This window comes from Flavobacterium cryophilum (genome assembly GCF_048286555.1).
In the GTDB taxonomy this organism is placed as follows: domain Bacteria; phylum Bacteroidota; class Bacteroidia; order Flavobacteriales; family Flavobacteriaceae; genus Flavobacterium.
This window is the reverse complement of record NZ_JBLVPZ010000006.1, coordinates 57,672-115,342: the sequence shown is the minus strand read 5'-3', so window position 1 is coordinate 115,342 and position 57,671 is coordinate 57,672. Positions and strand designations below refer to the sequence as shown.

Sequence of the window (57,671 nt, the reverse complement as noted above, 5' to 3'; positions counted from 1 at the left end):
TTTTATGACTTTAAAAATTGGCTTCTTGAAAAGTAGTCGTCAGTATTCAGTATTTAGTAATTAGTAAAATTTGCTGAACACTAAATATTGAACACTTCTATTTTTGGTACAATAACGATTGATTTACTTCGAACGAAATACTATCATCAGCATTTACAAAATATTTTAATAAAACCTCTCCCCAAATTTCGCCATCACTAAAGTCCGCAATAATCCATCTGTGATTTAAGATTCTTACTTTGTTGATAATAAATTTATTAACGCCAATTTGATCTTGTCCGGTGTACAGATTTCCTTTTGGATTGGAATTAAAATCTAATAATTTTTCAGTTACATAAGGAATTAATTTTTCGTACTGAATTATTTTTTCTGAACTTCCTGAATCAAAATAATTTTGGGCATTTTCATTTTTTTTCAAAGAAAAATAGTCCGCATCAACTAATTGTAACGAAACTAAACGTAAACTGTCTCTTAATTTTTTCGTAGTTTTTTCATACCTTGTTTGTTCAAATGTGACCTGTTTACTCAAAAACATATAGGTAAAAACTGACGTAAGTAACGCTAAAATAGTAAGATAAAGGAATAAGGACTGTTTCATTATAATTGAATTATAGCTTAATTTCTAGATTGTCGTATGCAAGGAAAACAGTTGGAGGAAGATTTTTTTGAACTTCTTCATGGTATCCCATACTATGACTAATGTGTGTTAAATAAGTAGCTTTTGGTTGCACCAAAGTTATAAAATCTAATGCTTCTTTCAAATTGAAATGAGTATCATGAGACTCTTCTCGTAAAGCATTTATAACCAATACTTTTAAATTTTTTAATTTTTCGATTTCGCTTTTTCCAATAGTTTTCACATCTGTTAAATAGGCAAAATCATCAATTCTGTACCCAAAAACCTGGAGATTTCCGTGCATTACATTTATTGGGATGGCTGTTTTGTTTCCAATAACAAACGGCTGGTTATTAATGACTTCAAAAGTTTTTACGGACGGAGCGCCCGGGTATTTATTAACCGTTTCAAAAACATAATCGAAACGTTTTCTCAAATTATCAAGAACTCTTTTATGCGCATAAATTGGGATTTCTCCCTGCTTAAAATTAAACGGACGAATATCGTCTATTCCCGCAGTATGGTCAGCATGCTCATGGGTAAAAAGAATTCCATCTACTTTCTGACAATTAGACGAAAGCATTTGCTGTCTAAAATCAGGTCCGCAATCGATAACAAAAGAATGATTTTCCCAAGAAATCCAAACGGAAACTCGTAGTCTTTTGTCTTTAAAATCAATGCTTTTGCATACTGGATGATTACTTCCAATGACAGGAATCCCTTGTGATGTGCCAGTTCCTAAAAAATATACCTTCAATTTTATTACTTTTATTTACAAAAATAGGGTTAATTATCTTTCTTTAGAAACCTATTTCATTAACTTTGCTACATATTAGCCATATTAAAAGAAAATGGATACAGAAATTAAATTAAAAGGTGACAAAATCATCGAACAAATCCCTTCAATTAAAGACAAAGCACTACGTATTAATTTAAATGAAAATATTTACGGAACTTTTGCAGAAATTGGAGCTGGTCAAGAAACTGTAAGACATTTTTTTAGATCTGGTGGTTCTTCAGGTACAATTGCTAAAGCGATGTCAGCCTATGACAAAGACTTTAGTGACGCTGTTTATGGCGTCGAAGAAGATGGCCGGTACGTAACCGAAAGCCGACTCAAAAAAATGCTATCTCATGAAGTAAATCTTATAGAAAAAAGATTGAGCAGAGAGAAACATCCTAACAAAATGTTTTTTAGTTATGCCAATACGGTAGCTACTATTGATTTTGCAAAACAATTTAAGGGACATGGTTGGGTTGGAATTAGTTATCAAATTGAACCCGATGAGGATTATAATGAGATTATTATTCACATTCGATTTAAAGAAACTGATGTACGATTACAGCAGGAAACACTTGGTATTCTTGGTGTAAACTTAATTTATGGTGCGTACTATAAATATAATGACCCTAAACGATTGTTGCGCTATTTATATGATCACTTAGATAAAGATCAATTAGAAATAGACACTATAAATTTCTCAGGACCGCGATTTGCTGATGTCGACAATCGTTTAATGAGTTTACAGTTAGTAAAGAACGGAATGACTGATGCGGTAATGTTTAATCCCGAAGGCAAAAACATTCTTCCTGCAGCAATTTTATACAAGAAGAATATTCTTGCTTTTAGAGGTAGTTTCCGTCCCGTTACAAAAGTAAACATGGACATGTATGAAAAATCCTTAAAAATGTTTCTAAATGAAAATAAAGTTAATGCCAAAAATACACTGGTAGTTTTTGAAATTACTTTATCAAACTTACGCTCTGATGGTGAAATAGACGAAAGAGATTTTATGGATAGGGCTGAATTATTATGTTCGCTTGGACAAACTGTAATGATTTCAAACTTCCAGGAATATTATAAAGTGGTGGAATATTTTGCTAATTATACCAAAGCAAGAATGGGATTGGCTATGGGCGTGAATAATTTAGTAGATATTTTTGATGAGAAATATTACCGTCATTTAAGCGGCGGAATTTTGGAAGCATTTGGAAAATTATTCTATCGCGATATGAAAGTGTTCCTATATCCAATGATGGGAGAAGATGGAGAAATCATCACATCGGAAAACTTGAAAGTACATCCTAGAATGAAGGAATTATATAAATTCTTTAAATTCAACGGAAAAGTAGTGGATATTGACGATTATGACCCATCTATTTTAGAAGTTTTCTCTCGTGAAGTTTTAAATATGATTAATAGTGGAAAACCAGGTTGGGAAATAATGCTTCCTGCAGGTATTGCTGAGATTATCAAAGAACATCGTCTTTTTGGGTATGATCCAAATAAAGTCTTGAAGGTAATAAGTTAGTGAATCGTGATTTAGAAATCCATTTGTACTATTCAGCAGCCAGCTTGATTGCTATCGGAATCAATCGTGAAATTTCTATTTAAATTATAAAACAAAGTCCAGAATTGAGGTCATTTAACACCTCAACTCTGGACTTTATTTTATTTGTCCTAATTTGATTTCAGTTTCTGTATACTTATTTGAAAAAATTGAACACTGCACACTTACTTACTTTAGTATCTGAGCGGCATGAGCCTTAGTTTTTACATCGGAAATCACATTCTCAATAATACCTTTTTCATCAATTACAAAGGTGGTACGGTGAATACCATCGTATTCTTTTCCCATGAATTTCTTTGGTCCCCAAACTCCAAAAGCTTCAATTACTGATTTATCTTCATCTGCGAGTAAAGGAAAAGGGAAATCATATTTTTCTTTGAATTTGGCTTGTGTTTTTTGAGCATCTGCACTTACACCCAACAGTTCATAATTATTAGCTTGGAATCGCTCAAAATTGTCTCTTAAATCACAAGCTTCCGCGGTGCATCCCGGGGTGTTTGCTTTTGGATAAAAGAAAACAACTAATTTTTTACCTGTATAATCTGCTAATTGATGCAATTTTCCGTCTTGATCAAAACTTGAAAAATTAGGTGCTTTATCTCCTGTTTTTAATAATGTCATTATTTATATTTTTATTTATTGGAATTGAAATTGAATGTTGCTATTGCCATTATAAATGTTTTTCTTTACCTCTCAAATCTAATCAATAATGAATAAACAAGAACGTGTAACGTTTGTTATAAATACGTTAAAAGAATTATACCCAACCATTCCAGTTCCTTTAAATCATAAGGATCCTTTTACGTTACTCATAGCCGTTTTACTTTCGGCACAATGTACGGATGTTCGTGTGAACCAAATAACACCACTACTTTTTGCTAAAGCAGACAATCCTTATGATATGATAAAAATGTCTGTCGAGGAAATTAAGGAAATTATTCGTCCTTGTGGCTTATCTCCAATGAAGTCAAAAGGAATTCATGGTTTATCGCATATTTTAATTGACAAACATAATGGAAAAGTCCCCCAGAGTTTTGAATTTCTAGAAGAATTACCCGCTGTAGGACATAAAACTGCCAGTGTGGTGATGTCACAAGCCTTTGGAGTTCCTGCTTTTCCTGTCGACACACACATTCATAGATTGATGTACCGGTGGAATTTGACAAACGGAAAAAATGTTGTTCAGACCGAAAAAGATGCTAAACGAATTTTTCCTGAAGAAATTTGGAATGATTTACACCTACAAATAATATGGTACGGAAGGCAATATTCACCGGCTCGTGGCTGGGATTTAAACAAGGATATTATCACTAAAACCATTGGAAGAAAAACGGTTATTGACTCCTATCCTCGGAAATAAAATTAAATGAAACAAAAATTCCCACTTTTAGTGGGATTTTTTAATAACTTAAAACCAATTTAAATGTACACTATAACAAGCGCAGTTGCAGTTAAGCAATATTAATTTGATATGATTTCGAAACTTTTATTATTAATTTTTATTATGCTCAACGCTTTGGAATAGCTTAATAAGAAAGAAATTGTTTCTTTACTTGGTTTCCTGTTTTTTGAAACTGATGCTTTTTTTGAGTAAGTTTTTGCCATAGAATAATATAATTTTCCCTTTATATTATAACGCAGCAAGTTCAAACATATTGTTAATTGGTCAAAACAATTTGGTGTTTGTCTATCACTTTTCTCAAATTCATCAAAGCATAACGCATTCTCCCTAAAGCTGTATTGATACTAACTCCAGTAGATTCTGAAATTTCCTTAAAGCTCATATCTTGATACATCCGCATCACTAATACCTCTTTCTGATCCGCAGGAAGCCCTTCAATTAGCTTTTTTAAATCCATTTCAACTTGTTCCGAAATTATTTTATTTTCTATTGTCAGACTATCATCTGACATTATGGAAAAAATAGAGAATTCTTCCGTTTCTCTAAACATGGGCATTTTTTTTGTTTTCCTGTAATGATCTACGATAAGATTATGAGATATACGCATCACCCAAGGTAAAAATTTACCTTCTTCATTGTATGCATTTGATTTCAAAGTTTTAATCACTTTGATAAAAGTATCTTGAAAAATATCGTTGGTAATATCTTTATCCGGAATTTTCGAATAAATAAAACCGTAAATTTTTGATTCGTGCCTTTTTATTAATTTAGCTAAGGCATCCTCATTACCTGCGACATAATCCTTTACCAATGACGCATCAGGAAGTTGTATATTAACCATAATAATACTTTTTAGTTTTTAAATAAATAAGAGATATCTCTAAAAAGTAGTTTTCTATTATAGGCTAGTGTTTATTAGGGTTTGTTAGGGTTTGTTAAGTTTTCAAATTTAACTAATTATTGTTTTAACATCCAAGTAAAATTAATAAAAATTAACAGAACAAAACTCAAATTTGTTAAAATTTTTCTTCTTTTTTTTCATTCCCTTTAAAATCGCATCCTGACGAATAATAATCGGATAATTTTTTCTAAAAATGACTACTAAAACTAAAAAAAACCAAAATAAATACTGATTATCAACTGATTATAATCAAATTTTATTTTGTTTTTTAATTATTTTACTTGCCATATTAAGTGATTTATTGCCTAGGCGGCATCAATTATATTGTCCTCCGAAAGCATCATTTTATCCACTTCGGGACTCTTTAAAATGCGCAACAATACTTCATAGTGACAAGCTTAATAAAAGGATAAAACTTCAAAATAATTTAATTAGTAGTAAAAAGAATATAAAGAAACGTCCTCCTTATAACTAAATGAGACAATTCCCCACTTTTAAAAGTATCAATACTTTTCGTTTACTAAATTCTGATAATCTTTTCTGTGGTAAAAAAAGTATCTGTTTTGTTTCTGTGCGCATCCAATTGTAATTTCTGGCAGTAAAAATAGTTGTAGTGTATTTTACAGCTGCTCACAACTCTTTAGATAAAAGAGAAATATACAGTTTTATTTTTAGTACTACAATGCTGTCAATTTTTTTAAAAAATAGTCCTGCACATACTATTTTTTTAAGTGAAGGAAAACATAAAATCCTACATATGGAACAAGCATTTATAATCTATCTTTTTAATCAATATTTGTGACTTGTTCAATCCTTTTAGTCAGTTGAAAATTGATTACTTTTGTAAAAATTATCATTTTTATGCAAGTTGACCTTTCGAAATTAGATCCAAAGAAAAATATCATCATAAAAGGCGCGCAGGTACATAACCTAAAAAATGTAGATGTTGCGATTCCTCGAAATAAGTTAGTGGTTATCACAGGACTTTCGGGTTCTGGAAAATCAAGTTTGGCTTTCGATACGTTATACGCCGAAGGTCAACGCCGTTACGTAGAAAGCTTATCCTCGTATGCAAGACAGTTTCTTGGAAGATTGGATAAACCAAAAGTAGAATACATTAAAGGAATTGCTCCTGCGATTGCTATCGAACAAAAGGTAAATACCACGAACGCACGTTCTACAGTAGGTACTTCAACAGAAATCTACGATTATGTAAAATTGCTTTTTGCCAGAATAGGTAGAACTTATTCCCCTATTTCTGATCGTGAAGTCAAAAAAAACACGGTTACTGATGTGGTTAACAATGTCAAAACATTTGAATTAGACAGTAAATGGTTGCTTCTGGCTCCGATACATTTAGAAGAAGGCAGAAAACTAGAAGACAAACTAAAAGTGCTTTTACAACAAGGTTTTGCACGAATATTGGTAAACAATGAAATGGTACGTTTGGACGATTTACCGGATTCATTAGATAACAAAGACCTCTATTTAATCATAGACCGAATTGTTGTCAAAGAAGAAGAAGAATTCTATAATCGATTGGCCGATGCGGTGCAAACGGCTTTCTTTGAAGGAAAAGGAATTTGTCGTTTACAAGAATTAAACTCCGATAAAAAGTTTTCGTATTCCAATAATTTCGAATTAGATGGGATTACATTTTTGGAACCCAATGTCCATTTATTTAGCTTTAACAATCCATACGGGGCATGTCCCGTTTGTGAAGGATATGGTAATATTATAGGAATAGATAGTGAATTAGTGGTTCCAAACACCACTTTATCTGTTTTTGAAAATGCAATTTTCCCTTGGAGAGGTGAAAGTATGAGTTGGTTTAAAGACGAATTGGTAAATAACGCTTACAAATTTGACTTTCCCATTCACAAACCGTATTACCAATTATCTGAATCTCAAAAAGAATTAATTTGGAATGGAAATAGCTATTTTCAAGGTTTAAATGATTTCTTCAAAGAACTGGAAGAAAAGAATTATAAAATCCAAAATAGAGTAATGCTTTCTCGGTACAGAGGAAAAACGAAATGTCACATTTGTAAAGGAAAACGCTTGCGAATTGAAGCTTCGTATGTGAAAATTAATTCAAAAACAGTTTCTGATTTAGTTGACTTGCCTATAAAACATTTGGTTACTTTTTTCAAAAACATTGATTTAGATATTTATGAAAAACAAATTGCTAAACGATTATTACTGGAAATCAATAACCGCCTGTCCTTTTTAACCGAAGTAGGACTGGATTATCTAACATTAAACCGAAATTCAGCAACACTTTCTGGAGGAGAATCACAACGAATTAATTTAGCGACTTCTCTTGGAAGTAGCTTAGTTGGCTCCATGTATATTCTGGATGAACCTAGTATTGGTTTACACCCAAAAGATACCGAACGGCTGATAAAAGTATTGCTCTCGTTAAGAGATTTAGGAAATACGGTTATTGTGGTCGAACATGATGAGGATATTATGAAAGCCGCTGATATGATTATTGATATTGGACCAGAAGCCGGTAGTTTTGGTGGTAATTTGGTGGCCCAAGGAACCTTTGCTGAAATATTAAAATCTACTTCACTCACAGCGAAATATTTAAACGGAGATTTAGAAATTACAGTTCCAAAAAAACGCAGGCCGTTCAAGAATTTTATTGAAATTAAAGGGGCAAGAGAAAATAATTTGCAAAATATAGATGTAATCTTTCCTCTGGATGTGTTAACGGTTATTACCGGAGTTTCGGGAAGTGGGAAAAGTACGCTTGTTAAGAAAATTCTCTTTCCTGCAATGCAGAAAAAGCTTGAGAATGTAGGTGAAAAAGCGGGGCAATTCAGTGAAATATCCGGATCTTTTTCGTCAATTAAGCATATTGAATACGTTGATCAAAACCCCATCGGAAGAAGTTCTCGCTCCAATCCCGTTACGTATGTAAAAGCGTATGATGATATTCGAGAATTGTATGCCAAAGAGAAACTTTCAAAAATAAGAGGGTACCTAGCCAAACATTTTTCTTTCAACGTTGATGGCGGACGTTGTGAAACTTGTAAGGGAGAAGGTTCTATAACCGTAGAAATGGTTTTTATGGCCGATGTACAATTACCATGTGAAACCTGCAACGGGAAACGATTTAAAAAAGAAGTGCTGGAAGTAGCTTTTGAAGGTAAAAACATTCACGATATTCTCACAATGACTATAGACGACGCGATTGTCTTCTTCAATGATAATAAACAAGTTAAAATCACTCAAAAATTGCAACCTTTACAAGATGTTGGATTGGGTTATGTGCAGTTAGGACAATCATCTTCTACGCTTTCCGGTGGAGAAGCACAGCGTATTAAACTCGCTTCGTTCCTAGTCAAAGGCGCTACAAAAGATAAAGCATTATTTGTTTTTGACGAACCTACAACCGGATTGCACTTTCATGACATTAAGAAATTATTAGCTTCTTTTGATGCATTGATTAGCAAGGGACATTCAATTTTAGTAATTGAACATAATCTTGACTTGATTAAATGTGCCGACTGGATTATTGATTTAGGTCCTGAGGGAGGCGAAAATGGCGGAAAATTATTAGCAGTCGGAACTCCTGAACAAATTGTAAAAATAAAACAATCTGTCACTGGCAAGTACTTAAAAGAAAAATTATAAAAATGTTATTCTAAATAGCATTTTTCTTCGAACGTATTTCCATCTTCATCGATGGCTATTACTATATTTTTTTCTTTGGAAGAAACATAAGTCAAATAAATCCAACCAACGGACCAAACCCCTAATGTAACACAACAAAGTAAAAAATTAAATCCGTGATCTACTGCTTTCCTGTCTTTGGATAAAACCGCAAAAGGTAAAGTGTCATTTTTTTCTATAATAGTAAACCCATTGTGAATTTTGTTAGCTAAAATGTTAGTGAATTTTTGTAGGCTTTCTTCGTTGATGTATGTATTTCTTTTCATAATTGGGATGGTAAATTACTTTAGCTATTTACTACTTATTCTCTTAAAACAGTTTGATAAAATACCGATACAAAAATAAGTACAATACATCACTGCCACAATACCCACTTTTAGTGATTTTTAATCGTTGTAAAACAATTTATTAATTCTAATATCAAAGTTGTATACAAATATATTTTTTTTAATGATCTAAAAGTTATACAATAATTGTATAAAATTATAAAATTCACATATCAATCTTTTGGTAATTTATTTTAAAAAGACCCTTTCCATTATATAAAATTTAATTGACCATATATCAATTCTTTACCTTATCAAAAACTACATCTAACGCATGGTTAATCTCAATGGAAACTACAAATTTATAGTTGATATAAACATACAATAGAGTAACCAAAACTGACTTTAAACCAATACTTATTATTGGGATGAAAGGAAATTCCCAAAAATAAAATGCCACAAAGATTCCAAAAGTAATTACAAGAGAATACAGCGTTTGCTTTGTAAACGGATACAAATGCATTCGTTTGACAACAAATAGTAATTTAGCCAAACTATATAAAGTTATCGATAGCAAAGTAGCAACCGCCGTTCCCGTAATAGCGTATCTCGGAATAAAAAAATTATTTAAACCTACAGTCAGAATAACAAGAAACAACCCTAAAAACAAAACCATACGATAATATTTTGAATTAAAAATAATCGCATTATTGTTTCCTAAAATCAAATCAAAATATTTAGAAATACCAATCAAAAATACCACCAAAATTCCACCACTATATTCTTTTGGCACCATAATATATAACTGATTGATATTAACAAAAATGCACAGCATTACAAAACCACCTACCACTTGTAGATTAATTGATGTCTTTTTGTACAAATCATTTAATTCATCATGTTTATTCTCATGCATTAATTTAGCCGTTATGGGATATGTAATCTGATGCATTGCACGACTGGGAACAGCAATAACGGAAGCAATATAAGTCGCAACTGAATAATAGGCAATATTTTCAATTTTAATGTATTGGTTAAGCATAATCTTATCAATATCTAACAGCATAACCGCTACACTACCCGACAAAATAATAAAAAAAGTATATACTAAAACATCTTTCACATTTTGCGGAATAGAAAATTGAAAAATAGGTTTTTTAACATGGAAAGCATAAAACATAGTTATAACAAAAGCCAGGAAATAAATAATTGCTGTAACATAAATAAATTCAATTACAGTAATCCATTTGTAATATACCCCTATTAACGCAAATAAAGAAAATAATCTAAGCCCTACTTCCTTTACAAAATTCCCAAAAACCGAATGCATGTGCACCCTTGCCCACGCATAAAAAATTTCGAAATAAGCCATACTTAGTCCTATTAATGGAATAAGCCATAAATAATCTTTTACTACAGGATTTTCTTTACTCAAGTATGCTGAAATAGGTTCAAAAAACAACAATCCAATTAATACTAGAGGAATACACAATAATAAAGGGATTAGGACCGTAAATGATAGAAACTGAGCGCGCTCCTTTTCCGTTTTATATTGAGTATAAAACTTGACCAACGTATTTTGCATCCCAAAAGCCAATAATGGCATAATAATATTTGCCCAAGAAAGTATATAATTTGTTAGAGCATAAAATACCGTTCCTAAAAAAAAAGGATATAAGTAGAGTGTGTTTATTGCACCGATGCCAAAACCCAAATAGGTAATTATTGTATTCTTTAAAGATTGATTTAATACTATTCCCATTTTTTTATCATTGCGAGGCACGAAGCTGTCTCACTTTTAATTTATATTTTGTTAAACAATTCAACCAATTCTTTAGTAAGATTTTTTCTGGAATAACACTGTAATCCAACGCCATTTGAATACAATGTACCTTCCAAAAACTGATTATAAAAGTCCAAAATTACACTTTTAAGCCGCTCTTTCTCCGAATAATCAAAAAATACGCCTGTGTTGGTATTCGTAATAATTTCAGCAAAGTCCGATTCCTTCGGCCCAATTGCAATAATCGGTCGGTTTGAGATCATATACTCAAATAATTTTCCGGGAATAATACTTTTAGTATCTTCAGAATCAATTTCTATCAGCAACAAAACCTGTGATTTTCTTTGGTGTGCAATCGCTTCTGCATGCGAAACATAACCTAAATTATTCAAATAGGAATTAAGCCCAAATTGCGTAATCGTTTCCAAAACTTCCTGACTTACAGCTCCAATAAGTTTTATTTCTAAATGCGATTTGAAATTGGGAATGTCATGACTCAATTCAACCAAACTTTCCCATAAAATCATTGGATTTCTGTTGGAAAGAAAAGAACCAATATGAGCTACGCTAAACTTTAAATCCAAGGTTTGTTTTTCAACTTCTTCCGTATCATAACCATTGGTGATAACCGCAATTGGCTTAGCGGTAATCGCCTGGAATTCGGTTTTGGTGGTTTTGCTCGTTACGATAATGGTATCGGCTGTATTCAAAACCTGGTGTTCTAAAGCTTTGTGTTTTTTGGCAGCAAAACTCGACAATCGCAATGCTTTATGATAGCCAATTGTCGTCCATGGATCACGGAAATCAGCAAACCATTTCAAATTTAATTTTTGTTTTAATTCCAATCCAATAAGATGCAGACTGTGTGGCGGTCCCGAAGTAACAATCGTGTCAATATTATTGTCTAAAATGTATTTCTCTAAATAAGCAACTGATGGTTTTACCCAAAAAACACGCGCATCGGGAATAAAAAGATTCCCACGAATCCAAAGAAAGGTTTTATCCAGAAAAGATTGCTTTTTCTGATTTGGAATAATTCCTGAACTGATTTTTTTAGTTTTATTCTTCGAAAGAAAAGACGCCAGTTGATACGGTTCAAAAATCTTCTGTTTCAGAATAATCGCTTTTTCCGAAACTTCTTTTACCAAGTTTTCATCAACAATAGGATATGTTGGATTCTCTGGAATATAAACGATAGGCTGAACACCAAAATCAGGTAAATACTTGACAAACTTAAGCCAACGCTGTACTCCAGGTCCACCGGCCGGTGGCCAATAATAGGTAATGATTAAAATTTTCTTTGGTTCCAAGTTTAAGGTTTAAGGTTTAAGGTTTTAAAACCTCATAATTCAGCATTAATTATTCAACATTCAAAAAACTTTAAACTTTAAACCTTTCTTCTTTTCTTCCTTTCGAAATAAATCCCACCAATCAAAAGCAACAGCATTCCTATAGAACTAATCAACGTTATTGTGCTTCCAGTTTTTATTACTTGTGGCTCAAACTTGAATTCTATCGTGTGTTTTCCTGCTGGAATATGTAAAGCTCTTAAAACGTAATCAACTCTAATGTGATCTGATTTCTTACCGTCGATATAGGCGTTCCAACCTTTTCCATAATACATTTCGGAAAAGACAGCCAAACCTCCATTTGAATTATTAGATTCATATTTCAAGTAATTTGGTTTGTAATTTTCTAACGTTATAGTCGCTGAACTGTCTTTGGCGAAAGCCGTATTTTTAATGTCAAATTCTTTACTATTTACAACCGCCACATTTTTAGAATCCAAACTGTCCAAGGCTTTCATCTCTTCATCAGCAGAATTGACTAATTTTACTTGGCTCACAAACCATGCATTTCCATTAACATCGGGATTTGACACTGGAAATTCTTTTCCTTCTTTGTCCTTTTGAATAACATACTTTACATTAAGCATATTAAGAACCTCAATATTATTTTTGGTGATCTGATAATCAATTAATTGCTGCATTCTTCTAGGTCTTACGGCACTGTAACCACCAATAGATTTATGGAAATAAGAAGCTCTTGCACCCATTAAATCCCCCACTTCAAAAACGCGGTAATTAGCGGTGTCTTTTAGTATCTCAGTATCCGAAGGTGACTCTTGGAAAGGCACTTCAATTTGACTTCCGCTTACAAAATCTTTTCCGGAAACATATTTTTTATCCACAAAAAATAAATCGGAAACCATCAATAAACCTACAATTATAATGGCTGTATTTTGAGCAAATCTCTCTTTAATAAACAACCATAAAACGCCAGCTGTTACAACAATAAAGAAACCGGAACGCAATAAATCAGCACTATATAAGCTCATTCGATCCAGCTTAAGGGCGCTTACAAATTCAGGACCGTAACTTTCTTGAAAATAAGCATCATTTCCTCCAGAAAAGCTGAACATGCTTTTGCTTAAAAATAAAATCAAAATAATTCCAAAACCTAAAATTGTCGTTTCATACAATGCTTTCCATTGCAGTTTTTTGTCTAATTTAAAGAAAGACTGTAAACCCATAATAGCCAAAACCGGAAAACACAATTCCAAAATAACTTGAATAGAAGATACCGCTCTAAATTTATCGTACATTGGAACATAATCAATAAAAAAGTCGGTCAAAACAGGGAAATTTTTACCCCATGAAAGAACTAACGCAACTATTGAACCGGATAGAAATACATATTTAATCTTTCTTTTATCAGTAAACAAGGCCAAAATGGCCAAAAAGAATACTACAATTCCAATATATGCCGGAGCAGCCACAATAGGTTGATCTCCCCAATAGGTTGGCATTCCCGAAACAAAATCAGTTGCCTGATCCTCTGGAACGCCCTGACCTATCATGAATTCATACATATTACTGTCTTTTCCAACGGCCTCATTATTAGAACCACCAAAAAGTCGCGGTGCAATAAGATTAAAACTTTCCATGATACCATAACTGTACTCCGTAATATAGTCCTTAGACATTGAAGAAGTAGTCTCATTTTTTGAACCGTTTGGATTGAATGTCAGTTCGCTTTTACCACGAATACTAAAGTCAGCATATTCAGCCGTTGCTAATAGATTTGTAGCATTGGCACCAATTGCTAAAATTCCTGCCGCTGCTAATACCCCAAACGAATACAACAGGGATTTATATTCTTTCTCTTTTACCTGCTGATATATAAAATGAGCAGAAAGAATCAATAAAAAAAACAATAAATAATACGTCATTTGGAAGTGATTCGCATTAATTTCTAATGCTGTCGCAAAAAGCGTAATCAAACCTCCAAGAATATATTTTTTTTGAAACACCAAAATAAATCCTGCAATAACCAGTGGCATATAGGCGATAGCATGCGCTTTGGCATTATGCCCTACTCCCAGAATAATTATCAAATAGGTTGATAAACCAAAGGCCAATGCTCCAAAAAAGGCTTTCAAAGGATCCACTTTTAACACCAGCATCAAGCCATAAAATCCGAGGAAGTATAAAAATAAATAATCGGCAGGGCGAGGTAAGAATCGCAATGCATCGTCAATCGCTCCAATATAATCGTGTGGATATTTTGCTCCTAATTGATACGTTGGCATTCCACCAAACGCTGAATTAGTCCAATATGGTTCAACATCATCTGTGGCTCTAAAGTCATTTTGTTCTTTGGCCATTCCCGTATACTGAACAATATCTGACTGGAAAATTTGTTTTCCTTGTAATACAGGATAAAAATAAAGGAGAGAAATTACAACAAAACCAAGTATGGCAAGGGCGTGCGGATAGAACCTATTTATTATTTTCAATTTAAAAAAGTTTGGATTAGAGTAAAATGCTTGTTAATAACGACAAATTTAATCTATTTCTTCGTAATCAACATAATCTCCCACTTTTTTGGTTTCGCGTGTATTTTTAGTCTTCGCTGTATTGTATGTTACATCATCCTTACTTTGTGTTTTTTTCCAAGTACTGTCTTCCGCATGCTTTTGTTGCTTCTGCATACTTTCGCCCGCTTTTTCGACAACTTTTTTAACTATTAATGGCAAAAATAGTTTTGCTAAAAATCTAAAAATGTAGTAGAAAGCGATCATATAAAAAAGCGCTTTTATAAAGCCAATGAAAGAAGCTGTTTGCATATCAGTGTAATTTTTTTCAAAATTAATAAATCAACCGATCAAAATTAAAATAACTCTCTTAAATAAATAATAAAATATAGTACATTTGAAAAGCGTTATTACTTTTTAATCTAAAAAAAATAATATGTCCAAAATCAAAATTTTACTTATCGCTGTTTTTTCAATGATTCCATGTATTCATTATGGTCAACATACCGATCAAATAAACTCTAACCGACCGGGTGAAACCATGTCAGCTTATGCCGTTGGAAAATCGGTAATTCAAATAGAAACAGGGGTTTACGGAATAAAACAAAATCACAGCTTATTGAATTATGATGCCAATGGTTTTGGGATTGATGCTACATTACGATGGGGATTATTCTTGGAAAGGTTAGAATTGATAGCTGATATACAATACCAAAATGAAAAATATACCACTTTGTTTAACAGTTCAAATCGAGCAGATTTTAAACAAACCGTTTTAGGAGCCAAATATTTAATTTACGATCCGTTCAAAAATTACGAAAAAAAGGTAAACATCTATAGTTACAAAGCCAATCGAGCATTTAATTGGCGCCAATTAATTCCTGCAGTTTCCTTATTTGCGGGAGCTAATTTTACGATGGCAGAAAACCCTTATTCTTTTTCGCCAGAATCCAGCATATCACCAAAAATTATATTGATTACCCAAAACCACTTGGGTGATGGAAAATGGGTTTTTGTAACCAATATCATTGCTGATTATGTGACAACTGACTTTCCAAGCTATGGCTATGTGTTGACTTTAACAAGAGGATTTAATGACAAATGGTCTGGTTTTGTAGAAAATCAGGGATTTAAAAGCGATTTTTACAGCGATGCCATTGTTCGTGGGGGCGCGGCTTATTTAGTGAACAAAGACCTGCAAATTGACGCATCAATAAGCACAAGTCTTAAAGATACTCCTTCTGCACTTTATGGCGGTATTGGTTTTTCTTGGCGTTATGATGCAAATTACCAGGAAGTCCGAATAAATATTGACAATACAGATTCTGATAAGAAAGCATTGAAAAGAGCGAAAAAGACAAAAAAAGGATAATTTATAGAATTTCAACAAAATAATGATTACAATAAAAGAAGCTAAAACTAAAAAAGAGTTAACGGATTTCATCAAATTCCCTTTTTCCTTATACAAAAATAATAAGTACTGGGTTCCACCAATCATTGCTGATGAACTGGAAACCTTCGACAAAACTAAAAATCCTGCTTTCGAAAATGCAGAAGCTTACTTTTATATCGCTTACAAAAACAACGAAATTGTAGGCAGAATTGCCGCCATAATTAATTGGAGCGAAGTCAATAATCAACATAAAAAGAAAGTTCGCTTTGGTTGGTTTGACGTGATTGATGATATCGAAGTGACTAAAGCGCTTTTGGAAAAAGTGTATGAATTAGGTCGAAAAAACAATTTAGAACACGTTGAAGGGCCAATGGGATTTTCAAATTTAGACAAAGTTGGTGTTTTAACGGAAGGTTTTAACGAAATGGGAACCATGATCACATGGTACAATTATCCATATTATGCCACTCATTTTGAACAATTGGGTTACAGTAAAGAGAAAGAATACATAGAAAGTAAATTTCCTTTCGAAAATGTAAAACCCGAATTTTTTGAAAAGGCAAATGATCTGGTTAAAAGAAGATACCAATTAAGTCCTCTTAATTTCAAAACTACTAAAGAAGTAATGCCCTACGTGGATAAAATGTTTGACTTATTCAACGAATCCTACGCTTCTTTGTCGTCTTTTGTAGCCATTTCTGACAATCAAAAAGAATATTTCAAGAAAAAATACATCAGTTTTATCAATCCTGAATTTATCAAATTTGTGGAAGATAAAGATCATAACATTGTTGCTTTTAGTATCGTAATGCCTTCCTTTTCTGAAGCATTGCAAAAAACTAAAGGAAAATTATTCCCTTTTGGATTCCTTCATTTGCTGAAAGCAAAAAATCAAAGTAAGGATATGATTTTTTATTTGATAGGCGTTCATCCAGAATATCAAAACAAAGCGGTTACAGCGATAATTTTCAATGAATATTACCATACTTTCAAAGAAAAAGGAGTTGTCAATTGTTTCCGAACTCCTGAACTAGCAGACAATCTTGCCATCTATAACTTATGGAAACATTTCAATCCTGTTGTTCACAAAAGAAGATGTACTTTTCTAAAAAAACTGTAGCTGTTTATTAGGTACTATTTACAACAAAAATCCATCGAAACTGATGGATTTTTTTGTATAAGTTGCTGCTTTAAACTAAAAATTACATTTTACAATCTATTTTTGACAAAACGACATTTCCCTCAAAATTTAGTTGTTTTATGTCTTTAAAAATTACATTCCCATTATTGTCATCTACAATATCGCCATACCCTTCAACATACGTATTTCCTTTTTTCAAGAAAACAACTTGGCGGTTTGAGGTAACTCCTTCGGACATAAAAGTATACTCGGCAAAAAGCGTATCGCCTTTTATTTCTCCCGCTAAAGTCCCTTCATTTTTATCTTTCTCAAAATAATTATAACTCAGTTTTCCGGAAGTAATTTGATTTCCTTTTACTTTTAAAGACATATAAACGGTATCTGTTTTCATAATCGCGCTATAACATTCTTCTGAAGCGGCTTCTTCTACTACTACTATTTCTTCTGATGAAATTGGCGATTCTTCCATTTCTTTTTCTTTTTTACAAGAGACAAAAACACTCATAAAAACGACACTCAATAAAATTACTTTTTTCATAAACTTTACATTTTAAGTTGGATAAATATACCATTTATTATCTAAATTCATTTCAAAAAAAAATCCATCAGCAAAAGCTAATGGATTTTTGAAAATTTAAAATTGCAATAATTTCAGAAACTAAGCGTCTAAATCAACTTTCGTTCTATCCGCAATTTCTTTATAGGTACCGTTTTCCAATTTTTCACGAATAGCTTCAAAAGCCGTCAGTGTTTCATCAATATCTGTCAAACTATGAGACGTTGTAGGTATCATTCGTAACAAAATAATTCCTTTTGGAATTACCGGATAAATCACAATCGACAAGAATATACCATAATTCTCTCTCAAATCATTAACCATAATCATTGCTTCAGGCACACTTCCCTGAAGATAAACGGGTGTAACACAAGTATTAGTATCACCAATATTGAAATTTCGTGATTTTAATCCGTTTTGCAACGCATTAACGTTCTCCCAAAGTTTGTCTTTCAATTCTGGGTGATTGCGCAACAATTCCAAACGTTTCAACGAACCAATTGTTTGAATCATTGGTAACGATTTGGCAAACATTTGAGAACGCATGTTGTATTTTAGATAATCAATAATGTCTTTATCGGCTGCTACAAAAGCACCAATATTAGCCATTGATTTTGCAAAAGTCGAGAAATAAACATCGATTTGATCCTGAACGCCTTGCTCCTCACCTGCTCCGGCACCTGTTTTTCCAAGTGTTCCAAAACCATGTGCATCATCAACTAATAAACGGAATTTAAATCGTTTTTTCATTGCAACAATCTCTTTCAATTTCCCTTGTTGCCCGCGCATTCCAAAAACTCCTTCCGTAATAAAAAGGATTCCGCCACCATTTTCTTTCGCTAATTTTGTAGCACGTTGCAGGTTTTTCTCCATGCTTTCAATATCATTGTGACGGTACGTAAAACGTTTTCCCATGTGTAAACGAACTCCGTCAATAATACAAGCATGCGCATCAACATCATATACAATTACGTCATTTTTAGTCACCAAAGCATCAATAATTGACACCATTCCTTGGTAACCAAAATTCAATAAATAAGCTGATTCTTTCATTACAAAAGCGGCCAACTCATTCTCTAATTGCTCGTGAAATTTAGTGTGACCGCTCATCATACGGGCGCCCATTGGGTAAGCCGCGCCATATTGAATAGCTGCATCCGCATCTGCTTGACGCACTTCCGGGTGATTAGCCAGACCTAAATAGTCATTCAAACTCCAGTTCAAAATATTTTTTCCACCAAACTGCATTCTTGGACCAAGTTCACCTTCTAATTTAGGAAAAACAAAATAACCTTCAGCTTGTGAAGCCCATTTTCCTAATGGCCCTTTATTGTTTTGAATCCTTTCGAATAAATCTTTTACCATAATATATTAAGTAATAATTTTAATTTTAAGAAGTTGCAAAAATAATTATTTAAATTTTATAATGGTATTGAAACTAAATTTATTTTTCAAGAGCTATTTCATGCCCTACACTTTATCTTTTGTGCCAACGAAAAAGATCGTTTCATTCCTCGCCAAGCCGATGCAAAAAATACCGTTTCCATTAGGGCTAAACCTCAAAATACAAAACGTATTCAGTAATAAACGTTGTATATTTGAAGAAATATTTCAACATTAGAAATTTATGTCACAAGATACAAAAGAATTAAAACTGGCCGTTCTCATTGATGCTGACAACGTTCCTTACAGCAATGTAAAAGGAATGATGGAGGAAATTGCCAAATTTGGAACACCTACTACCAAGCGTATTTACGCCGACTGGACTAAACCAAATGCAGGTGGCTGGAAAAGTGTATTATTGGAACATGCCATCACACCTATTCAGCAATATAGTTACACGGTGGGGAAAAATTCATCGGATTCTGCCATGATTATCGATGCCATGGATTTATTATATTCTGATAAAGTAGATGGTTTTTGTATTGTTTCCAGTGATTCTGATTTTACACGTCTTGCGATTCGACTCCGTGAATCCGGTATGAAAGTGATTGGAATTGGAGAGCAAAAAACACCAAATTCGTTCATTGTTGCCTGTGACAGGTTTATTTATATTGAAGTTTTGGATGGAGCCATCAAAAAGAAACTACCAAAACGAACCGCCACCGATGCTAAAAAAGCAGCGCCAAAAAGCCTAAACAAAGTTGATTTACAAACGATCGAATTGATAGAATCTACCATTGAAGATATTGCTGATGATAGTGGTTGGGCATTTCTAGGGGATGTAGGAAACCTTATCGTAAAGAAAAAACCAGAATTTGACCCAAGAAATTATGGTTTTTCTAAACTTACTCCAATGCTGAAATCTCTTACCGATATTTTAGAAATTGACGAGAGAGATTCAGATAAAAAAGGCATCAAACACGTTTATGTACGATTACGTTTCAGCTAAAGTAATTTTTTTACCGAGTGATATAACGTGTCTTTCTTAATTGGTTTAGATAAATAATCATTCATACCAATTTCTGCAACACGTAATTTAGTACTTTCCATCACATCGGCGGTTACCGCAATTATAGGGATTGAAGCATACGCTGCTCCTGCTCCCCCATTTCTAATGGCGATAGTTGCTTCGTAACCATCCATCAGCGGCATTTGAAGATCCATTAATACAATATCAAAATGGTTTGTTTTAAAAGCTTCTAGGCACTCTACACCGTTATTAGCATATACGACTGTCGTGTTCATCCATTTTTTAGTGATCATTTTAACAACCATTTGATTAATCGGATTATCTTCAACTACTAAAACTGATTTACCTTTTAAGTCATAAACTGTAGGCGTAGTTAAAACTTCCGTTTTTTCACCTTGCGGTACAATATCAAAATCTAAAGTAATTCTGCAAGTTGTTCCTACATTGACTTTACTCTCCATTTCAACAGTCCCATGTTGCATATCCACTAAAGTTTTTACAATATAAAGCCCTAATCCTAGTCCTCCAAATTTTCTTTTATTATCAATACTATTTTGCGAAAACGAATCAAAAATACTATTCATTTTTTCTTCAGCAATTCCTACTCCAGAATCTGCAACTGTAAATTGCAAACATGCCCGATTATTTTCCTTGATTTTGCATTCTATATCAAATTTTATAAAACCATTAGTCGTAAATTTAATGGCATTATTTAATACATTATTTACAACTTGAACCAGCCTGGTCACATCACCAATCAAAAAATCAGGAATGGATTCTGATTTTGAAAATTGGAAGTCTAAACCTTGATCAATAGCTCTATTAGCAGCATTATTTTTTAAATTTTCCAGAACGCCCCAAGGATTAAACGGTATGGATTCCAGTTTTATTTCTTTTTTCTCAATTTTAGAAAAATCTAAAATATCATTGACAGAACTCAATAAACTATGTGACGAATACTTAATAATTTGACAATTTTTTCTGATTTCATCATCCTGAACCTCTACAGAAATTGAATCAATCATATTCATAATTGCATTCAAAGGGGTTCTTAATTCATGACTGATATTTGATAAAAAATAGGATTTCAAATCATTCATTTCTTCAGAACGAACCAAAGCAAGTCGATTGAGTTCATTTTTTTCATATTTAAGATTTCTGATCAAATTTGCCATTGAAAGCGAAAGAAAAATAACCTCTACACCAATACCTAATTTTGAACTGTTCTCTGTCCAAAAAACAGATGGCAAAACACTAAAGTTTTTTAATATAAAAATAACGAAGCCACTAATCAAGAAAAAAATACCAATTGAAAAAAACTTTTCAATTTTTTTTGTCTTGTAATAAACCACCGCAATTGACACCAGAATTAGTACCAACAAAAACAATCCTAATATATTAGCAGTGGGATATAAGTATTGAATCGATTTTGGATAAATTAACAACGTTAGAATAGAAAGGAAATTTAATACATATAAAACACAAAACATTGTATAAATCGTTAAACTATACTTTTTTATATTTAAGTATACTTCCGAATATTTTCCTAAAAAAAAGTTAGCTACGGTAGCGAATATTATAACGGAATGAGACGATAACCAACCGTTATTTGGCGCAAAATATTGATAAAAATAGCCATCTACCGAAAATTGTAAAAGCCCTATAAAAGTAACGTATAAACTATAAAATAGAAAACTTTTTTCTTTCATTGCAAAATAAAAGAACATATAAATTATGGCTGTTATGAACAATAGACCGTAAAAGATTCCGAAAATAAATTGCTCAAATGAAGCTATTTCTAATTCTTTCTCCGCCGACTTCAAATAAATGGGAGCATTTATTACTTCACCGTCACTTTTCAAATGAAGATAAAAACGAGTCACTTGTTTTGGCTGTAAAACTGGCCTAAATAAGGTTTTTGTAGAATTTAATGATCGCTCCTGAAAAGGCATTACATCGCCACTTTTTAAAAATTCAATTTTCCCACTTAAATCAATGACGTACAGTTCAGCCACATCTACGATCGCTCTGGAAGTTTCTATAAAGGGCCTGATTTCAGTTGTAGTATTGTTGACAATCTCAAATACAAGCCAATAGTTATCATCGGTAAATCCTAAATCTTTATTTTCAACAAGTAATGGTTCAAATTTTAGAGACTTATCATTAATAATCTCCTGTATGGTATAATTCCGCTGACCTACATTTACGATTTTAGCATATTTATGTAACGAAACTCCATCTTTAAATTGAGCACGATTAGCTACAATATATTGAGCTTCTGAAGATATGCTTAAAAACAAGAAAATCAGCAGTAAGGAAAACGTGCTTAGTTGTATTTTATAATTCTTAAAATTCATTTACACTATATTTTATTTCTTTACCTACGTTTAATTAAAACCATTGGTTTTACATTGATAAAAAAAATCAGACAAATTAAATATTTAATAACGAACCCTTAGATTAAAAAAAAAAAAATCTACAAGACTTCTATGACAAGTTCATAGTACTTCACAAAACTATTAAAAATTCAAAGTAATTTAAGCCCCTGAAACCACAAATAATTATAAGAAAGCAATTTTTTATTGTTGGGTTTATCCTCTTATATTTAAATATAATTATTGCCTAGTTTTACAATTACAGCCTGTCACTTTAATAGATTTTACGGTTAGCGATTGTTCAGATATTAATTCTTGAAGCGAATGTATGCATGGTGAGGATGTAAATTGGCTACAAGGAACTACTAATTTTGATTTCTGCGATGACAGAAGCAGTTTTGACGCAACACAGTAGCAAAAAAGCGCAGCAATGTAATAATAGGAAGTATCGCAATGAAGTTGCTACATAAAACAAAATGCTAGTGAAAAAATTTACTGTAACTGGCCATTCAAAGCGAGTATATTGTATTTAAAAAAATACAGTACTGATAGCAAACTGCCTTCTTGCTACCGCCCGTACAAAAAATTTTGCCGATGTTTATAATACCATTTTCGTGTGTAGTGATGCAATTGCCTAGTTATCTGATTTGTATTTTCATTACAATCTAGAAAGGGTCCGAAAATATTAAAACAAAAAAGGAGGACCCTTAGAGTCCTCCAGCTGAAAGTTCTGATTTACCATTATCAACGTAACAGGTATATTAGTTAGGCTGACTATTGAGTTATCATTTCTTATTAAAAGATCGATACACTCAAGTAATTAATCAGAACCACATTGTAAAGATAGTATTTTATTTGACTTAAAATATTGACATACAACTGTTTAACTAATTATTAACGCTTTGGTTCATCTGTGAAAAATTTCAGAATAATTGTCCTTTTGTTGTAAGAACTCCTATCGTTACTGATGTGAGTTATTAATCTCATTGTAAGAGAAATATTCTCAGGTATTTATTCAGAATCACATATCAAAAATATCATTTTAACGTGCTAATTTAAAGTAATAAAATTGCTGGATTTAGATATTTCCACCGTTTAAAGCCAATTCCTATAATTTTAAAAAAAAGAAAATTTAAGAAATCATAACAACTTAACATGTATTCAAAAAAAAAAGGAGGCCGTTTTAAAGGGCCTCCGATTGTAAATTTTGATTTACCATCTTTCAAAAATACAGTTAAGTATGAATTGAAAATTTGAATATGCTTTTCCTTGCAGATAGTTTTTATTCAATTGATTAATCAAAACCACACTCAAAGATACAACGAATGTTTTCTATAATACTAATAAACAGTACTTTAACTATTAATTAACGCTTTGACTTTTAATATTTACATTAAAATATATTCTTTGAATTACAAATACCCTGCGATTTTTACTGTCAATAGACACATCAGTCTGCTATTGACGTGATCCTAAAACGCTATCTAAAAAAATGTATCTTTGGAGCGTAAAATTAAAATCAATAAAATGCAACTTGTTTTCGCTTCCAACAATAAAAATAAAATACTGGAAATACAACGTATACTTCCTGACACGATTGAAATTCTTAGTTTAGATAGTATCGGTTGTCATGAAGAAATTCCCGAAACGGCGGAAACTATTGAAGAAAACGCCATTCTAAAAGCAAATTATGTTACCCGCAATTATGGATACGATTGCTTTGCTGACGATACTGGACTTGAAGTGGATTCATTACATGGAGAACCTGGTGTTTACTCTGCACGATATGCCGGAGAGCAACGCAATGCTGATGATAATATGAATAAAGTATTAGAAAACTTATCCGACAAAAGCAATAGAAAGGCACAATTCAAAACAGTGATTGCATTGAATTTAAACGGAAAACAGCACCTTTTTACAGGAATTGCCCGAGGCGAAATTACGGTAGAAAAAACAGGGAATCAAGGGTTTGGATACGATCCTATTTTTAAACCTGAAGAATATCAAGAAACTTTTGCCCAATTATCATTGGATGTAAAAAATAAAATCAGCCACAGAGGAAAAGCCACACAACAATTAATTGATTTTTTAAAACTATAGAAATAAACGCCTTGAAATAGAACGCTTTTATACCAAAAAAACAAATTTCATGGCGTTAATTCACATTAAAATCCGATTTTAAAATACATCATTCGCAAATAAAAAATCTAACTTTCTGATAATCAAATTATAATAAAACATTAAATCTTAAAATAGCATTAGTTTATATCGATTATTAACAGTAATTTTGCACCCTATTTTAAAAATACATATGAATAAATTTGAACAATTAGGATTGAGTGAATCGTTACTGAAGGCGATTTTAGATCTAGGATTTGAAAATCCGACCGAAGTACAGGAGAAAGCGATTCCCCTATTATTGGAAAAAGACACAGATATGGTTGCGTTGGCTCAGACAGGGACAGGGAAAACGGCAGCTTTTGGTTTTCCAGTTATTCAGAAAATTGATGCCAACAACAGAAATACACAAGCATTAATTTTATCTCCAACCCGCGAATTGTGTTTGCAGATTACCAACGAAATTAAAAACTACTCTAAATACGAAAAAGGTATTAATGTGGTAGCAGTTTACGGTGGAGCTAGCATAACAGAACAAGCGAGAGACATAAAGAGAGGCGCACAGATTATTGTGGCCACTCCAGGAAGAATGCAAGACATGATTAATAGAGGTTTGGTAAACATCTCTCAAATCAACTATTGTATTCTTGACGAAGCTGACGAAATGTTGAACATGGGTTTCTACGAAGATATCGTAAACATCCTTTCTACTACGCCAGACGAAAAAAATACATGGTTATTTTCCGCAACAATGCCTGCTGAAGTAGCACGTATTGGAAAACAATTCATGACTGATCCAATTGAAATTACAGTTGGAACTAAAAACTCCGGTTCTGCTACCGTTTCTCACGAATTTTACCTTGTAAATGCGCGTGACCGTTACGAAGCTTTGAAACGTTTAGCTGATGCTAACCCAGACATTTTCTCAGTAGTTTTTTGTCGTACCAAAAGAGATACGCAAGCTGTTGCTGAAAAACTTGTTGAAGACGGATACAGCGCTGCTGCATTGCACGGAGATCTATCTCAAGCGCAACGTGATGGTGTAATGAAATCTTTTAGAGGAAGACAAATCCAAATGCTTGTAGCTACTGACGTTGCTGCACGTGGAATTGATGTTGATAACATTACTCACGTAGTAAATTACCAACTACCAGACGAAATTGAAACTTATAACCACCGTTCAGGTCGTACTGGTCGTGCTGGGAAATTAGGAACTTCAATTGTAATCGTAACTAAAAGTGAATTGCGTAAGATTTCTTCAATTGAAAGAATCATCAAACAAAAATTCGAAGAAAAAACGATTCCTTCTGGAATTGAAATCTGCGAAATCCAATTGTTACACTTAGCTAATAAAATTAAAGATGTAGAAGTTGATCACGAAATTGACAACTATCTTCCTGCAATTAACAGCGTTCTTGAAGTTTTATCGAAAGAGGAATTAATCAAGAAAATGGTTTCGGTTGAATTTAATCGTTTTATCAATTATTACAAGAAAACTAGAGATATTTCTAATCAAGCTTCAGGTTCTGAAAGACGTGAACGTGATGATAGAGATGGTGCTCCAAGAGAAAATAATAATGGTGGTGCAACACGATATTTTGTGAACATAGGTTCTAGAGATAACTTTGATTGGATGTCATTAAAAGATTACTTGAAAGAAACATTAGACTTAGGTCGTGATGACGTTTTCAAAGTAGACGTAAAAGAAGGTTTCTCTTTCTTCAACACTGATCCGGAACATACCGATAAAGTAATGGAAGTATTGAATAACGTACAATTAGAAGGACGCAGAATCAATGTTGAAATTTCTAAAAATGACGGTGGCGGAAGACGTGACCATAACGGAAGAAGTTCTGGTGGAAGTTTTGGTGGCGGAAGAAGTTCAGCTCCAAGAAGAGAAGGAAGCTTTGCCCCAAGAAGAGAAGGTTCAGGCGGATTTAGAAGCGACAGAAGTTCAGCTCCAAGAGAAGGTGGATTTGGCGGAAGAAGTGATGCTCCGAGAAGAGAAGGTGGTTTTTCATCGGACAGACCTAGAACTGAAGGATCATCTGACAGAGCACCAAGACGTTCTGAAAGCTTTGGTGATTCACCAAGACCAAGAAGACCAAGAAGAGACTAACATTCATTGTTAATTTTCTTATAATTATATACTGGAACTACAAAATATTTAATCCTGTTTTATTACTTTTAAAGTCTTAAACCAGTTTATGAAATATTTTGTAGTTTTCTTTTTTTTAATACTCTCTGCAACTGCTTTTGCGCAAGTTAAAGAACCCTCCCAAAAAGTTAATGGTATCATTATCAGTAATACTACCAGACAAGTGTTGTCGAGTGTAAATATCATTAACATCAATAAAGTTAGAGGTGCAACTACTGATTCACGCGGATATTTTGAAATAGATGTACAACTGAATGACACGCTTCACATTACTAGTCTAGGATTTCAGTCACTTCGCGTTCGAGTGACCAATGACTGGATAAAAAACAAAAGCACCAAAATACAACTTACTGAAAAAGCAATAGCACTTGAAGAAATTGTAATCAGACCCTTTAATCTGACAGGATATCTTGAAGTAGACACTAAAATTATTCCCGTAAGAGAAAATTATAGGTATAGTATTTCCGGTTTAACGCAAGGATATGAAGCTGGGGAATATTCCCCAAATGCTTTTGGAAGAGTTCTTGGCTCTATATTTAATCCAGCGGATATGCTGTACAATTTCTTTGGTAATAATCCAAAAGAGCTTAAGAAACTGAAAGAATTAAAAAAAGATGATACGGTACGAAATCTTTTAGAATCAAAATTTGACAGAGAAACTATAGCGGTACTTTTAGGAATTGAGAAAAATGAAATACCTGAAATTTTGCAACGTTGTAACTACTCCGAATCATTTATAAAAACAGCTAATGATTTACAAATCATGGATGCTATAAGTGGTTGTTATGAGGAATATAAAATCCTGAAGAAAAAATAAATTCAGTACTTCATTACGGAAATAACGAGTTATTTTGAAATAAAAAAATAATTTGATCACCTATTCGACAGTAGTTGGGGATATTTAATATCCAGCACTTACAGTGGAGTTACACCTGTAATTTAAATATTCTAAAAGCAAGTTCTATGTCTACTATCCCTTTTCAAACTATTGATTGGAATTTAATAGAAACAACCGAACACATCGGGACAACAGGCGTAGCATACTGGCAAACCATACAATTAGGTGGACTTAGAATTCGTAAAGTAAGGTATTCCAAAGATTATTACGCAGACCACTGGTGTCAAAAAGGGCATGTTGTCCATTGTCTTGAAGGGGACTTTATTAGTGAATTAAAATCTGGAGCGCAAGTCCAACTTTAAAAAGGGATGACTTATGTTGTTTCAGATGATGCAAGTTCTCATCGCTCTATATCCGCTGATGGAGTTGAATTATTAATCATAGACGGGGATTTTTTAAAATAATATTTAAAACAAATCAAAAATATTATATACATTTACCTAAATCAAAATTAAAACAAACCCTAAATACTCCTATCATGGCAAAAAGTCAAGACGCAAAGAAAACTGCGAAGAAAGAGCCTCTAAAAACAGCTAAAGAAAAGAAAGAAGAAAAAAGAGATAAGAAGAACAGCCCAAAAAGAGATTAATTTTTAAAAGTTTTCAGTCTCAGTCTCAGTTTTCAGTTATCCTTAATATCATAAGTGAGACTGAAAACTGCGACTGAAAACTGAAAACTATTTCACCGGAATATTGGCTAAAATTTCCACTACATATTTCCAGAATTTCTGAGCAGAAGAAATACTCGCTCTTTCATCAGGTGAATGCGCACCATGAATCGTCGGCCCAAAAGAAATCATATCCATATCCGGATAATTAGTTCCCAGAATTCCACATTCTAATCCTGCGTGACAAGCCACTACTTTTGGTTTTTCACCATTTTGTTTTTCATAAATAGGAACTAATACATCTAAAATTTCTGATTTAGAATTGGGTGTCCAACCTGGATACGAACCTGAAAATTCCACTTCACAACCCATTAATTCAAAAGCGGAACGCAAGGCATTTGCCAAATCAAATTTAGATGTTTCAACCGAAGAACGTGTCAAGCACTGTACCGAAAGCTGCCCTTCTGCTACAATTACTTTAGCAATATTGTTTGATGTTTCCACTAAATCCTCGAAATCAGCACTCATTCTATAAACGCCATTATGAGCCGTGTACATTGCTCTCACAAAGTAAAACTGAGCAATTGAAGGCATTACTTTAGCAGGAAGCGCATCCATTTTTTCAAAAACAACTTCTAAAGAAGGTTCCGTTGTTTTAAACTCTGTTTTGATTTCATTTACAATTTGCTGCATGTCAAATACAAACGCTTCATCATACACCTCGGCTATAATAACGATTGCCTGACTTTCCCGCGGAATCGCATTGCGCAAACTTCCACCTTTTATTTCGGAAATTTGTAAACCAAAATTATCAAAAGCATCAAACAACAATCGGTTCATGATTTTATTGGCATTACCCAATCCTTTATGGATATCCATTCCTGAATGCCCACCGTTCAAACCTTTTACCGTAATCGTATATCCTACAGAACCCTCGGGAGTTTCCTCTTCATCATATTCAGCCGTTGCCGTCACGTCAATTCCTCCTGCACAACCAATATCTATTTCATCATCTTCTTCAGTATCCAAATTCAAAAGAATTTGACCTTGGAGAATGCCCGCTTTTAAGTTCAACGCTCCCGTCATTCCCGTTTCCTCATCAATGGTAAACAAAGCTTCAATCGCCGGATGTGGAATAGCAGTACTTTCTAAAACTGCCATGATAGCCGCAACTCCAAGACCGTTATCAGCACCGAGGGTCGTTCCTCGCGCACGCACCCAATCTCCATCTACATACATATCAATTCCTTGTGTATCAAAATCAAAAATGGTGTCCGAATTTTTTTGATGCACCATATCCAAATGCCCTTGAAGTACGATTGCTTTTCGGTTTTCCATTCCCGCAGTCGCCGGTTTTCGGATAATTACGTTGCGAATTTCATCTTCAAAAGTCTCTAATCCAAGACTTTTTCCAAAGTTTTTCATAAACTCAATTACACGATCTTCCTTTTTGGAAGGACGCGGTACGGCGTTTAAATCGGCAAACTTATTCCAAAGTGCTTTTGGTTCCAGATTTCTTATTTCTTGACTCATTTATTTTTGTTTGAGGTTTAACATTTACGAAGTCCAAAGTTACAAAGTTTAAATTCTTTATTGATACTAATTGATATTGTAATTATATTTACATTATTAAAATTTATCCTGTGCGAACAAAATATTTTCTTACTTTCTTTCTTGTTGTCCAAATAGTAATTTTGCAGGTTCTACCGTATTTCCCTTTACAGGTGGAACAGTTTTACAGTACTGGTTTTTATCCGATACTTTCAAAATTTTCAAGATTAGCATTAGGCAGAATCCCCTTTTCTCTAGGTGATTTAATTTATATCATTGTCATTGTTTTTATTTTTAAATGGTTTTGGATCTCGCGCAAATCTTGGCAATTAAAATGGAAAAGCAATATATTATCAATAATAAGTTTTATTTCCGTATTCTATTTCTTGTTTCATTCACTGTGGGCATTTAATTATTACCGCCAACCGCTTTTTGAAAAAATGCAAATTAAAAAAGACTATACAAATGCAGATTTATTGGCTTTTACCAAAAAATTAATCATTAAAACAAACGCCATTCAAAAACAGATTACAGGAAATGACAGTTTAAAAGTAGTATTTCCTTACTCCCAAGGTCAAGTTTTTAAGATGAATTTAAATGGATACAAAAACCTAGCTGAAGAACATTCGTATTTTGCTTATAGCCAATTAAGCGTCAAAAAATCGCTTATCAGCTTACCTTTAACATACATGGGTTTTGGCGGCTATCTTAATCCGTTTACTAACGAAGCTCAGGTGAATTATCTGGGTCCAATGTACAGTTTCCCCATGACTACCAATCATGAAATGGCACATCAAATGGGTTTTGCCAGCGAAAGTGAATGCAACTTTATTGGATTTTTAGCATCCGTAAAAAATGAGAATACATACATACAATATTCAGGCTACAGTATGGCTTTACGGTACTGCTTGGGAAATTGGCAAGTTCGAAACGAAAAAATTTTTATAGAATTACTCCAAACAGTTCATCCCGGAATTTTAAAAAACTACAAAGAAAGCGAGCATTTTTGGAAACAATATGACACGATTATCGACAAGGGCTTTCATGCTTTTTACGATCAATTCCTTAAATTAAACCAGCAAAAAGAGGGTATGCAGAGTTACAGTAAGTTCGTGAATTTGATGGTTAATTATTATAAGAAAAAAGAGTTATGAGTTAGGAGGTTAAATGTTTCCATAACATGTAACGTTTAGCTCTTAACTTAACGCCTAACTTAGCCCTCAACAAATTATATTTTCTCAAGCAATAATCCAGTAGCTGTCAGACCTGGACCAAATGCCATTGCTACAATTTTAGTTCCTGATACTATGCTGTCATCATTAATAATTTCATTAAAGATATGAGGAACAGTAGCTGAAGACATGTTTCCCTGTTGACGTAATATTTCATAAGACCAACGTGCCTGATCTTTTGAAATTCCAACTGCTTCCACTACATAATCAATAATTTTTGGTCCCCCGGGATGGATTGCAAAATGCATTTTAGATTTTTCGTCTTCAAGATCTATATCAACTTTACTACAAAGAGTTGTCAAAAAAGATTTTATGTTTTTACGAATAAAAACGGGAACCCTTTTAGAAAGAGTCATTAAAAAATTGTACTCTCCTATTTCCCAAGACATATCTTCTAATGAATCCGGAATAATAACCTCATGAGAAGCTAAAATTCTGAGTCCTTTTTTATCTTCAATTGAATCATCATTCATGAAAGTATCTTCTTCATATAAAGAATATCCAATAAAACCATCTGCAAAAAGAGAGCAAATCATTGTGTTTGCAACAGAAAATTCGGTTAAATTTAAATGTGCCGATAATAACTCTGTATGAACCACATCCACTCTTCCTTGATTTTTACTGCCGCTTATCAAGTGACTGGCAGTTCGTATAGCAGGAAAAGCCCCATAACACCCCATTTGGTATGAATGAGTAACCTGAGTTGTTTCCCAATGCCTTTTTATTACCGCTTCTTGTGCAACACTTGGGGAGGAATAACCAGAACAAGTAACATGAACCAAGTTTTCCGGGGCAGTCTTTATTTTTGAATAAAATTCATCAAAAACATATCCCATTTTTTCTTTAAACCATTGCATGCGGATTCCAATTTTTGGTCCAAATATATCTCCTCTCCCAGATGTTAAACTAGACGGAAATTGATATGCAGAAGGTAAAGTTTCATCCATTTCATTTTCAATAAAATGTTCTACTTCATCAAAAATTAAAATTTGTCTTTTATTAATATTTTCAGGAGGGACAGAATATTTATCAACCTGGTCTGAGATAACCTCAAAACTATTTGATTCTTCAATAATCTCATCTTCTCCTGCACCAACTAAACTTGGCTTAGTTTGAAAATGATGGTATAAAAATTTTGTGTATTGGTTAAGTTTTTGTTGATCGATTAATTTCCCTACCAAAATGGGCTTGAAATTAGAAATAATAATGCTTTTCATTAATTTTGAAACTTTATGTGAATTTCACAAATTTAAGGCATAACATTATTTATAAAAACAAGCCAAATAAAAACTAAATTCAAAAAAAATATAAATTATTCATAATCAAACATTTACAAAAACTTATAATTTTGTTAAAATATTGTAAATTAGCATATTGTAAGAATGATATCACGCCAGTTTTCAGGCTGATTATCAGCGATGTAAGAATGTAGTTACATCATCAATAAAGTCAATTTTCATGCGTAGACAAAGTAGAAATTCTTCAGTTGGTTAAGAATATTTCTAAAAAAATAAAATAACGATTAAGATGAGTTTTTATGCTTTTTACAACAATTTCCTTAAATTAAACCAGCAAAAAGAGGGTATGGAGAGTTACAGTAAGTTCGTGAATTTAATGGTGAATTATTATAAGGAAAAAAAGTTATGAGTTATGAATTTTCATAACATATAACGTTTAACTCTTAACGTATAACTTAGCTCTTAATAAATTATAGTTTTTCCAACAACAAACCCGTAGCAGTAAGGCCTGGGCCAAATGCCATGGCTACAATTTTTTTCCCTGATTCAATGTTTGGGTCATTTACAATTTCGTTTAAAATGTGAGGAACAGTTGCTGAGGACATATTTCCCTGACGGCGTAAAACCTCGTAAGACCATCCGGCCTGTTCTTTAGACAATCCAATTGCATCGATAACATAATCAATAATTTTTGGCCCACCAGGATGTATCGCAAAATGCATATTCGCTTTTTGTTGTTCTAAATCAACATTTCCTTTTTTACAAAGTGCTGTCAAAAAGGGTTTGATGTTTTTACGAATAAAAACAGGCACTCGCTTAGACAATGTCATTAAAAAATTATATTCGCCTAAATCCCACGACATATCTTCTAATGAGTCTGGTATAATCACCTCATGAAAGGCTAAAATACGAAGTCCTTTTTTCTCTACAAAAGCATCATCAATCAAGAAGGATTCTTCATCAAATAAGGAATAACCAATAAATCCATCTGCAAAAAGAGAGCAGATCATAATATTTGAATTCGAAAATTCGGTCAGATTTAGGTGTGCCGATAGTAATTCTGTGTGAACTACGTCTACTCTACCTCTAGTTGGGCTGGCACACAATAAACTCCGTCCTGTACGAATTGCCGGAAATGCGCCATAGCAACCCATGTGATAGGAATGTGTAACTTGTACCGTTTCCCAATCTCTTTCGATGACTGCTTCCTGAGCAACACTTGGAGACGAATAACCAGAACACGTAACATGTACCAAATTCTCCGGACTTGTATCTATTTTTGAATAAAATTCATCAAAAACATATCCCATTTTTCTTTTGAACCATTCCATTCGAACCTCTATTTTAGGTCCATACAGATTCCCGGATTTGACTTCGAAACCAGCAGGAAAATGATATCCTGCAGGGGAAGTAACTTCCATTATATCCTCAATAAAATCCTCAACATCTTCAAAAATAATACTTTGTCGTTTGCTAATATGTTCAGAAGAAACAGCATACTTATCCACCTGGTCAGATATAAAGTCAAATGTTATCGGTTCATCATCAAAAGCTCCATTTCCGGTAACACCAGTTTTTGGAAGATTTTGAAAATGATAATACAGAAATTTTGTGTACTGATTTAGCTTTTTTTGATCTATCAATTTACCCACTAGAATTGGGTGAAAATTGGCAAGTATAACGCTTTTCATTATTTATGAATTTTAATTGAAGTCTAAAATTAAATCAAAAAACATTCGAAAAAATCATATTAATAAAACAACAAATTTTAATGCCATAAGGCATTGATATACAGCAACTTACGAATTATATTATTTTGTTAAAAAACTGTTAATCAACTAGTTATAAGAAATAATCTACATAATTTTCGGACATTGATTATCAAGTATGTAAGAATAAAAATACAGTTATGTAGGCGTTTCCTTTTTACTTTTAAATTATCAGTTTTTTAAAGATTCTTTACACTTCATCGCTGGTAAATGTCATGAAATTTTTCTTTTTAAAAGGTCGGATAATCAAACGTCCTTCACGATCAAATCGAATATAATTGTAAACCCAATTTAAGAAAACTACGGCTTTATTTTTGAACCCTATCAGTGAAAACAGGTGGACAAACATCCATACAAACCATGCGAAAACACCGCTGAAATGGTATTTAGGCAAATCGACTACTGCTTTATTTCTTCCTATGGTTGCCATTGCGCCTTTGTCATGGTATTCAAAAGCTTCCATGGGTTTGTTTTCTATTAATTTTATTAAGTTTTCACCCAACAATTCTCCTTGCTGCATTGCGGGTTGCGCCATCATTGGATGTCCTTGCGGATAGGTGTCAGATTCCATTGAAGCGATATCCCCCACCGCAAAAATAGTGTCGTATCCAATCACTTGGTTGTATTCATTTACCCGAATGCGTTCTACTTTGTCAACCAAGGATTTAGCATCCAGCCCCGCGACAATAGCGCCTTGAACGCCTGCTGTCCAAATTACAGTGGCTGTTTCAAAAGACAGATCGGAATTTGTGGTTATAGTGCGTCCATCATAATTAGTGACGCGGACGTTTTTCCAGATTTTCACCCCCAAACTAATTAGAAATTTTTCGGCGGCTTGCGAGGATTTTTCACTCATGGTATTGAGGATTCTATCCCCGCTTTGGACAAGATTGATTTCCATTTTTGTTATATCAAGATCTGGATAGTCTTTTTGTAAAATGGCTTTTTTCATTTCGGCCAAAGCGCCGGAAAGCTCCACTCCTGTTGGTCCTCCTCCTACCAACACAAAATTAATGAGACTATTCCGTTCGGCTACATCAGTGGTTAAAACAGCTTGCTCGAAATTTTCGAGAATCAGACTTCGAATATTGAGCGATTGCGGTATCGTTTTCATGGCCATACTGTTGCGCTCAATTTCTTTATTGCCAAAATAATTGGTTTTGGACCCCGTGGCAATCACGAGATAATCATAAGTTAATTCTCCTATTTCGGCGATTACTTTTTGGTTTTTGGCATCAATTTCTTGAACATTTGTAAGCCTAAAATAGACATCGTCGTATTCCTGAATTACTTTTCGGATGGGATACGCTATTGAACCGGCTTCGAGACCGCCTGTGGCCACTTGGTATAATAAAGGTTGGAAAGTATGGTAATTGTGTTTGTCTAAAAGGACAACCTGAACTTTTTTATTTTTTAGTTTTTTGGCTAATGCGATTCCGGCGAAACCTCCACCTATGATTACTATTCTGGGTAAAGTTGAGTTTGGGATGTTCATGTTTAAAAAAGTTCTGAATTGTTGATACTCAAAGATACAATGTTTTCTACTGCTGAATTTCACCAAATAGTATCGAAATTTTTGTTTTTTGGGAACGGTATTCTAAAAACGAAACGCGTAGATTAGCCCCGATGGAAATGGAAATCCTTTATTTTTCTGGTTTTTTTTTAGAAAATAAAGATTGTAAAGTACAGCGGGATGAGTTTTAATTATGAAAGAGATACTGTTGTGCTCCTCGAAAAAAAAGTGCTCCTTTGTAACAAAAACTACTAATGACTTACTAACGTATATATGAATGATAATCTAGAACATTCTTTTGTAAAGCAATTGCAGGAAAATCAGAATATAATCCACAAGATTTGTAGGTTGTATACTAACAGCGATGATGCACATAAGGATTTGTTTCAGGAAATTACTATTCAGTTGTGGAAGGCTTTCCCAAAATTTAGAGGCGACAGCAAATTTTCTACATGGGCGTATCGAGTCGCACTGAATACGGCAATTACTTTGTACCGAAAAACAAAACGATCCATAAACACTATTGAATTTGAAGGACGGCAACATTTCCTGAATGATGTGGAATATGATTATGAGGAGGAAGAACAATTAAAATTAATGTATAAGGCTGTTTACCAGCTTAATGATATTGAAAAAGCATTAATATTTATGTATCTTGAAGACAAAGATTATCAGGAAATATCAGAAACATTAGGAATTAGCGAAGTAAATGCAAGGGTGAAAATGAATAGAATAAAAGGGAAATTAAAAAAAATATTAAATCCATTAGGCGTATGAAAGAGTTGGATTTATTTAAAAAAGACTGGCAAAAGAGTACAAATTCTTTTGAGCAAGTATCAGAAATTGACATTTATAAAATGATCCATAAAAAATCATCTTCAATCGTGAAGTGGATTTTGATTATTAGTATTTTGGAAGTTTTATTGTGGACGTGTTTAAGTGTCTGTTTCAATTCCGATGACTATTTAAAAACAATAAATCATGGTGAATTAATTCAATACTTTGACGTGTTTACTTATTTTAATTATGGTGTGATCGTATTTTTTATATATTTATTTTATAAAAATTACAAAACTATTTCTACCACTGTTTCTACCAAACAATTAATGTTCGACATTTTAAAAACCCGAAAAACGGTTCAATATTATGTTTGGTATAATCTGGCAATGTTAGTGGTTAGTTTAATAATAGGGTTTATAATTGCTTTTGTTTATAATCCCGAAATGAGTATCTTGAAAGATAAAATTGCCAGTGACGGACGAGTGATGGCTATATCGATCGGATTCTTAATACTTACAACTTTGATGTTCTTTGGGGCGTTCTGGCTGTTTTACAGAATACTATATGGCATATTGCTTCGAAGATTGTATGCTAATTATAAAGAATTAAAAAAGATAGATTTATAAAAAAGAGTTCGCCGTGGCGAACTCTTTAAGTAACATTAATATTCCCATTTTCTTAAACGGTTCAATTCTTCTTGTTCTTTTATGATTTCACACGGAATAACTTTTAGAAACGAAGGATGTTGCTCAATAGCATATTCTACTTTTTCAACAATTTCCTCAATGGTATCCTTATCATAATCAATTTCCAACGGTTCTTTGATGATAAAAGACTGGAGAATTCCTTTCTTCTTCATACGAATTCCTTTTTTATCAAACGAACGACGAAAACCATCAATAACAATGGGAATCACTATAGGCCTGTGTTGCTTGATAATATGCGCTGTTCCTTTTCGTACCGGTTTAAAAGATTTTGTTGTCCCCTGCGGAAAAGTGATTACCCACCCGTCAGCAAGAGCAATTTTAATATTTTCAGTGTCATCCGGATTGATCCCTTTTTTTTCCTGAACATCAACTCCTTTAGCACGCCAAGTCCGCTCTACTGAAATTGCTCCTGCATATGCCATAATTCGTGGCAATAATCCCGCCTGCATGGTTTCTTTGGCAGCAACGTAATAGATATTCATTTTAGGTTGCCAGAGATAGCACACATTTTTGATCGTGTCATCCCGCCCACTCAAACTGGCATTAAAAACATGAAACATGGCAACTACATCCGCAAAATAAGTTTGATGATTGGAAATAAAAAGTACATTCGTATCCGGTAAATTTCTGATGATTTCCGATCCTTCAATGTGTAATTCATTAAATCCCCGGTACCTTCTGTGCGATATGACTCCAAAGATTCGGATTAGCCATTTTTTTATAAATAATATGTGTCCGAAAGGATTTCTCTTCAACAATCCCATAAAATTGTATGTTTTTTTTGTGAATTTGGTTTACAAATTTACGAAATTAATATTTGAATTTTTATACATCATTCACCTGAACTACTAGCAAAACCGAACGAATTAATTACCATTTTTACGACTCTCAAATTTAAATTTATTACTCAAGAACCTCTTTTAAAACTTCTTTTAACTCACTCAACATCATTGCGGTAGCGCCCCAAACAATATGCTCCTCAATTTTGAAGGCCGGAATACTGATGTTATCTGCATAGGAAGTTGACAAATTTGTGTTTACCACAAGTGCATCGTCTAAAAATAGTGCTAAAGGCAGTTCGATAATATTTGCCACTTCAGAAAGTTGAGGTACAAACACTAGTTCTTCTTTACTAATACCCAAAAAAGGATATACCATAAAATTACTTGGCGGAATATATAATTCTGTAAATGGTTTAAGAATTTCAATTTTATCCGGATGAATTCCTAACTCTTCATGCGTTTCCCGAAGTGCCGTTTCCGCAAAATTTTCATCTTCCAGTTCGTATTTCCCTCCAGGAAATGCAATTTGAGCCGAATGAACGCCTTTGTAGGAATTACGGACAATTAATACCAAATGTGTTGTGTCATTTTTAGGATAAAAAAGCATCATTACTGCCGCTATCCTTGGATTTACACCTCCAATATCGATGTTTTTTAAGCTTTCTATCCGCTCTAAAGGCGCCATTTTCACATGTGCGTCAAAAGCGGGAAGACTAGTTTCGATTATTTTAGGAACATATTGTAAAAATTCTTGAAAATTCATAATCAAAGTCTATTTTTGCAGACAAAACTGCATATAAATATAGTTTAGAAAATACGATTACACAAGTTTTCTACACCCAAAAAGTCATTCTTAATGTATAGCAAAGAAGAAACACAGCGATTAAAACGAGAATTCTGGATAGCATTCGCAGAAAAATATCCACGAAAATGGGTTTTATACGACACTAAAATCAAAGATTTTTCTTTTAAATTTTATGTGGACAATAAAAAAGCGCAAGTTTTAATCGATATTGAACATCGAAGTGATGAAAAAAGAATTGCTTATTTTGAAAAGCTGGAGGCGCTAAAAAATATTCTCGAAGAGGATTTTATTAAAAACTTAGTTTTTGAAAAAGACCACACTCTGGAAAGTGGAAAAACCATCAGTAGAATTTGGGTTGAAAAATTAGGAGTTGGAGTGAGTAATCGCAACTATTGGGATGAAATATTTGACTTCTACAATGAAAAAATGAATGCTTTGGAATTGTTTTATTTAGAATACGATGACTTTATTAAAGATATTGAAAACCTTTAAAATTTAGACCCGTTAACTAACTAATAAGTAAAAAAATGCTTTAATTTGAACAAGATAACGGTTCAAATTGAAGTGTTTTTAACTGCAAATCATCACATGTTGAAGATGTTGTAAACTATAATCCGATCTTCATAATTTATATACAATTGCTTCCTGTTACCCTGCTTTTTTCTGGTGATGATCGATACGGTACAATCTACTCCTTCATTATCTTTACAGGTAAAAGAGTAAACAATATCAGTATCATTCTCTTCTATAGGCTGATAAACTATGATTTCAAATAATTGGATAATTTGAGAATAAACTACTATTCTATTTTTATCAGTATCCAATGTGACTAACATATTGACCAAATCTAAATCCGACCATTTACCCCATTTTCCTTTTTCTGTTTTTTCTAAAACACTAAAGCCTGAAGTTTTAAACTTATAATTTTGACCAAAAGAATGTTGCAATCCCATTACTAAAAAAAGTAATACTATATATATTTTTGTCTTTGTCATTCCTAATAAATTAAAAATCAAAATTAACTATTTCTTTTCTAGCCATTTCAAAATCGGTTATCATTTCCTGAATGATTGTTGCAGCTGGTTTTATGTCATGAATCAAACCTGCTATTTGCCCAATCTCTAACTCCCCTTCAATTAAATCGCCTTCAAACATACCCCGTTTAGCCCTTGCTTTTCCTAATAAACCTGTTAGTTCTTCTTTAGTCGGACATTTTTCATATAAATGCTGAACATCCTGATAAAATTTATTTTTAATCAATCGTACAGGAGCGAGTTCTTTTAACGTTAATTGTGTATCGCCTTCTTTAACATTTACAATCGTTTCCTTAAAATTAGTATGAGCAGAAGATTCTAATGATGCTGCAAATCTACTTCCTACCTGAACCCCATCAGCTCCAAGTACCATTGTCGCTAGCATACCGCGACCGGTAGCGATACCTCCGGCGGCAATTAACGGAATGGTAATTTTTTGTTTCACCATCGGAATCAGCGTAAGCGTAGTCGTTTCTTCTCTCCCATTATGTCCACCGGCTTCAAAACCTTCCGCAACAATTGCGTCCACACCAGCGTCTTGAGCTTTTACTGCAAAAACGGAACTGCTAACCACATGAACAACGGTTATGCCATTTTCTTTCAAATAAGAAGTCCATGTTTTGGGATTTCCAGCGGATGTGAAAACAATTTTTACCCCCTCATCAACGATGATTTTCATGATTTCTTCGATATTGGGATACAGCATGGGAACGTTTACTCCAAAAGGCTTTGAAGTGGCCTTTTTACATTTTCGAATGTGTTCCCGTAAAACTTCGGGATACATGGAACCTGCTCCAATCAATCCTAAACCTCCGGCATTACTTACGGCACTTGCTAATTTATAACCACTATTCCAAATCATTCCTCCTTGAATGATTGGATATTTAATTGTAAAAAGTTCTGTGATTTTATTCATCTAGTATTGAAGCTATAATTTTTTAATTATTTTTCCCGTTTTAGAGAAACCATATGATTCCATTTTATAAAGATATACTCCTTCGTTGAGCGATTTCAATGAAATAATAGAGGCTTGAGGTGTTATATTTTGTTCTAGGACTTTTTGTCCTAAAATGGAATAAATAAATACTGTTCCCTTAGCAAATTTTGCAGGTAAAGAAATGGAAACAGTATCACTTGCCGGATTAGGATAGAGTATAAAATCATCATTAGAAAATGATTCTAATGCTAATTGACTACTTACAGCCAATGCAAAATCCGGAATACCAAATCCATATTGATTATTGGGAGTGGAAAATTTATCCGATGATTTTAGTACTAGCTCTCTAATTTCACGATTGGTTTTCTTAGGAAATGCCTGCCATAAACAAGCAATCATTCCAGCCATAATAGGACTTGAAAAAGAAGTTCCATTAGCGGTCACGATATTTCCTGCGGCATCTGAGACTATTGCTGCCTGTCCTTGAGCCATGACATCCGGTTTTATCCTTCCATCAGACGAAGGTCCTATTGAGCTGAACGAAGTCACTACTTCCGAAGAGTTAACGGCACCTACAGCAATTACTGAAATAGCATCGGCAGGAGTCGCAATATAGGGAGCTGATGTACCGCCAGAATTACCCGCTGATGTCACTACAATCATACCTCTGCTGAATGCCACTTCAGCCCCACGGGAAATAAATGCAGTTGTACCATTTAATTCATTATATGTGTGACTATAGGCATTGTTATCGTAATCAAAGTATCCTAAAGAGGTATTAATAATATCTACTCCTAAACTATCGGCTCTTTCTGCTGCTTCAACCCAAAGCGATTCTTCAACAGGATTTTCCGAAGTATCATCTTCGGTAATAAATAAATAATACGATGCATCTGGTGCTGTTCCCACTAATGAATTCTCTTGATAACCACCCATTGTAGAAAGCACCGAAGTCCCGTGTGAAACACCAGTATAAAAATTGGGATCTCTTAACACAAAATTATAACCTCCCAAAATTTGCTTATTAGCTTTTAATCTTTGAAAAGGTGGCGCTGTATCCACTCCTATAAATCCACCATCTAAAACAGCTATTATTTTGCCGGATCCGGTATAATTCTGTTTGTGCAACTCTTGTCCGTTAAGCATCTGGATTTGATTCCCCGAAGAACCATACGCATAATCGACTTTGGTTTTCTTTGTTTTATCTGCCTTCTTTATTTTTGACAGCTTCGCTATTTTTGCGGTTCGATTGAGTGTTTTATCTGCAAAATCAATTTTGTTGACAAAAGAAAGCAGTGCCAAACCATTTATATTTGCCTGTGTACCCCGAACATGGACCGCATTCATCCATTTGGATTTGGCCTTGACAGTAATACCAGCAACTAATTTTACTTGATTAATATAGGATTGTTCAACTGGAATATCTTTAAAATCTATGGCGATATTTTGATTGCTTCTTCTATCTAATGCTCTTTGAGTAAGCATTTCCAAAGGTTTATTTATGTACTGTTGGGAACTGGGTTTTGCATTAAAATATACCCAGGCATCCTGTTGTGCAAAGCCAACTGAAGTAATCAGTAAAAAAAGGGCTATGTAGAATTTTTTCATCGTAAACTTTGTTTTTAAACCCTAAAGAATCCAACTATTGCAAGGATTGAATCATTGTCGTTACTTGTTAGGAATTATTTCATTCGAGCACAGGGTCCCCGTTTTCAATCCTTTCTTCAAATATAGTACTAAACTAATAAATAACTCCTGAACCAACTAACTCTTCCCCTAAATACCAAGCAACAAATTGCCCTTCCGTTATTGCAGATTGAGGTTCCTCAAAGGAAACGTACATCCCGCTTTCAAATTGGTGCAAGGTGGCACTTTGCAAAGGTTGTCTGTATCGAATTCTAGCCATTACATTCATAGTTTTACCATTGGCCAAAGCCAAATCTTCACGAATCCAATGCACTTCTGTTTTTTCTATAAATAATGCTTTCTTAAATAATCCAGGATGTTGACTGGTCAATCCAGTGTAAATGGTATTTGTTTCCACATTTGTGGCAATAATAAACAAAGGATCAGTTGTTCCTCCTACATTTAGTCCTTTTCGTTGACCAATAGTAAAATAATGAGCTCCTTGATGTTTCCCCACTACTTTGCCCATCTCTGGAGTGTACGGAATTTTTTTTGCAGCAGACAGCAAACCCTCTTCTAAAGTTAATGCGGCTTCCTTTTCAAAACTATAAACTGGATCGTTTTTATCAATTTGAATTATATTTCCGTCTTTTGGTTGTAATTTTTGTTGTAAAAACTCTGGCAAACGTACTTTTCCAATAAAACACAAACCTTGCGAATCTTTCTTGTCGGCAGTTATTAATTCCATTTGAGCCGCGATTTCACGAACTTCTGGTTTTGTCAATTCTCCGATAGGAAACAATGATTTTGCCAACTGCTCTTGCGATAATTGACATAGAAAATACGATTGATCTTTATTAGAATCGGCACCCGCTATCAGTTGATAAACGGTTTCCCCGTTTACTTGGATTTCATTTTTTTGGCAGTAATGTCCAGTGGCCACATAATCGGCACCAAGACTTAACGCAATTTTCATAAAAACATCAAATTTTATTTCGCGGTTGCAAAGTACATCGGGATTTGGAGTACGCCCTTTTTCATATTCGTTAAACATATAGTCCACGATTTTCTCTTTGTATTCTTCGCTTAAATCAACCGTTTGGAAAGGAATTCCTAACTTTTCAGCAACTAATAAAGCATCATTACTGTCTTCAAGCCACGGGCATTCATTAGAAATAGTAACGGAGTCATCGTGCCAATTTTTCATAAAAAGCCCTATCACTTCATACCCTTGTTGTTGCAATAAATAAGCAGCAACACTTGAATCTACTCCGCCAGAAAGTCCTACAACAACACGCTTCATCTTCAAAAAATTATAATTTTACAAGGACGCAAAGTTACAAAAGATTTACAACAGTATTTGTTAAGTATAACGTTAATTGTTTTTGGATTTTGACGCATTTTCAGCAAAACTCATATTCGTTTCTTTTACCAATTTCCCTTTTTCAAAAAACTGCCAAATGCCGGATTTTTTACCATTAACAAATTGTCCTTTGGAAACTACATTTCCATTTGTGTCACTAAAAATCGCTAAACCGCTATAAATATTATTTTTAAAAACTGATTCTTCAAGCAAAATCCCTTTTTCAGTATATTTTTTATAAAAACCATTTTTCAGATTATTTTTATAACTAATTTCTTCTGCTACTTTACCACTAAGATAAAAAACGGTACGCACACCTTCCAACTTTCCATTTACGTAACTCTCTGTAGTCATAGTACTTTTTGAAGCTTGATGGTAGTACTTCCACTGTCCTTCAAATAATTTATTGACAACTTTTCCTTCACTGACTTTATTTTTATTCTGATCGTAAAAAATGGTATATGCTGAATTGTCTTTTGTATTAAATTCTCTTGTTGCTATTATGGTTTTCGCTTTGGTATCATCATAAAAATTAAAAACACCTATTTCTTTTCCATGCTCAAAAGTCCCTTCATATCGAGGTCTTTTTGATTCCTCATAAAAGCCTTTCCATACTCCGTGTTTTTTCCCTTTTTGATCTAAGGTATTAAAATCGGTTTGCGCGTAAAGACAAAACACACTAAAAAACATTAAAACAAATATTCCTTTTTTATAAAATGTTTTCATAATCGTTGTTTTTATAGTAACGAATTTAGGTCGCTTAAATTATAGGTAAATAAAAAAAATCCCGAATATTTCGAGATTTTTTTTATTTATTATTTCTTCTTCTGTTGTGCTTTTTGAGCCTCAGCTTGTTCCATAACTTCCTGAAGTTTTTTCTGAAATTTACCTTGTTTTTTTGGCTCTTTCAACTTGTTCTCTTGAATTTGGGCATGAATCTTATCACTGTCGATAAAGTATCTTTTGATGACAATCATAATTCCAATGGTAATTAAATTCGAAATAAAGTTATACAAACTCAATCCCGCACCATAACTATTGAAGAAAAACAACATCATGATTGGCGATACATAAATCATGATTTTCATCATCTTCGCCATATCTGGCATCCCTTCTTGTTGCGGAGCTGCCATTTGTTGGTCACCAGAAGTCATTTTCATATAGAAGAAAATTGCAATTGACGCCAGCACCGGAAACAAACTGATGTGATTTCCATAAAAAGGAATATAAAAAGGCAAGCGTATTACTTCATCAAAAGACGATAAATCATCTGCCCAAAGGAAACTTTTTTGTCTTAACTCAAAAGCCGATGGAAAGAATTGAAACGATGCGTACATAAAAGGAAGCTGAATCAAGGCTGGAATACATCCCGCCATAGGATTCACACCCGCTTTGTTATACAATTTCATAGTTTCCTGTTGTTTCTTCATTGGGTCTTTTTTGAATTTTTCTCCCAATTCTGTAATTTCAGGTCGCAATACTTTCATCTTGGCTTGTGACAAAAATGATTTGAACGTAATAGGCGACATTGCCAATTTAATCAATATCGTGAAAACAATAATCGCAATTCCATAGGCAATGTAAGAACTTAAAAATCCGAATAATGGAATAAAAATAAATTTATTGATCCATCCAAAAATACCCCAACCTAATGAGATAATTTCTTCTAAGTTTTTGTCATAATTATTTAAAGTCTTGTAATCCGTTGGGCCAAAATACCAACTCATTTTATGATCTAATTCGCCGTTTTCAAACACTAACGGTACATTTGCTTTAAATTGTTTGGTGAATGTAGTATCAATTTTATCGTCTATAACCAAATTATCAGACTTCACTTTCGCAGTTTCGAAAGCCGTTTTTGTCAAAAGTATCGTTGAGAAAAAGTGTTGTTTGAAAGCTATAAAAGTTGCCTTTTCAAGATCAGATGTCTCTGATTGACCTAAACCTGCGTAATCAACTTTTCCTTCTTTATGCTCAAAATAAATTTCAGTATAACGGTTTTCGTAAGACACACTTTTCTCATTCCTATACGTTTTTAAATTCCACTCTAAATCCAACGGTTTAGCTGTATTTAGAACTTTGTTCAACCCTTGAGAACGAATATCAAAACCAATCATATAATCGTTTGGTTTCAAAATGTATTTGTATTCCAAAAATTCATTAGCACCCGCTTTCAATTTCATCGACAATACTTGGTCTGCTCCCGTTTTAATCAACGTAGGCTCAAAATACAAGTCTTTAGAGTTTAAAGTACGGTTATCACTGGTAAGTAATTGTACATTTAAATTGGCATTATTGTCTTTTATCAATTCAACTAATTGTCCAGAACCTTTCTTGAATTTTTCAAACTTTTTCAAAGTAGCTTCAACAATGTATCCTCCTTTATTGGCAATTGTCAATTTAACCAATTCGTTTTCAATAGTTGTAAAACCAGCAGTAGCTGAAGGAAGCGTAGCAGAATAAGCAAAATTCCCCAGCGTTTTTTGCAGTTGAGCCATTTGTGTAGAATCACCGGTTGCTGCAACTGCAATAGTAGCTTTTGCAACAGTTTTTTCCTCTAAATCTTTGGCTTTAGCCTGCTTAATGGTCAACTCTTTTTGGGCTTTCTCAGCGGCAATAACTTTTGGGTCAGGTTGATTTTGGTACATGATAAACACCAAAATACCAAAAATTAATGCAAAACCGATAATCGAATTGAGGTCAAATTTTTTTTGTTCCATTATTATATTTAAAAAAGTTTAATCTATTAGTATGAAGTTTAATAATTTGTTTCAAACAACAACAACTATTTTTTCTTTGCCTGAACGGCTGCTGCCACAAAATTCACAAAAATAGGATGCGGATTCGCTACCGTACTTTTGTATTCCGGATGGTATTGTACCCCAATAAAAAATGGATGATCTTCTATTTCTATAATCTCAACCAATCCTGTGTCCGGATTCACCCCCGAAGCAATTAATCCTGCATTTTGCAATTGGGCTACATAATTACTATTGTACTCATAACGGTGACGGTGACGCTCCGAAATAGTCTCTTTTCCGTATATTTTGTATGCCAATGAATCTTTTTTGATATCACATTTCCATGCTCCAAGACGCATTGTTCCTCCCTTATCAGTAATGGTTTTTTGTTCTTCCATAAGGTTTACAACCGGATGCGAAGTATGCTCGTTCATTTCAGTAGAATTTGCATCAGCATATCCTACAATATTTCTTGAATATTCAATAATTGCCATTTGCATACCCAAACAAATTCCGAAAAACGGCACTTTATTTTCACGAGCATACTGCACTGCAGCAATTTTTCCTTCAATTCCTCTTTCTCCAAAACCAGGAGCCACAAGAATTCCGTCCAAACCATTTAATTTCTCGTTTATGTTTGTTGCATTAATGTGTTCTGAATGAATAGAAATTACATTTACTTTGGTTTCGTTTGCGGCACCTGAATGAATGAAAGCTTCCAAAATAGATTTGTAACAATCTTGCATTTCTACATATTTACCAATCAAACCGATGTTCACAGTATGCTTTGGATGTTTCAATCGGCGTAAAAAAGTATTCCAGTTTTTCAAGTCCGGAGCCGCTTTTTTAGGTAAATCTAATTTCTTTAATGCTACTACATCAAGTCCTTCTTCCAGCATTAAATTTGGCACTTCATAAATTGTCGAAGCATCAATAGATTGAATAACAGCTTCTCTTTTTACATTACAGAATAATGCCAATTTATTTCTTAATTCCTCGGAAATTTCATGTTCAGTTCTACAAACTAGAATGTCCGCTTTAATTCCACTCTCCATCAATGTTTTAACAGAATGCTGTGTTGGTTTCGTTTTTAGTTCTCCAGCAGCAGCCAGATATGGCACCAAAGTAAGATGAATCACGATTCCGTTATGCTCCCCTAATTCCCAAACCAGTTGACGTACTGATTCTATGTAAGGTAAAGATTCAATATCGCCTACCGTTCCACCAATCTCGGTGATAACAATATCAAAATCGCCGGAATTTCCGAGCAATTGCATTCTTTCTTTGATTTCATTGGTGATATGAGGAACGACTTGAACGGTTTTGCCAAGAAATTCTCCTCTTCTTTCTTTTTCAATAACTGAAAGATAAATTCTTCCCGTAGTAACATTATTCGCCTGAGAAGTAGGAACATTCAAGAAACGCTCGTAATGTCCTAAATCTAAATCTGTTTCTGCGCCATCATCCGTCACGTAACATTCTCCATGTTCATAAGGATTTAATGTCCCTGGATCGACATTAATATAAGGGTCAAACTTTTGGATAGTTGTACGATACCCTCTAGCTTGTAACAATTTTGCCAATGATGCTGCTATAATTCCTTTCCCTAGAGAAGAAGTCACACCGCCAGTGACAAAAATATATTTCGTTTGATTCATTCTGTTGTTGTTTGTGTTGTAGTTGTGTAAAAAACTTGGCAAAAATACAATTATAAATTGAGAAAAAGCTAATTTGAAAATGAGATAATTTGGAAATTTAAGAATTGCAAAACGTTTCCTTTTAAGTTTCAGAACTGTATTGAATTCGTAAATTAAAGCGGTTTCGGGTATCTTTTTTTGATATTTCGTATCAATTCCTCCAATCCGTTCAATTTTAGCTCATATATGAGTTGAAGCTGCTGGCCTAGTTCTCCTTTTGGAAAACCTTTATTGCTATACCAAACCACGTAATATTCAGGCAAGTCAATCAGATACTTTCCTTCGTATTTACCAAAAGGCATTTTAGTATGAGCAAGTTTGATGAGTTGTTTTTGATTTTGATCCATTTTTTGGAGAAAAAAATAAAAAAGAGATCAGAAGTAAGCTTTATATCCTAGTCTTCCTAGTACCTCTTTCTTCTATATTCTACTTTATTTCCAGTTAAAAATAATGCGTTTTTCGATTTCAGTATTTAAACTCAGGAAAACGGGACATGTCATGGCAACTCTTTCCAGAATGGTTTTATTTTTTTGATCCGTTTCTCCATACATTTCAAAAGAAATTTCGATTACACCGATGCGCCTTGGTTCCCCATTCATAATTTTAGTCACTTCAGCAGTTGATCCTTTCAAATTAACGTCCAAATCACGTGCTTTTATTCCCATAACGGTCATCATGCAACTTGCCAAAGCATTGGCCACCGTATCCGTTGGAGAAAAAGCTTCCCCTTTCCCATTATTATCTACAGGAGCATCTGAAATAATTTCAATTCCGGATTGCAAATGAATTGAAGAGGTTCTCAAATCCCCTAAATAAGTTACTTTTGATGTCATTAATTAGCTTCTTTTATAGTTAAATCAGTGTCATAATATAAGATGTACACTCCTTTATTTATGTAACCACCGGCTTCTTTTTTGTAAAATTCGAACTTATTATCTACTTGTTCCGTAGCTGTACTATCAATCGTTTCTTGATATTTCTTATCTTGTGACAATCGCATCATAGTATCAAAAGTAATATCAAAACCTCGTGTGGCAAATGCACTTGGATAAATTTTGTTTTTCTTTTTAAACTCTTTTTCGAAAACTAAAGCTTCAGGTGATTCGTTTTCGCGAGTAACAGAAGGATAGGTTAATTTTAATTTTGTTAAATTCACGAAACTGATTTCGTCGGTATCTAATGTTTCATTTGGCTCCAAAATAACCAATTGCACTTTATAAATAGCCATAGAACTTATCATAGTAGCGATGGTTGCTTTAATCATTCCCGTATTTCCGGTTTCCATTACTACATAGTTTATTTTATCTTTCACAAATAAACTTTTCAAATTTTCAGCTGATACTCCTCCATTCGGAAGAAGCGTTGAAAATTTCACATCGGTATGATTCTCTTTAATATAGGCTATAACGGATTCTTTTTTCTTATCCACCACCGCTATAATATTTCCGTTTCTAGCCCGCATGAAATCGAACATGGCATTTTTAACTACTGTAGTGGTAGGAATTGTTTCAAGCATATTGCTAAATGAATTACCGGTATCTTTTGATAAAGGCGAAATCACAGGCACTTGATTTAGACTTAATAATTCAGCGGTTTTTTCAACATTGTTTTGATAAAAAGGCCCAATTATAGCATCTGAATTTTCTAAATTATTTTCTTTAATTATAGCCGCAATATTGGAGGTATTTTTCGTTTCCTGAGAATCAAATATATTCACGTCTATAGCGAGTCCCAGTTGTTTAGCTGAATCAATTGCTACCAAAGCTCCTGCATAAAAGTCTAAAGTCATGTTCAAGAATTTATCTTTTTTCAAGCGCATAGCAGTCGAATTAACGGTGTCGCCTTCAATTTTTGATATATTAAAAGGCAAAAGCAACACTAATTTCTTTCTATTATTACTTTGCTTTGCGATAACAGCGTATTCTTTTTTACTTTCCGGCAGAATACGACCATTTGCTGGAACTTTCAAAATCATTCCTTCTTCCACACCTTGCGACAAAGCAGGATTAAGAATAATTAATTCTTCCTGAGTCATCGCTGCCATTTTTGACAAACTATAAAGCGTTTCTTTTGGCTTTACTGCATAGTTCAAATAATGGACTGAAGCAGCAACTTTTTCAGGAGTCGCTTTTACAATTTGTTTTTTAGCGTCAACCACTGCAACCGTTTTAGCTGCTTTTGGAGCATTTCCTTTGATAATTAACTTATAACCAATAGGTAAATTCGAAACTATTTCAGGGTTTTTTTTCTCTAGTTCTTTAATGGAAATGCCATATTTTTTGGCAATAGAATATTTGGTTTCTTTAGCGAGTACATCATGATATAGTACTTTTGTTTGTAACGGCGTAGTATTTTTTTGTTCTATGCCATTTGGAATTATAAGGGTTTGTCCAATTTGCAATCCATCTTTTTCCAAAAACGGATTTGCTTGTTTTAATGCTGCATCAGAAACACCATATTTTTTTTCGATACCATACAAAGTTTCTTTCGGTGCTACTTCATGGAGGATTGTTTTCGCAGTAGACTTACGCTGAAACATTGCTTTTTGTTTACCACCGCTTTTTGGAATCAGTAAAACACTATTAGGTTTCAAACCACTTTGTGCATCTGGATTTAATTGATAGATATCATACGGAGTTACTTTATACTTTTTTGCAATCTCACGGATTGTCTCTCCTTTTTCCACTTTATGTGTCGTCGTTTTTTCCTGTGAAAAAACACTATAATTAAAAAACAAAACCGTTATACAAATCGCAAAAAAATATTTCATCATTTTTATTTATAAATTATTTAATCATTAATAACGGAACGGTATCAAATTTTATTCCAAAAATCTGATACCGTTTTATAGCAAGCACTGAAAATAATGACGTTCAATAGATTAAAGTAATAATCTAAATTATTATTCCCACTCAATAGTAGCTGGCGGTTTTGAACTAATATCGTACACCACTCTATTTACGCCTTTTACTTTATTAATGATATCATTAGATACTTTCATCAAGAATTCATATGGTAAATGCACCCAGTCAGCAGTCATTCCATCTGTAGATTCCACTGCACGAAGAGCAATTACTTTTTCATAAGTACGTTCATCGCCCATGACACCTACACTATTTACTGGAAGTAAAATAGCTCCTGCTTGCCATACTTTGTCGTATAATCCCCAAGACTTCAATCCATCAATAAAAACAGCATCTACATCTTGTAAAATCTGCACTTTTTCTGGCGTGATATCTCCTAAAATTCTAATTGACAATCCTGGACCAGGAAAAGGATGTCTTCCTAATAATTCTGGATCAATTCCTAATGAAGCGCCTACTCTGCGAACTTCATCTTTGAAAAGCATGCGCAAAGGTTCGACAATTTTTAATTTCATGTAATCCGGTAATCCCCCCACATTATGATGTGATTTAATAGTAGCCGAAGGTCCTTTTACAGAAACTGATTCTATAACATCCGGATAGATTGTTCCTTGTGCCAACCATTTTACATCTTTGATACGGTTTGATTCATCATCGAATACTTCGATAAATACACGTCCGATAATTTTACGTTTGGTTTCTGGGTCACTCACACCTGCTAATTCAGATAAAAAACGATCGCCAGCATCTACTCCTTTTACATTTAGACCCATTCCTTTGTATTGATCTAAAACGTTTTGGAATTCGTTTTTACGAAGCAAGCCATTATTCACAAAAACACAGTATAAGTTCTCTCCAATAGCTTGATGCAATAAAACAGCGGCTACAGTAGAGTCCACTCCACCAGAAAGACCTAGAACCACTTTGTCATCCTGTATTTTTTCTTTTAATTCAGCTACCATATCGGCAACAAAAGCATTTGGAGTGAAATTTTGTGGTACTTCTGCGATTTTTACTAAAAAGTTTTCCAGCATTTTTGATCCATCTGTAGAATGGAAAACTTCAGGGTGGTATTGAATCGCGTACGTGGTTTCCCCTTCAATTCTATACGCTGCAAATTCCACATCGTGTGTACTTGCTATTTTCACGCCATCAGTCGGTAAGGCTTTAATACTATCACTATGGCTCATCCAAACTTGGCTGTTTTCTGAAACACCTTCAAAGAAAATTTCATTCTCTTTTATAAAAGACAAATTAGCTCTACCATATTCTCTGGTGTTCGACGCCGCTACTTCACCACCACTAAAATGTGATAAGTATTGTGCTCCGTAACAAACGGCTAATAAGGGTAGTTTTCCTCTAATTTGAGATAAATCTGGATGTGGCGCATCTTCTCCTCTAACAGAAAAAGGGCTTCCTCCAAGAATTACGGCTTTATAAGATGATAAATCACTCGGAAAATGATTGTAAGGGAAAATTTCGCAGAATATATTTAATTCGCGAACTCTACGCGCAATAAGCTGTGTATATTGCGATCCGAAATCTAAAATAAGTACGTTGTGTTGCATGCGCAAAAATACTTTTTATATTTTGAATTGAAAAATTGATTTTTGAAAAATATTCTTTTTATTTGCAACACCTATAATATTGATCTAAAATCAAATAGTTTTAATAAAACCCAGAACACATAATTTTCGTAAGTGAACGTACTGAATCTAAAAAAAATTAATCAAAAATAAAACAACATTGCAATGACAACAAAAATTTATTTATCACTAGTTACAGTATTGCTTTTAATTGCTTCATGTAATGTGGTTGACGACTTATTGACTTTTTCAATAGACAGTCAAACCACTTTTAAAATTGAAAGTGGATTTCCGCTTGGCACTGCTTTTAATGTAATCACTCCAGATGTTACTACAAATTCAAGCTCTTCTTTTGAAAACAACAACACCAAAGCTGAATTAGTAAAAGATGTGAAATTAAGTGAGTTAAAATTGACAATTACAGACCCTAGTAATAAATCATTCAGTTTTTTAAAATCGATTCATTTATACATCTCAACTGATGCAAATGATGAAATAGAATTGGCTTACTTGGATGAGATCAATGCTACTTCTAACATACTAAATCTAACGTGTACTTCACAAAAACTAGATAAATATATCAAAGCTTCTTCGTTTAAAATAAGAACTAAAGCTGTTCTCAAAGAAAGTTTGGCGCAAGATATAACAGTAAAATCTGATATGAAATTTAGAGTTACCGCTGATCCATTTTAGGATATCAGCGGTTCATAACAGCTTTTATTCTTTAACAATGAGAAACTTTCCTTTTACACCTGCATCCCAATTTTCCCAATAATCAGCTTTAATCAATTTTCCTTCCGCATCATAAATCCGGAATTCAGCCGTATTTCCTCCTAGTAAACCCTTATTCAGCGCTTCTATCACAAATGTATTTAGGCCGTCTTTTAAAAATATTTTAAATTCCTGATAATTATCTTGCATTAGCAATCTATTTTCAACAACCAAATCATTGAGTGATGCTTTGGCTAAATCTCCGTCAATCTGTCCAAAATCACGGTATTTAATTATAAAATATTTTGATTTAGTTCTAATCTCTCCAAAATTCACATCAATTTTAACTAAAAGCCTAGAATCTTCTTTTAGTCCTTGTTTGACTAATGTTTTGCCTAAATCTTTATCCAATTTATCCCTGTAAAAATCACCTGGATTGACAAAATCGTTTTTTGGCGTCATATTTATAGTGTTTGGTTCTCCTATTTTCAGTACCGAACTAGGAATTTTAATTTCAGGGTTTTTAAAAACATTTGGAGTGTAAATTGATGGTATATTCGATTCAACAGGATCGACTTTTTTAATTTTGGGACTTTTGTTTATAAGTGGAATTGCTTTAAATTTTTTGCTAAATTCAATCTGACTATAACTTTTTGAAGAAATACCAATGCTAATTATTATTATAAAAAAAAGAATTTGTTTCATATAAAGGTGAATATTGATAAATCAATATTTATTAAAATTTAAAAATATAGAGTAAACAACAAAAATAATATAAATTAATTGTATTTATCGCATCCAAAAATAGAACAGCTCTATTCTTTAATCAATAGTATCGTTGCTTTGAAATTAATCCCAAGATTCCATTGACTGCTAGAAATAATACTTCCTTTATCGTCAAATACTTGAAATTGAGCCGTATTAGGAGGTGCAAAACCTTCGTTTAACGCTTCAAAATCAATTTTATTGATGCCTTTTTCTAATTTAATCTCGAAGCCTTTAAAATCACCATCCAAAACGACCTCGTACTCGATTACCTTATCATTTAAATAGACCCTGATCTTATCACCGTCAACGTAAGCTGCATCGCGATACCGCACTTTAGCAGTAAGAGAACCCGTTTTAAAATTTCCTAAATCTTGATTTTTCTTATACGTAACAGCCGCTACATTTTCTGCTTTGCGATTCGTTTTGTCAGGATTAATAAAATTTATTTTTGGCACATCTAGAGAGGGATTTTGTTTTTTTATATCGGTGGGCGAAACAGTTTTAGGCGGATCTGTTTTTGGTGGAATCGCTTTTTTAATTTTTAGAGCATTATTTTTAAGTGGAATGGGTTTAAATTTTGAATTAAATTCATTCTGAGCATAGCCACTTAAACCCAGACTTAGTACAATTATTAAAAATAAAATTCTTTTCATAACTTTATTATATTAGTTTATTAGTGTTTGTGAAATTTTAAAAATAAAAAACGAAATATCCATAATGACTTATAAATCTATAATTTACCTTTTATTTATAACATTCATTTTATAAATTTATTGCGTTTCAGAACCTATAATAGGCTAATAACTTTAAACCAAAAAATGATGTTTTTATTAAAATTTACTATTTTTTATTTTAGTATTTTTTTTTTAAATTGCAAATATTATGCCACACCAAAAACTGTATTTAAACGATACTTAAACACTATTAATATGAAAAGAGAAAATATATTGACAGGTTCTCCTTGGGAAGATAAAATGGGATATTGTCGTGCAGTACGCATTGGAAATATCATTGAAGTATCAGGAACTGTCGCCATTGTTGATGGTAAAAAAGTAAAAGCTGACGATGCGCATGCCCAAACAGTGAACATTTTAGAGCGCGTGGAAAAAGTGTTGCAAGACCTGGATGCAGGAATGAAAGATGTCATTCGCACACGCATATTTACGACTGACATAACTACATTTGACGCCGTTGCAACCGCTCATGCCAAGTTTTTTAAAGACATAAAACCTACAACTGGTTTCTACGGAATTAATCAACTGGTCGCACCTGAATATTTAGTTGAAATTGAATTAACTGCTATTGTTTCTGAAAAACCATTAATTCAAGAAGGATTGTAATACTTTTGCAAAAACATTCCTTCAATTCCGATAATGAATTTAGAAAACCAAAAAAAAAAAATGCTTGTCACCCTCAAATGGATTTTTGTTTGCGTTTTGATAGGCTTTTTTTCTGGATCAGCATCTGCCTTTTTTTTAGTGGCGCTGGATTGGGTTACACGTTATAGAGAGTACAACAACTGGCTGATTTGGCTTTTGCCAATAGGCGGATTAATGATAGGATTTGGATATTATTATTGGGGGAAATCTGTCGTAAAAGGCAATAACTTGTTGCTGGAAGAATACGAAAAACCTAAAAAAACAATTCCTTTAAAAATGGTTCCATTGGTACTTTTTGGCACCTTAATCACGCATCTTTTCGGAGGTTCAGCGGGTCGTGAAGGAACAGCAGTACAAATGGGTGGCGCCATCGCCGATCAATTTATAAGAATCTTCAAACTTGGCAATACCGACAGGAAGACACTTATCATTCTAGGAATTAGCGCTGGTTTTGCCTCTATTTTTGGAACTCCTTTGGCGGGAGCCTTATTTGCTTTGGAAGTTCTATATTTCAGTAAAACAAGTTACAAAAGTATCCCTTTGTCTTTTTTAGCGGCGTACACCGCTTATTTTACCGTTGAATTTTGGCAAGTCAAACATACTCATTATAGCATTCCAATACTCCCCGAAATAAGTTTTACAACCTTATTATGGATTGTCCCAGTCAGTATTCTTTTTGGTTTAGCGGCCATGCTTTTTTCTAGAAGTACACATTTTTGGGGTCATTTATTTTCAAAAACCATATCCTTTCCACCCCTTCGTCCTTTCGTTGGAGGGATAATCCTTGCTGTGGCGATTTACAGTATTGGCACCACAAAATATATTGGTCTAGGAATTCCGATAATTGTTGATTCCTTTTCTAATCCAAATGCTTCGTATGATTTTATTTTAAAAATACTATTCACCGGATTTACGCTTGGGGCAGGATTTAAAGGTGGCGAAGTAACCCCGCTTTTTTTCGTGGGTGCTACGTTGGGAAGTGCGTTATCGATTATAGTTCCTTTACCTATCGCACTTTTAGCAGGAATGGGCTTTGTAGCTGTTTTTTCGGGAGCAACCCACACGCCTATTGCTTGTACAGTGATGGGAATGGAACTTTTCGGTGCAGAAAGCGGTGTTTTTATAGGTATTGCTTGTTGTATCGCTTATTTTTCTTCGGGGTCGGTAGGAATTTATAATGCCCAGATAGTCAAAGGAGCAAAATACCATGTGTATCAAAAATTAAGAAGGAAAAACATGGAACTTTTGTAACATTGTAAAAGTTTGTTAATTACATAAATGATTTCAACATTACGTTAAAAAAATGTAATTTCGCAATCTATGAAAATACAAGACATTCAAGCGATACAGTTGTTATTATCAACTCCAAAAAAGATTGCCATCATCCCGCACCGAGGTCCTGATGGAGATGCCATGGGTTCTACCTTAGGATTATATCATTTTTTATTAAAAAATAATCATTATCCGGTGGTGATTTCTCCAAATGAATTTCCAGATTTTCTGGCGTGGATGCCGGGATCAGAAACTGTAAAAATATACGAAAAAGACAAAGAAAATTGTACGACACTATTAGAAGAAGCAGAACTTGTTTTCACTTTAGATTTTAATGCTTTACACCGTACCGGAGAAATGGAACATGCTTTAGCCAAATTAAAAGCCCCATTCATCATGATTGATCATCATCAAAAACCAGATGATTATGCCACATTTACCTATTCAGATACCTCGTTTGGGTCTACGTGTGAAATGATTTATAACTTCATTTTATTTCTTGGAAAAAAAGAAGCTATCGATAAAACTATAGGAACTTGTATTTACACTGGAATCCTTACTGATTCAGGTTCTTTTCGTTTTCCAAAAACCACAGGAACAACCCATCGAATTATCGCCGAATTAATTGATTTAGGGGTCGAGAATACGGAGATACCAAACCTATTATTTGACAACAGCTCTTTTGGAAGGTTACAATTATTGGGAAGAGCGCTTCAAAACATGAAAGTGTTAACCGATCATCAAACCGCATACACTACGCTTACTCAAAATGAGTTAAATAGTTTTGATTATGTAAAAGGCGATACAGAAGGAATTGTAAACTACGGATTAAGTATA

50 protein-coding genes and 1 pseudogene (2 of these 51 cut by a window edge) are annotated in these 57,671 nt (G+C 33.5%); 20 read left to right on the top strand and 31 right to left on the bottom strand.

All coding sequences use genetic code 11. From position 1 onward, the window contains the following. Positions 1 to 36: the 3' end of an alpha/beta hydrolase gene (locus ACNQGJ_RS10405; protein ID WP_417972660.1), read on the top strand. Its footprint begins 612 nt before the window's first position; the window shows 36 of its 648 coding nt (coding positions 613–648); the start codon falls outside the window, past its left edge; its stop codon occupies positions 34 to 36. Between the two features lie 61 nt (positions 37 to 97). Here ACNQGJ_RS10405 and ACNQGJ_RS10400 read toward each other — a convergent pair whose 3' ends face one another. Next, positions 98 to 598, bottom strand: coding sequence for a hypothetical protein (locus ACNQGJ_RS10400; protein WP_417972661.1), 501 nt, complete (start codon positions 596 to 598; stop codon positions 98 to 100). Between the two features lie 10 nt (positions 599 to 608). Continuing rightward, positions 609 to 1,373 carry an MBL fold metallo-hydrolase gene (locus ACNQGJ_RS10395; protein ID WP_417972662.1) on the bottom strand — a complete coding sequence of 255 codons (765 nt, stop codon included), beginning with the start codon at positions 1,371 to 1,373 and terminating at the stop codon, positions 609 to 611. A 94-nt stretch (positions 1,374 to 1,467) separates the two neighbouring features. Between ACNQGJ_RS10395 and ACNQGJ_RS10390 the strand changes: the two genes are divergently transcribed. Next, the gene (locus ACNQGJ_RS10390) at positions 1,468 to 2,928 is read left to right on the top strand and encodes a TonB-dependent receptor (protein ID WP_417972663.1); all 1,461 of its coding nucleotides are present in this window, start codon (positions 1,468 to 1,470) and stop codon (positions 2,926 to 2,928) included. Positions 2,929 to 3,135: 207 nt separating this feature from the next. On the opposite strand, the gene bcp is transcribed toward ACNQGJ_RS10390, so the two are convergent. Continuing rightward, positions 3,136 to 3,588: a thioredoxin-dependent thiol peroxidase gene (gene bcp / locus ACNQGJ_RS10385; protein WP_417972664.1), complete on the bottom strand. Its 453-nt coding sequence runs from the start codon at positions 3,586 to 3,588 to the stop codon at positions 3,136 to 3,138. 88 nt (positions 3,589 to 3,676) lie between these two features. Here bcp and ACNQGJ_RS10380 point away from each other — a divergent pair, with 88 nt between their 5' ends. Beyond that, positions 3,677 to 4,327, top strand: coding sequence for an endonuclease III domain-containing protein (locus tag ACNQGJ_RS10380; protein WP_417972665.1), 651 nt, complete (start codon positions 3,677 to 3,679; stop codon positions 4,325 to 4,327). Positions 4,328 to 4,625: 298 nt separating this feature from the next. On the opposite strand, the gene ACNQGJ_RS10375 is transcribed toward ACNQGJ_RS10380, so the two are convergent. Next, on the bottom strand, positions 4,626 to 5,210 hold the full coding sequence (locus ACNQGJ_RS10375; protein ID WP_417972666.1) for an RNA polymerase sigma factor: 585 nt from the start codon (positions 5,208 to 5,210) through the stop codon (positions 4,626 to 4,628). A 921-nt stretch (positions 5,211 to 6,131) separates the two neighbouring features. Here ACNQGJ_RS10375 and uvrA point away from each other — a divergent pair. Continuing rightward, on the top strand, positions 6,132 to 8,915 hold the full coding sequence (gene uvrA / locus ACNQGJ_RS10370; RefSeq protein ID WP_417972667.1) for an excinuclease ABC subunit UvrA: 2,784 nt from the start codon (positions 6,132 to 6,134) through the stop codon (positions 8,913 to 8,915). Between the two features lie 5 nt (positions 8,916 to 8,920). Here the strand turns inward: uvrA and ACNQGJ_RS10365 are convergent, their stop codons facing one another. The 5 genes from ACNQGJ_RS10365 to ACNQGJ_RS10345 form a co-directional block, all read right to left on the bottom strand. Next, positions 8,921 to 9,220, bottom strand: a complete 300-nt coding sequence (locus ACNQGJ_RS10365; protein WP_417972668.1) for a hypothetical protein — start codon at positions 9,218 to 9,220, stop codon at positions 8,921 to 8,923. A gap of 298 nt (positions 9,221 to 9,518) precedes the next feature. Continuing rightward, entirely contained in the window at positions 9,519 to 10,982 is a 1,464-nt protein-coding gene (locus ACNQGJ_RS10360; RefSeq protein WP_417972669.1) for a lipopolysaccharide biosynthesis protein, read from the bottom strand. A 41-nt stretch (positions 10,983 to 11,023) separates the two neighbouring features. Beyond that, positions 11,024 to 12,313, bottom strand: coding sequence for a glycosyltransferase family 4 protein (locus ACNQGJ_RS10355; RefSeq protein WP_417972670.1), 1,290 nt, complete (start codon positions 12,311 to 12,313; stop codon positions 11,024 to 11,026). A gap of 77 nt (positions 12,314 to 12,390) precedes the next feature. After that, complete coding sequence (locus tag ACNQGJ_RS10350) at positions 12,391 to 14,802, bottom strand: YfhO family protein (RefSeq protein WP_417972671.1); 2,412 nt, start codon at positions 14,800 to 14,802, stop codon at positions 12,391 to 12,393. A 48-nt stretch (positions 14,803 to 14,850) separates the two neighbouring features. Continuing rightward, positions 14,851 to 15,132, bottom strand: a complete 282-nt coding sequence (locus tag ACNQGJ_RS10345; RefSeq protein WP_417972672.1) for a DUF4834 family protein — start codon at positions 15,130 to 15,132, stop codon at positions 14,851 to 14,853. Between the two features lie 124 nt (positions 15,133 to 15,256). Between ACNQGJ_RS10345 and ACNQGJ_RS10340 the strand changes: the two genes are divergently transcribed. Beyond that, positions 15,257 to 16,192, top strand: a complete 936-nt coding sequence (locus ACNQGJ_RS10340; RefSeq protein ID WP_417972673.1) for a transporter — start codon at positions 15,257 to 15,259, stop codon at positions 16,190 to 16,192. Positions 16,193 to 16,214: 22 nt separating this feature from the next. Beyond that, positions 16,215 to 17,333, top strand: a complete 1,119-nt coding sequence (locus ACNQGJ_RS10335) for a GTP cyclohydrolase (RefSeq protein WP_417972674.1) — start codon at positions 16,215 to 16,217, stop codon at positions 17,331 to 17,333. Between the two features lie 82 nt (positions 17,334 to 17,415). On the opposite strand, the gene ACNQGJ_RS10330 is transcribed toward ACNQGJ_RS10335, so the two are convergent. Both ACNQGJ_RS10330 and ACNQGJ_RS10325 read right to left on the bottom strand, forming a co-directional pair. Continuing rightward, positions 17,416 to 17,892, bottom strand: a complete 477-nt coding sequence (locus ACNQGJ_RS10330; RefSeq protein WP_417972675.1) for a hypothetical protein — start codon at positions 17,890 to 17,892, stop codon at positions 17,416 to 17,418. A 120-nt stretch (positions 17,893 to 18,012) separates the two neighbouring features. Further along, a complete protein-coding gene (locus ACNQGJ_RS10325) occupies positions 18,013 to 19,275 on the bottom strand; it encodes a cysteate-C-fatty acyltransferase (RefSeq protein ID WP_417972676.1) in 1,263 nt (420 codons plus the stop codon). 262 nt (positions 19,276 to 19,537) lie between these two features. On the opposite strand from ACNQGJ_RS10325, the gene ACNQGJ_RS10320 reads away from it, so the two are divergent. Continuing rightward, on the top strand, positions 19,538 to 20,302 hold the full coding sequence (locus tag ACNQGJ_RS10320; protein ID WP_417972677.1) for an NYN domain-containing protein: 765 nt from the start codon (positions 19,538 to 19,540) through the stop codon (positions 20,300 to 20,302). On the opposite strand, the gene ACNQGJ_RS10315 is transcribed toward ACNQGJ_RS10320, so the two are convergent. Beyond that, positions 20,299 to 22,680, bottom strand: coding sequence for a hybrid sensor histidine kinase/response regulator (locus tag ACNQGJ_RS10315; RefSeq protein ID WP_417972678.1), 2,382 nt, complete (start codon positions 22,678 to 22,680; stop codon positions 20,299 to 20,301). The genes ACNQGJ_RS10320 and ACNQGJ_RS10315 overlap by 4 nt on opposite strands. A gap of 1,545 nt (positions 22,681 to 24,225) precedes the next feature. Here ACNQGJ_RS10315 and ACNQGJ_RS10310 point away from each other — a divergent pair. The 4 genes from ACNQGJ_RS10310 (at position 24,226) to ACNQGJ_RS10295 (ending at position 28,174) form a co-directional block, all read left to right on the top strand. Beyond that, positions 24,226 to 24,798, top strand: a complete 573-nt coding sequence (locus tag ACNQGJ_RS10310) for a non-canonical purine NTP diphosphatase (protein ID WP_417972679.1) — start codon at positions 24,226 to 24,228, stop codon at positions 24,796 to 24,798. 211 nt (positions 24,799 to 25,009) lie between these two features. After that, positions 25,010 to 26,935, top strand: a complete 1,926-nt coding sequence (locus ACNQGJ_RS10305; protein WP_417972680.1) for a DEAD/DEAH box helicase — start codon at positions 25,010 to 25,012, stop codon at positions 26,933 to 26,935. 88 nt (positions 26,936 to 27,023) lie between these two features. Next, the gene (locus ACNQGJ_RS10300; RefSeq protein WP_417972681.1) at positions 27,024 to 27,791 is read left to right on the top strand and encodes a carboxypeptidase-like regulatory domain-containing protein; all 768 of its coding nucleotides are present in this window, start codon (positions 27,024 to 27,026) and stop codon (positions 27,789 to 27,791) included. Positions 27,792 to 27,937: 146 nt separating this feature from the next. Further along, positions 27,938 to 28,174, top strand: a complete 237-nt coding sequence (locus ACNQGJ_RS10295) for a DHCW motif cupin fold protein (RefSeq protein ID WP_417972682.1) — start codon at positions 27,938 to 27,940, stop codon at positions 28,172 to 28,174. Between the two features lie 374 nt (positions 28,175 to 28,548). On the opposite strand, the gene ACNQGJ_RS10290 is transcribed toward ACNQGJ_RS10295, so the two are convergent. Beyond that, a complete protein-coding gene (locus ACNQGJ_RS10290; RefSeq protein ID WP_417972684.1) occupies positions 28,549 to 30,012 on the bottom strand; it encodes an aminoacyl-histidine dipeptidase in 1,464 nt (487 codons plus the stop codon). A 110-nt stretch (positions 30,013 to 30,122) separates the two neighbouring features. Here ACNQGJ_RS10290 and ACNQGJ_RS10285 point away from each other — a divergent pair, with 110 nt between their 5' ends. Beyond that, positions 30,123 to 31,184, top strand: a complete 1,062-nt coding sequence (locus tag ACNQGJ_RS10285) for a DUF3810 domain-containing protein (protein ID WP_417980357.1) — start codon at positions 30,123 to 30,125, stop codon at positions 31,182 to 31,184. Between the two features lie 74 nt (positions 31,185 to 31,258). Here ACNQGJ_RS10285 and ACNQGJ_RS10280 read toward each other — a convergent pair whose 3' ends face one another. Further along, entirely contained in the window at positions 31,259 to 32,479 is a 1,221-nt protein-coding gene (locus ACNQGJ_RS10280) for a 3-oxoacyl-[acyl-carrier-protein] synthase III C-terminal domain-containing protein (RefSeq protein WP_417972685.1), read from the bottom strand. Positions 32,480 to 32,783: 304 nt separating this feature from the next. Here ACNQGJ_RS10280 and ACNQGJ_RS10275 point away from each other — a divergent pair. Then, a pseudogene (locus tag ACNQGJ_RS10275) lies at positions 32,784 to 32,909 on the top strand (DUF3810 family protein); the annotation flags it as partial. A gap of 61 nt (positions 32,910 to 32,970) precedes the next feature. Here the strand turns inward: ACNQGJ_RS10275 and ACNQGJ_RS10270 are convergent. Next, complete coding sequence (locus tag ACNQGJ_RS10270) at positions 32,971 to 34,191, bottom strand: 3-oxoacyl-[acyl-carrier-protein] synthase III C-terminal domain-containing protein (protein WP_417972686.1); 1,221 nt, start codon at positions 34,189 to 34,191, stop codon at positions 32,971 to 32,973. 268 nt (positions 34,192 to 34,459) lie between these two features. Further along, entirely contained in the window at positions 34,460 to 35,764 is a 1,305-nt protein-coding gene (locus ACNQGJ_RS10265) for an NAD(P)/FAD-dependent oxidoreductase (protein WP_417972687.1), read from the bottom strand. A gap of 291 nt (positions 35,765 to 36,055) precedes the next feature. Here ACNQGJ_RS10265 and ACNQGJ_RS10260 point away from each other — a divergent pair, with 291 nt between their 5' ends. Both ACNQGJ_RS10260 and ACNQGJ_RS10255 read left to right on the top strand, forming a co-directional pair. Continuing rightward, positions 36,056 to 36,559, top strand: coding sequence for an RNA polymerase sigma factor (locus tag ACNQGJ_RS10260; protein ID WP_417972688.1), 504 nt, complete (start codon positions 36,056 to 36,058; stop codon positions 36,557 to 36,559). Further along, complete coding sequence (locus ACNQGJ_RS10255) at positions 36,556 to 37,188, top strand: hypothetical protein (protein WP_417972689.1); 633 nt, start codon at positions 36,556 to 36,558, stop codon at positions 37,186 to 37,188. The genes ACNQGJ_RS10260 and ACNQGJ_RS10255 overlap by 4 nt, the downstream gene beginning before the upstream one ends. A gap of 35 nt (positions 37,189 to 37,223) precedes the next feature. Here the strand turns inward: ACNQGJ_RS10255 and ACNQGJ_RS10250 are convergent, their stop codons facing one another. Both ACNQGJ_RS10250 and ACNQGJ_RS10245 read right to left on the bottom strand, forming a co-directional pair. After that, positions 37,224 to 38,033, bottom strand: a complete 810-nt coding sequence (locus tag ACNQGJ_RS10250) for a lysophospholipid acyltransferase family protein (protein ID WP_417972690.1) — start codon at positions 38,031 to 38,033, stop codon at positions 37,224 to 37,226. A gap of 139 nt (positions 38,034 to 38,172) precedes the next feature. Beyond that, positions 38,173 to 38,814: an NUDIX hydrolase gene (locus ACNQGJ_RS10245; RefSeq protein ID WP_417972691.1), complete on the bottom strand. Its 642-nt coding sequence runs from the start codon at positions 38,812 to 38,814 to the stop codon at positions 38,173 to 38,175. Between the two features lie 93 nt (positions 38,815 to 38,907). Between ACNQGJ_RS10245 and ACNQGJ_RS10240 the strand changes: the two genes are divergently transcribed. After that, on the top strand, positions 38,908 to 39,348 hold the full coding sequence (locus ACNQGJ_RS10240; RefSeq protein WP_417972692.1) for a DUF4268 domain-containing protein: 441 nt from the start codon (positions 38,908 to 38,910) through the stop codon (positions 39,346 to 39,348). Positions 39,349 to 39,440: 92 nt separating this feature from the next. Here the strand turns inward: ACNQGJ_RS10240 and ACNQGJ_RS10235 are convergent, their stop codons facing one another. From ACNQGJ_RS10235 to guaA, 11 genes are all read right to left on the bottom strand, one after another. After that, positions 39,441 to 39,851, bottom strand: coding sequence for a hypothetical protein (locus tag ACNQGJ_RS10235; RefSeq protein WP_417972693.1), 411 nt, complete (start codon positions 39,849 to 39,851; stop codon positions 39,441 to 39,443). A 10-nt stretch (positions 39,852 to 39,861) separates the two neighbouring features. Beyond that, positions 39,862 to 40,806, bottom strand: coding sequence for an NAD(P)H-dependent flavin oxidoreductase (locus tag ACNQGJ_RS10230; protein ID WP_417972694.1), 945 nt, complete (start codon positions 40,804 to 40,806; stop codon positions 39,862 to 39,864). A gap of 12 nt (positions 40,807 to 40,818) precedes the next feature. After that, a complete protein-coding gene (locus ACNQGJ_RS10225) occupies positions 40,819 to 42,435 on the bottom strand; it encodes a S8 family peptidase (RefSeq protein WP_417972695.1) in 1,617 nt (538 codons plus the stop codon). Between the two features lie 133 nt (positions 42,436 to 42,568). After that, the gene (gene mnmA, locus ACNQGJ_RS10220) at positions 42,569 to 43,756 is read right to left on the bottom strand and encodes a tRNA 2-thiouridine(34) synthase MnmA (RefSeq protein ID WP_417972696.1); all 1,188 of its coding nucleotides are present in this window, start codon (positions 43,754 to 43,756) and stop codon (positions 42,569 to 42,571) included. 72 nt (positions 43,757 to 43,828) lie between these two features. Beyond that, positions 43,829 to 44,542 (bottom strand): toxin-antitoxin system YwqK family antitoxin, encoded by a 714-nt coding sequence (locus ACNQGJ_RS10215; RefSeq protein WP_417972698.1) that lies wholly within the window; start codon positions 44,540 to 44,542, stop codon positions 43,829 to 43,831. A gap of 89 nt (positions 44,543 to 44,631) precedes the next feature. Then, positions 44,632 to 46,536, bottom strand: coding sequence for a membrane protein insertase YidC (gene yidC / locus ACNQGJ_RS10210; RefSeq protein ID WP_417972699.1), 1,905 nt, complete (start codon positions 46,534 to 46,536; stop codon positions 44,632 to 44,634). Between the two features lie 65 nt (positions 46,537 to 46,601). Continuing rightward, a complete protein-coding gene (locus ACNQGJ_RS10205; protein ID WP_417972700.1) occupies positions 46,602 to 48,215 on the bottom strand; it encodes a CTP synthase in 1,614 nt (537 codons plus the stop codon). Positions 48,216 to 48,367: 152 nt separating this feature from the next. Next, complete coding sequence (locus ACNQGJ_RS10200) at positions 48,368 to 48,601, bottom strand: DUF3820 family protein (RefSeq protein ID WP_099714715.1); 234 nt, start codon at positions 48,599 to 48,601, stop codon at positions 48,368 to 48,370. Positions 48,602 to 48,685: 84 nt separating this feature from the next. Beyond that, positions 48,686 to 49,087: an OsmC family protein gene (locus ACNQGJ_RS10195; protein ID WP_417972701.1), complete on the bottom strand. Its 402-nt coding sequence runs from the start codon at positions 49,085 to 49,087 to the stop codon at positions 48,686 to 48,688. Next, positions 49,087 to 51,027: a PBP1 and LysM peptidoglycan-binding domain-containing protein gene (locus ACNQGJ_RS10190; RefSeq protein ID WP_417972702.1), complete on the bottom strand. Its 1,941-nt coding sequence runs from the start codon at positions 51,025 to 51,027 to the stop codon at positions 49,087 to 49,089. Before ACNQGJ_RS10190 ends, ACNQGJ_RS10195 begins: the two co-directional genes overlap by 1 nt. Positions 51,028 to 51,156: 129 nt before the next feature. Further along, positions 51,157 to 52,686 (bottom strand): glutamine-hydrolyzing GMP synthase, encoded by a 1,530-nt coding sequence (guaA, locus tag ACNQGJ_RS10185; RefSeq protein ID WP_417972703.1) that lies wholly within the window; start codon positions 52,684 to 52,686, stop codon positions 51,157 to 51,159. A gap of 183 nt (positions 52,687 to 52,869) precedes the next feature. Between guaA and ACNQGJ_RS10180 the strand changes: the two genes are divergently transcribed. Continuing rightward, positions 52,870 to 53,397: a hypothetical protein gene (locus ACNQGJ_RS10180; RefSeq protein ID WP_417972704.1), complete on the top strand. Its 528-nt coding sequence runs from the start codon at positions 52,870 to 52,872 to the stop codon at positions 53,395 to 53,397. 24 nt (positions 53,398 to 53,421) lie between these two features. On the opposite strand, the gene ACNQGJ_RS10175 is transcribed toward ACNQGJ_RS10180, so the two are convergent. Together ACNQGJ_RS10175 and ACNQGJ_RS10170 are read right to left on the bottom strand one after the other, a co-directional pair. Beyond that, positions 53,422 to 54,120: a hypothetical protein gene (locus tag ACNQGJ_RS10175; protein ID WP_417972705.1), complete on the bottom strand. Its 699-nt coding sequence runs from the start codon at positions 54,118 to 54,120 to the stop codon at positions 53,422 to 53,424. Positions 54,121 to 54,230: 110 nt separating this feature from the next. Beyond that, on the bottom strand, positions 54,231 to 54,836 hold the full coding sequence (locus ACNQGJ_RS10170; protein ID WP_417972706.1) for a hypothetical protein: 606 nt from the start codon (positions 54,834 to 54,836) through the stop codon (positions 54,231 to 54,233). 276 nt (positions 54,837 to 55,112) lie between these two features. Between ACNQGJ_RS10170 and ACNQGJ_RS10165 the strand changes: the two genes are divergently transcribed. The 3 genes from ACNQGJ_RS10165 to ACNQGJ_RS10155 form a co-directional block, all read left to right on the top strand. After that, positions 55,113 to 55,523: a RidA family protein gene (locus ACNQGJ_RS10165; RefSeq protein ID WP_417972707.1), complete on the top strand. Its 411-nt coding sequence runs from the start codon at positions 55,113 to 55,115 to the stop codon at positions 55,521 to 55,523. Between the two features lie 60 nt (positions 55,524 to 55,583). Beyond that, positions 55,584 to 56,813 (top strand): voltage-gated chloride channel family protein, encoded by a 1,230-nt coding sequence (locus tag ACNQGJ_RS10160; RefSeq protein WP_417972708.1) that lies wholly within the window; start codon positions 55,584 to 55,586, stop codon positions 56,811 to 56,813. 69 nt (positions 56,814 to 56,882) lie between these two features. After that, positions 56,883 to 57,671, top strand: partial view of a DHH family phosphoesterase gene (locus tag ACNQGJ_RS10155; RefSeq protein ID WP_417972709.1) — the 5' portion only. Its footprint extends 216 nt past the window's final position; the window shows 789 of its 1,005 coding nt (coding positions 1–789); it begins with the start codon at positions 56,883 to 56,885; its stop codon lies beyond the right edge, outside the window.

Coding starts and splice junctions, on each gene's coding strand:
- ACNQGJ_RS10375 (WP_417972666.1), bottom strand. CDS start 5,210: ATGGTTAATATACAACTTCCTGATGCGTCATTGGTAAAGGATTATGTC.
- ACNQGJ_RS10280 (WP_417972685.1), bottom strand. CDS start 32,479: ATGAAAAGCATTATTATTTCTAATTTCAAGCCCATTTTGGTAGGGAAA.
- ACNQGJ_RS10175 (WP_417972705.1), bottom strand. CDS start 54,120: ATGAAACAAATTCTTTTTTTTATAATAATAATTAGCATTGGTATTTCT.
- ACNQGJ_RS10310 (WP_417972679.1), top strand. CDS start 24,226: ATGCAACTTGTTTTCGCTTCCAACAATAAAAATAAAATACTGGAAATA.
- ACNQGJ_RS10165 (WP_417972707.1), top strand. CDS start 55,113: ATGAAAAGAGAAAATATATTGACAGGTTCTCCTTGGGAAGATAAAATG.
- uvrA (WP_417972667.1), top strand. CDS start 6,132: ATGCAAGTTGACCTTTCGAAATTAGATCCAAAGAAAAATATCATCATA.
- ACNQGJ_RS10300 (WP_417972681.1), top strand. CDS start 27,024: ATGAAATATTTTGTAGTTTTCTTTTTTTTAATACTCTCTGCAACTGCT.
- ACNQGJ_RS10255 (WP_417972689.1), top strand. CDS start 36,556: ATGAAAGAGTTGGATTTATTTAAAAAAGACTGGCAAAAGAGTACAAAT.
- ACNQGJ_RS10230 (WP_417972694.1), bottom strand. CDS start 40,806: ATGAATAAAATCACAGAACTTTTTACAATTAAATATCCAATCATTCAA.
- ACNQGJ_RS10270 (WP_417972686.1), bottom strand. CDS start 34,191: ATGAAAAGCGTTATACTTGCCAATTTTCACCCAATTCTAGTGGGTAAA.
- ACNQGJ_RS10260 (WP_417972688.1), top strand. CDS start 36,056: ATGAATGATAATCTAGAACATTCTTTTGTAAAGCAATTGCAGGAAAAT.
- ACNQGJ_RS10360 (WP_417972669.1), bottom strand. CDS start 10,982: ATGGGAATAGTATTAAATCAATCTTTAAAGAATACAATAATTACCTAT.
- ACNQGJ_RS10240 (WP_417972692.1), top strand. CDS start 38,908: ATGTATAGCAAAGAAGAAACACAGCGATTAAAACGAGAATTCTGGATA.
- ACNQGJ_RS10235 (WP_417972693.1), bottom strand. CDS start 39,851: ATGACAAAGACAAAAATATATATAGTATTACTTTTTTTAGTAATGGGA.
- guaA (WP_417972703.1), bottom strand. CDS start 52,686: ATGCAACACAACGTACTTATTTTAGATTTCGGATCGCAATATACACAG.
- yidC (WP_417972699.1), bottom strand. CDS start 46,536: ATGGAACAAAAAAAATTTGACCTCAATTCGATTATCGGTTTTGCATTA.
- ACNQGJ_RS10225 (WP_417972695.1), bottom strand. CDS start 42,435: ATGAAAAAATTCTACATAGCCCTTTTTTTACTGATTACTTCAGTTGGC.
- ACNQGJ_RS10315 (WP_417972678.1), bottom strand. CDS start 22,680: ATGAATTTTAAGAATTATAAAATACAACTAAGCACGTTTTCCTTACTG.
- ACNQGJ_RS10180 (WP_417972704.1), top strand. CDS start 52,870: ATGACAACAAAAATTTATTTATCACTAGTTACAGTATTGCTTTTAATT.
- ACNQGJ_RS10345 (WP_417972672.1), bottom strand. CDS start 15,132: ATGCAAACAGCTTCTTTCATTGGCTTTATAAAAGCGCTTTTTTATATG.
- ACNQGJ_RS10195 (WP_417972701.1), bottom strand. CDS start 49,087: ATGACATCAAAAGTAACTTATTTAGGGGATTTGAGAACCTCTTCAATT.
- ACNQGJ_RS10215 (WP_417972698.1), bottom strand. CDS start 44,542: ATGAAAACATTTTATAAAAAAGGAATATTTGTTTTAATGTTTTTTAGT.
- ACNQGJ_RS10335 (WP_417972674.1), top strand. CDS start 16,215: ATGATTACAATAAAAGAAGCTAAAACTAAAAAAGAGTTAACGGATTTC.
- ACNQGJ_RS10340 (WP_417972673.1), top strand. CDS start 15,257: ATGTCCAAAATCAAAATTTTACTTATCGCTGTTTTTTCAATGATTCCA.
- ACNQGJ_RS10265 (WP_417972687.1), bottom strand. CDS start 35,764: ATGAACATCCCAAACTCAACTTTACCCAGAATAGTAATCATAGGTGGA.
- ACNQGJ_RS10400 (WP_417972661.1), bottom strand. CDS start 598: ATGAAACAGTCCTTATTCCTTTATCTTACTATTTTAGCGTTACTTACG.
- ACNQGJ_RS10325 (WP_417972676.1), bottom strand. CDS start 19,275: ATGGTAAAAGATTTATTCGAAAGGATTCAAAACAATAAAGGGCCATTA.
- ACNQGJ_RS10245 (WP_417972691.1), bottom strand. CDS start 38,814: ATGAATTTTCAAGAATTTTTACAATATGTTCCTAAAATAATCGAAACT.
- ACNQGJ_RS10170 (WP_417972706.1), bottom strand. CDS start 54,836: ATGAAAAGAATTTTATTTTTAATAATTGTACTAAGTCTGGGTTTAAGT.
- ACNQGJ_RS10250 (WP_417972690.1), bottom strand. CDS start 38,033: ATGGGATTGTTGAAGAGAAATCCTTTCGGACACATATTATTTATAAAA.
- ACNQGJ_RS10380 (WP_417972665.1), top strand. CDS start 3,677: ATGAATAAACAAGAACGTGTAACGTTTGTTATAAATACGTTAAAAGAA.
- bcp (WP_417972664.1), bottom strand. CDS start 3,588: ATGACATTATTAAAAACAGGAGATAAAGCACCTAATTTTTCAAGTTTT.
- ACNQGJ_RS10390 (WP_417972663.1), top strand. CDS start 1,468: ATGGATACAGAAATTAAATTAAAAGGTGACAAAATCATCGAACAAATC.
- ACNQGJ_RS10320 (WP_417972677.1), top strand. CDS start 19,538: ATGTCACAAGATACAAAAGAATTAAAACTGGCCGTTCTCATTGATGCT.
- ACNQGJ_RS10330 (WP_417972675.1), bottom strand. CDS start 17,892: ATGAAAAAAGTAATTTTATTGAGTGTCGTTTTTATGAGTGTTTTTGTC.
- ACNQGJ_RS10305 (WP_417972680.1), top strand. CDS start 25,010: ATGAATAAATTTGAACAATTAGGATTGAGTGAATCGTTACTGAAGGCG.
- ACNQGJ_RS10365 (WP_417972668.1), bottom strand. CDS start 9,220: ATGAAAAGAAATACATACATCAACGAAGAAAGCCTACAAAAATTCACT.
- mnmA (WP_417972696.1), bottom strand. CDS start 43,756: ATGAAGCGTGTTGTTGTAGGACTTTCTGGCGGAGTAGATTCAAGTGTT.
- ACNQGJ_RS10290 (WP_417972684.1), bottom strand. CDS start 30,012: ATGAGTCAAGAAATAAGAAATCTGGAACCAAAAGCACTTTGGAATAAG.
- ACNQGJ_RS10205 (WP_417972700.1), bottom strand. CDS start 48,215: ATGAATCAAACGAAATATATTTTTGTCACTGGCGGTGTGACTTCTTCT.
- ACNQGJ_RS10295 (WP_417972682.1), top strand. CDS start 27,938: ATGTCTACTATCCCTTTTCAAACTATTGATTGGAATTTAATAGAAACA.
- ACNQGJ_RS10160 (WP_417972708.1), top strand. CDS start 55,584: ATGCTTGTCACCCTCAAATGGATTTTTGTTTGCGTTTTGATAGGCTTT.
- ACNQGJ_RS10200 (WP_099714715.1), bottom strand. CDS start 48,601: ATGGATCAAAATCAAAAACAACTCATCAAACTTGCTCATACTAAAATG.
- ACNQGJ_RS10190 (WP_417972702.1), bottom strand. CDS start 51,027: ATGATGAAATATTTTTTTGCGATTTGTATAACGGTTTTGTTTTTTAAT.